The organism is Algoriphagus alkaliphilus, from assembly GCF_900103735.1.
GTDB lineage: Bacteria > Bacteroidota > Bacteroidia > Cytophagales > Cyclobacteriaceae > Algoriphagus > Algoriphagus alkaliphilus.
Window position 1 is genome coordinate 1 of sequence record NZ_FMXE01000037.1, and the last position, 44437, is coordinate 44437.

At 43.3% G+C, this 44437-nt stretch carries 42 protein-coding genes; 17 read left to right on the plus strand and 25 right to left on the minus strand.

Annotated features, from left to right (window positions below; all coding sequences use genetic code 11):
* A partial coding sequence (locus tag BLQ81_RS18855; protein ID WP_317042040.1) for a group II intron maturase-specific domain-containing protein occupies window positions 1-263 on the plus strand: 263 nt, incomplete at its 5' end.
* 369 nt (window positions 264-632) lie between these two features.
* Window positions 633-1973, plus strand: a complete 1341-nt coding sequence (gene ffh, locus BLQ81_RS18860) for a signal recognition particle protein (protein ID WP_092733613.1) — start codon at window positions 633-635, stop codon at window positions 1971-1973.
* A gap of 311 nt (window positions 1974-2284) precedes the next feature.
* On the opposite strand, the gene BLQ81_RS18865 is transcribed toward ffh, so the two are convergent.
* Window positions 2285-2554 carry a hypothetical protein gene (locus BLQ81_RS18865; protein WP_092733616.1) on the minus strand — a complete coding sequence of 90 codons (270 nt, stop codon included), beginning with the start codon at window positions 2552-2554 and terminating at the stop codon, window positions 2285-2287.
* A 28-nt stretch (window positions 2555-2582) separates the two neighbouring features.
* Here BLQ81_RS18865 and tnpA point away from each other — a divergent pair, with 28 nt between their 5' ends.
* Window positions 2583-3044 (plus strand): IS200/IS605 family transposase, encoded by a 462-nt coding sequence (tnpA, locus tag BLQ81_RS18870; protein WP_092733619.1) that lies wholly within the window; start codon window positions 2583-2585, stop codon window positions 3042-3044.
* A 709-nt stretch (window positions 3045-3753) separates the two neighbouring features.
* On the opposite strand, the gene BLQ81_RS18875 is transcribed toward tnpA, so the two are convergent.
* The 3 genes from BLQ81_RS18875 to BLQ81_RS18885 form a co-directional block, all read right to left on the minus strand.
* A complete protein-coding gene (locus BLQ81_RS18875; protein WP_092733622.1) occupies window positions 3754-4230 on the minus strand; it encodes a nucleoside deaminase in 477 nt (158 codons plus the stop codon).
* Between the two features lie 148 nt (window positions 4231-4378).
* Window positions 4379-5122 carry a LytR/AlgR family response regulator transcription factor gene (locus BLQ81_RS18880; protein WP_092733625.1) on the minus strand — a complete coding sequence of 248 codons (744 nt, stop codon included), beginning with the start codon at window positions 5120-5122 and terminating at the stop codon, window positions 4379-4381.
* Entirely contained in the window at window positions 5119-6204 is a 1086-nt protein-coding gene (locus tag BLQ81_RS18885) for a sensor histidine kinase (protein ID WP_245693312.1), read from the minus strand. The genes BLQ81_RS18880 and BLQ81_RS18885 overlap by 4 nt, the downstream gene beginning before the upstream one ends.
* Before the next feature lie 348 nt (window positions 6205-6552).
* Between BLQ81_RS18885 and BLQ81_RS18890 the strand changes: the two genes are divergently transcribed.
* Window positions 6553-9072 (plus strand): TonB-dependent receptor domain-containing protein, encoded by a 2520-nt coding sequence (locus BLQ81_RS18890; protein WP_092733713.1) that lies wholly within the window; start codon window positions 6553-6555, stop codon window positions 9070-9072.
* A 471-nt stretch (window positions 9073-9543) separates the two neighbouring features.
* Here BLQ81_RS18890 and BLQ81_RS18895 read toward each other — a convergent pair whose 3' ends face one another.
* The 4 genes from BLQ81_RS18895 to BLQ81_RS18905 form a co-directional block, all read right to left on the minus strand.
* Entirely contained in the window at window positions 9544-10524 is a 981-nt protein-coding gene (locus BLQ81_RS18895; RefSeq protein ID WP_092733631.1) for a pyruvate dehydrogenase complex E1 component subunit beta, read from the minus strand.
* A gap of 85 nt (window positions 10525-10609) precedes the next feature.
* Window positions 10610-11689: an NAD-dependent succinate-semialdehyde dehydrogenase gene (locus BLQ81_RS18900; RefSeq protein ID WP_317042044.1), complete on the minus strand. Its 1080-nt coding sequence runs from the start codon at window positions 11687-11689 to the stop codon at window positions 10610-10612.
* Complete coding sequence (locus tag BLQ81_RS23040) at window positions 11646-11981, minus strand: aldehyde dehydrogenase family protein (protein WP_317042041.1); 336 nt, start codon at window positions 11979-11981, stop codon at window positions 11646-11648. Before BLQ81_RS23040 ends, BLQ81_RS18900 begins: the two co-directional genes overlap by 44 nt.
* On the minus strand, window positions 11978-12373 hold the full coding sequence (locus tag BLQ81_RS18905) for a rhodanese-like domain-containing protein (RefSeq protein ID WP_092733634.1): 396 nt from the start codon (window positions 12371-12373) through the stop codon (window positions 11978-11980). The genes BLQ81_RS23040 and BLQ81_RS18905 overlap by 4 nt, the downstream gene beginning before the upstream one ends.
* Window positions 12374-12442: 69 nt before the next feature.
* Between BLQ81_RS18905 and BLQ81_RS18910 the strand changes: the two genes are divergently transcribed.
* The 3 genes from BLQ81_RS18910 to BLQ81_RS18920 all read left to right on the plus strand — a co-directional run bounded on the left by BLQ81_RS18910 (window position 12443) and on the right by BLQ81_RS18920 (window position 16031).
* Window positions 12443-12949 (plus strand): metallophosphoesterase family protein, encoded by a 507-nt coding sequence (locus BLQ81_RS18910; RefSeq protein WP_092733637.1) that lies wholly within the window; start codon window positions 12443-12445, stop codon window positions 12947-12949.
* Window positions 12950-13186: 237 nt separating this feature from the next.
* Window positions 13187-14287 carry a Gfo/Idh/MocA family protein gene (locus BLQ81_RS18915; RefSeq protein ID WP_092733640.1) on the plus strand — a complete coding sequence of 367 codons (1101 nt, stop codon included), beginning with the start codon at window positions 13187-13189 and terminating at the stop codon, window positions 14285-14287.
* A gap of 7 nt (window positions 14288-14294) precedes the next feature.
* Complete coding sequence (locus tag BLQ81_RS18920; protein ID WP_092733643.1) at window positions 14295-16031, plus strand: family 43 glycosylhydrolase; 1737 nt, start codon at window positions 14295-14297, stop codon at window positions 16029-16031.
* Window positions 16032-16045: 14 nt separating this feature from the next.
* Here the strand turns inward: BLQ81_RS18920 and BLQ81_RS18925 are convergent, their stop codons facing one another.
* On the minus strand, window positions 16046-16270 hold the full coding sequence (locus BLQ81_RS18925) for a DUF3820 family protein (RefSeq protein WP_092733646.1): 225 nt from the start codon (window positions 16268-16270) through the stop codon (window positions 16046-16048).
* Between the two features lie 225 nt (window positions 16271-16495).
* Between BLQ81_RS18925 and BLQ81_RS18930 the strand changes: the two genes are divergently transcribed.
* Window positions 16496-17524, plus strand: coding sequence for an LLM class flavin-dependent oxidoreductase (locus BLQ81_RS18930; RefSeq protein ID WP_092733716.1), 1029 nt, complete (start codon window positions 16496-16498; stop codon window positions 17522-17524).
* Between the two features lie 54 nt (window positions 17525-17578).
* Here BLQ81_RS18930 and BLQ81_RS22390 read toward each other — a convergent pair whose 3' ends face one another.
* The 4 genes from BLQ81_RS22390 to BLQ81_RS18950 all read right to left on the minus strand — a co-directional run bounded on the left by BLQ81_RS22390 (window position 17579) and on the right by BLQ81_RS18950 (window position 21556).
* Window positions 17579-18001 (minus strand): rhodanese-like domain-containing protein, encoded by a 423-nt coding sequence (locus BLQ81_RS22390; RefSeq protein WP_175454282.1) that lies wholly within the window; start codon window positions 17999-18001, stop codon window positions 17579-17581.
* 157 nt (window positions 18002-18158) lie between these two features.
* A complete protein-coding gene (locus BLQ81_RS18940; protein ID WP_092733652.1) occupies window positions 18159-19397 on the minus strand; it encodes a glutamate-5-semialdehyde dehydrogenase in 1239 nt (412 codons plus the stop codon).
* Complete coding sequence (gene proB / locus BLQ81_RS18945; protein WP_245693313.1) at window positions 19390-20490, minus strand: glutamate 5-kinase; 1101 nt, start codon at window positions 20488-20490, stop codon at window positions 19390-19392. Before proB ends, BLQ81_RS18940 begins: the two co-directional genes overlap by 8 nt.
* Before the next feature lie 193 nt (window positions 20491-20683).
* Window positions 20684-21556, minus strand: a complete 873-nt coding sequence (locus BLQ81_RS18950; RefSeq protein WP_175454283.1) for a geranylgeranylglycerol-phosphate geranylgeranyltransferase — start codon at window positions 21554-21556, stop codon at window positions 20684-20686.
* 143 nt (window positions 21557-21699) lie between these two features.
* Here BLQ81_RS18950 and BLQ81_RS18955 point away from each other — a divergent pair, with 143 nt between their 5' ends.
* Complete coding sequence (locus BLQ81_RS18955) at window positions 21700-23070, plus strand: Gfo/Idh/MocA family protein (protein ID WP_092733655.1); 1371 nt, start codon at window positions 21700-21702, stop codon at window positions 23068-23070.
* Window positions 23071-23372: 302 nt separating this feature from the next.
* On the opposite strand, the gene BLQ81_RS18960 is transcribed toward BLQ81_RS18955, so the two are convergent.
* Complete coding sequence (locus tag BLQ81_RS18960; RefSeq protein WP_092733658.1) at window positions 23373-23987, minus strand: DUF4230 domain-containing protein; 615 nt, start codon at window positions 23985-23987, stop codon at window positions 23373-23375.
* 81 nt (window positions 23988-24068) lie between these two features.
* Window positions 24069-25019 carry a carbon-nitrogen hydrolase family protein gene (locus BLQ81_RS18965; protein ID WP_092733661.1) on the minus strand — a complete coding sequence of 317 codons (951 nt, stop codon included), beginning with the start codon at window positions 25017-25019 and terminating at the stop codon, window positions 24069-24071.
* Between the two features lie 482 nt (window positions 25020-25501).
* On the opposite strand from BLQ81_RS18965, the gene BLQ81_RS18970 reads away from it, so the two are divergent.
* Window positions 25502-26686, plus strand: a complete 1185-nt coding sequence (locus BLQ81_RS18970) for a 6-bladed beta-propeller (protein ID WP_175454284.1) — start codon at window positions 25502-25504, stop codon at window positions 26684-26686.
* Window positions 26687-26745: 59 nt separating this feature from the next.
* Here BLQ81_RS18970 and BLQ81_RS18975 read toward each other — a convergent pair whose 3' ends face one another.
* The 4 genes from BLQ81_RS18975 to sucD form a co-directional block, all read right to left on the minus strand.
* Window positions 26746-27606 (minus strand): ROK family protein, encoded by an 861-nt coding sequence (locus BLQ81_RS18975; RefSeq protein ID WP_092733667.1) that lies wholly within the window; start codon window positions 27604-27606, stop codon window positions 26746-26748.
* Window positions 27607-27707: 101 nt separating this feature from the next.
* Window positions 27708-30035 (minus strand): PIG-L family deacetylase, encoded by a 2328-nt coding sequence (locus BLQ81_RS18980; RefSeq protein WP_092733670.1) that lies wholly within the window; start codon window positions 30033-30035, stop codon window positions 27708-27710.
* Window positions 30036-30279: 244 nt separating this feature from the next.
* The gene (locus tag BLQ81_RS18985; protein WP_317042043.1) at window positions 30280-31728 is read right to left on the minus strand and encodes a DUF294 nucleotidyltransferase-like domain-containing protein; all 1449 of its coding nucleotides are present in this window, start codon (window positions 31726-31728) and stop codon (window positions 30280-30282) included.
* A 130-nt stretch (window positions 31729-31858) separates the two neighbouring features.
* A complete protein-coding gene (gene sucD, locus BLQ81_RS18990) occupies window positions 31859-32740 on the minus strand; it encodes a succinate--CoA ligase subunit alpha (RefSeq protein ID WP_092733725.1) in 882 nt (293 codons plus the stop codon).
* A gap of 316 nt (window positions 32741-33056) precedes the next feature.
* On the opposite strand from sucD, the gene BLQ81_RS18995 reads away from it, so the two are divergent.
* From BLQ81_RS18995 to BLQ81_RS19015, 5 genes are read left to right on the plus strand one after another with little or no spacing between them, the layout of a single operon-like run.
* Window positions 33057-36515 (plus strand): PAS domain-containing sensor histidine kinase, encoded by a 3459-nt coding sequence (locus tag BLQ81_RS18995; RefSeq protein ID WP_092733676.1) that lies wholly within the window; start codon window positions 33057-33059, stop codon window positions 36513-36515.
* Between the two features lie 49 nt (window positions 36516-36564).
* Window positions 36565-37740 (plus strand): hybrid sensor histidine kinase/response regulator, encoded by a 1176-nt coding sequence (locus tag BLQ81_RS19000; protein WP_092733679.1) that lies wholly within the window; start codon window positions 36565-36567, stop codon window positions 37738-37740.
* Window positions 37741-37743: 3 nt separating this feature from the next.
* A complete protein-coding gene (locus BLQ81_RS19005) occupies window positions 37744-38376 on the plus strand; it encodes an ATP-binding cassette domain-containing protein (RefSeq protein ID WP_092733682.1) in 633 nt (210 codons plus the stop codon).
* Entirely contained in the window at window positions 38373-39710 is a 1338-nt protein-coding gene (locus BLQ81_RS19010; protein ID WP_092733685.1) for an FtsX-like permease family protein, read from the plus strand. The genes BLQ81_RS19005 and BLQ81_RS19010 overlap by 4 nt, the downstream gene beginning before the upstream one ends.
* 27 nt (window positions 39711-39737) lie before the next feature.
* Window positions 39738-40175, plus strand: a complete 438-nt coding sequence (locus tag BLQ81_RS19015; RefSeq protein WP_092733688.1) for a hypothetical protein — start codon at window positions 39738-39740, stop codon at window positions 40173-40175.
* Between the two features lie 37 nt (window positions 40176-40212).
* Here BLQ81_RS19015 and BLQ81_RS19020 read toward each other — a convergent pair whose 3' ends face one another.
* The gene (locus BLQ81_RS19020) at window positions 40213-41034 is read right to left on the minus strand and encodes an aminotransferase class IV (protein WP_092733692.1); all 822 of its coding nucleotides are present in this window, start codon (window positions 41032-41034) and stop codon (window positions 40213-40215) included.
* Window positions 41035-41159: 125 nt separating this feature from the next.
* Here BLQ81_RS19020 and BLQ81_RS19025 point away from each other — a divergent pair, with 125 nt between their 5' ends.
* The gene (locus BLQ81_RS19025) at window positions 41160-41585 is read left to right on the plus strand and encodes a hypothetical protein (RefSeq protein ID WP_092733695.1); all 426 of its coding nucleotides are present in this window, start codon (window positions 41160-41162) and stop codon (window positions 41583-41585) included.
* On the opposite strand, the gene BLQ81_RS19030 is transcribed toward BLQ81_RS19025, so the two are convergent.
* From BLQ81_RS19030 to BLQ81_RS19040, 3 genes are read right to left on the minus strand one after another with little or no spacing between them, the layout of a single operon-like run.
* On the minus strand, window positions 41579-42028 hold the full coding sequence (locus BLQ81_RS19030; protein ID WP_092733698.1) for a c-type cytochrome: 450 nt from the start codon (window positions 42026-42028) through the stop codon (window positions 41579-41581). The genes BLQ81_RS19025 and BLQ81_RS19030 overlap by 7 nt on opposite strands.
* Window positions 42025-42654 (minus strand): SCO family protein, encoded by a 630-nt coding sequence (locus tag BLQ81_RS19035; RefSeq protein ID WP_092733701.1) that lies wholly within the window; start codon window positions 42652-42654, stop codon window positions 42025-42027. The genes BLQ81_RS19030 and BLQ81_RS19035 overlap by 4 nt, the downstream gene beginning before the upstream one ends.
* Window positions 42651-43193 (minus strand): CopD family protein, encoded by a 543-nt coding sequence (locus BLQ81_RS19040; protein ID WP_092733704.1) that lies wholly within the window; start codon window positions 43191-43193, stop codon window positions 42651-42653. Before BLQ81_RS19040 ends, BLQ81_RS19035 begins: the two co-directional genes overlap by 4 nt.
* A gap of 54 nt (window positions 43194-43247) precedes the next feature.
* Here BLQ81_RS19040 and BLQ81_RS19045 point away from each other — a divergent pair, with 54 nt between their 5' ends.
* Window positions 43248-43652 carry a hypothetical protein gene (locus BLQ81_RS19045; RefSeq protein WP_092733707.1) on the plus strand — a complete coding sequence of 135 codons (405 nt, stop codon included), beginning with the start codon at window positions 43248-43250 and terminating at the stop codon, window positions 43650-43652.
* On the opposite strand, the gene BLQ81_RS19050 is transcribed toward BLQ81_RS19045, so the two are convergent.
* Both BLQ81_RS19050 and BLQ81_RS19055 read right to left on the minus strand, forming a co-directional pair.
* Complete coding sequence (locus tag BLQ81_RS19050; RefSeq protein WP_092733710.1) at window positions 43642-43917, minus strand: aminopeptidase P N-terminal domain-containing protein; 276 nt, start codon at window positions 43915-43917, stop codon at window positions 43642-43644. The genes BLQ81_RS19045 and BLQ81_RS19050 overlap by 11 nt on opposite strands.
* A gap of 271 nt (window positions 43918-44188) precedes the next feature.
* Complete coding sequence (locus BLQ81_RS19055; protein WP_092728614.1) at window positions 44189-44389, minus strand: hypothetical protein; 201 nt, start codon at window positions 44387-44389, stop codon at window positions 44189-44191.
* Window positions 44390-44437 lie beyond the last annotated feature (48 nt).

Genomic DNA, 44437 nt, shown 5'->3' on the forward strand with positions numbered 1-44437 from the left:
AATACCGAGGCAATATCCAAGGCCTGTCATCCGCTATCAATGTGATGATAAAGGGCTGGATCAATTATTACTGCAAGTTCCATAAATGGACTACGGTAGGATTGTGGTATTGGCTGAACAGAAAATTGATAGAATGGAAGATGGCTCAGAAACGGAGAATGGGTAAAAGAAAGGCTATCAGGTGGCTGGTAACAGTTTACCGGGGAAAGCCAAATCTATTCGCACATTGGCAACTTGTACCACCAACTCTTGGTAAAAAGTAGGGGACCTGACTTTGGAAGCGTCCGCCGCGGCGGAGAGACTATCACGCACGGTGCTGTGAGAGGTTTGGGGTGAAATTCCCCTTACCTACTCGACTTGGTAATCTCTCTCTCACAGATGACACAGATATGCACAGATTTTTTTGAATCAAACCTTCTGTATTTTATTTTCCTATTTCCTTACTTTTTTTAAGCCTTCAAATCCATAGTTACGTCGAGTATTGTGCTCAACTAGGCATCGGACATCGGTCATCGGACATCAGACAACCATTTTTTTCTTATGTCTCCGGTCTTCCCGCCTAATTCCCGCAAATTCACCTTCCCAAAAACCCTTAAATTCGTTACTTTTGCTCCAAATAGAAGCAGAATCGAATGTTTGATAATTTAAGTTTAAAGCTTGACCGGGCTTTCAAAACGCTGAAGGGGACGGGTAAAATCACCGAAATCAACGTCGCATCCACCGTAAAGGAAATCAGAAGAGCCCTGATCGATGCCGACGTTAACTTTAAAGTAGCCAAAGAAGTCACTGATACGATCCGAACCGAAGCCTTGGGCCGGGACGTTTTGATTTCCGTTTCTCCGGGCCAGCTTCTGGTAAAAATCACCCAAGAGGAGCTTACCAAGCTGATGGGTGGATCCAAAGTGGACATCAAGCTGAGCGGTGATCCTGCCGTGATTTTGATTGCCGGTCTTCAGGGTTCGGGTAAGACGACCTTCACCGGGAAACTTGGGAGCTTGCTGAAAAGACAAGGTAGACAAGTTCTCTTAGTGGCTTGCGATATTTACCGACCTGCTGCGATCGATCAGCTGAAAGTATTGGGTGAGCAGATTGGAGTGGAGGTTTATGCCGAGCCTGAAAATAAAAATGCGCTTCAGATCGCTACAAATGCGATCGCCTATGCTAAGAAAACCGGCAAAAAGACGGTAGTCGTCGATACCGCGGGTCGTCTGGCAGTGGATGATCAAATGATGAAGGAGATTGAAGAGCTGAAAAAAGCACTCAATCCTTCTGAGACACTTTTTGTGGTCGATTCGATGACGGGTCAGGATGCGGTAAATACGGCAAAGACCTTTGACGAGCGACTGAATTTTGACGGAGTCGTCCTGACCAAACTCGATGGTGATACCCGAGGTGGTGCTGCGATTTCGATTCGACACGTAGTAAATAAGCCGATCAAGTTTATTTCCACTGGCGAAAAAATGGAAAATCTGGATGTCTTCCATCCGGATCGAATGGCTCAGCGGATCCTCGGAATGGGTGATGTGATTTCCTTGGTTGAGCGTGCGCAGCAATCTTTCGACGAGGATGAAGCCAAGCGAATCAATGCCAAAATCCGTCAAAACAACTTCAATTTCGATGACTTCCTTTCCCAGCTCGAGCAGGTGAAGAAGATGGGAAATATCAAAGACCTCATGGGCATGATCCCGGGAATGGGCAAAGCCATGAAAGGTTTGGATATCGATGATGATAGCTTCAAGCCGATCGAAGCCATCATCCGCAGCATGACTCCAAAAGAGCGTCAGCAACCTGACATCATTGATGGACGCAGAAGAAAGCGAATAGCCGATGGTTCAGGAAGGACAATCGTGGAGGTAAACAATCTCATGAAGCAGTTTGACGACATGCGCAAACTGATGAAGCAGATGAACAAAATGGGCGGGGCCAAGCAGGCCATGAGTCGCATGATGCCTCCGGGTGGAGGAAGAAGATAAAGGGATTTCGGATTTAAACAACCCGATCGGAAATGGTCGGGTTTTTTTATTACAAGAGATCGAAGCCATTTCAAAAGAATTAAAAAATTCCAACTAAGTTTTCTAGGGAATAGGTGTGGCTTTGAAATTCTGTGAGACGTATTTTACTTCCATTCGTTCTCGTTCCATCGGAACGCTTGGTCGGTAGAAATAAGTTTGAGGTTATGGAATTCGTTCCGTAGGAACGTTTGGTGAAAAACAGCTATGTTCAAGAGATAAGTCACCATGCGTTCCGCTGGAACGCGGAGGTGTTTGTCGGGAGTTTTGGTTGCCTACGTGATGTCCCGCTGGGACATGTGTCGCAGGTAAGATGGGATTTTTACCCGTAGATTTTGCTTCTGACAAGCTATCTGGTTCGGATTTGGATCAGTATTGAAAGCGAATTTTAATCGGATCGTTAGAATCTGAACTCGCTCATTTTGCAGCCAAAATCCACGATTCCTGATCCATCGTTCCAGCGGAACGACTGGTCGGTAGTTTAAGGTGTAATCGTAGGTAGGATTCGTTCCGTAGGAACGTTTGGTGATTTTTTCTAAAACCAATAAATTAAGGAAATAAAATTTTTCAGCTATGGCAAATACTTACACTCAAATCCACATCCATTTAATCTTTGCAGTCAAGTTTAGAAAGGCTTTAATAAATTCAACTTGGAAGGAAAGGTTACACCAATATTTTACTGGGATGATCCAGAAAAATAATCATAAAATGCTCCAAATCAATTCCATGCCTGATCATATTCATATGCTGATCGGATTAAGACCTGAACAGGCACTTTCTGCTTTAGTCCAAAATATTAAATCGGAAACAAGTAAATGGATAAATGAGAATAACTTTTGCGAAGGAAAGTTCCAATGGCAGGATGGTTTTGGAGCATTTTCATATGCGAAAAGCCAACTTCCAAATGTTATAAGATATATCATCAATCAAGAGGAGCATCATCGCAAAAAAACCTTTCTTGAGGAGTATAAATCATTTTTGAAAGCATTTGAAGTGGATTGGGAGGAAAAGTACATTTTTGAAGATCTCAAATAACACCAAGCGTTCCGCTGGAACGCGGGCTTTTCATCCTAGGTTTAGGTTACCGATCAGATGTCCCGCTGGGACAAGGGTTGTCAAATGACGATCATAAAAAAACAAAAATTTTAGTGGGAATGGAAGAGATAGATTGGTTAATGTGCAATGAAAGGTATTCATCAGAACCTCGTTCCAGCGGAACGGTTGGTTGGTAGTTAAAGGTGTAATCGGACGATGGGATCGTTCCGTAGGAACGTTTGGTGAAAAACATACAAGTTACAAGCACATGTCACGATGCGTTCCGCTGGAACGCGGGCTTTTCATCCTAGGTTTAGGTTACCGATCAGATGTCCCGCTGGGACAAGGGTTGTCAAATGACGATCATAACAAATCAAAATTTTTGGTGGGAATGGAAGAGATAGATTGGTTAATGTGCAATGAAAGGTATTCATCAGAACCTCGTTCCAGCGGAACGGTTGGTTGGTAGTTAAAGGTGTAATCGGACGATGGGATCGTTCCGTAGGAACGTTTGGTGAAAAACATACAAGTTACAAGCACATGTCACGATGCGTTCCGCTGGAACGCGGGCTAGGTCATCGGTTTGTAAGTTACCAACCAGATGTCCCGCTGGGACATGGATATCTTGATTTCTATTGTCTAAAGTCTATTGTCTAAAGTCTTGCATCTAGAATTTAAGGTCTTGTTTCTAAAGTCTTGCTTCTAATCTCTAATAAAGCGTCTTATCCCCTTTTTCTTTCCAAAGCTCAAATGCCATCAGACTCTCCTCACGAAGCAGTGAGATCATGGGGATTTTGCGGTCCGCAGGTTTTACCTCGATTTCCTGATAGATAAAGTCATCATCAAATCCGGCCTCGGCCGCGTCATTTTTGGTGCAGGCATAAAAAACTTTCGCAGGTCGCGCCCAAAATATTGCGCCGAGACACATAGGACAAGGTTCGCAGGAAGTGTAGACTTCACAGCCTTCCAGCTGAAAGTTATCGAGCGTTTTGCAGGCATCACGGATGGCTACCACTTCGGCATGTGCGGTAGGATCTTTGGTTTTCAGGACCATGTTAGAACCTTGGCCGACGATTATTCCATCCTTAACAATGATGCATCCAAATGGTCCGCCATTTCCGGCAAGCATTCCTTTTTTTGCCAGATCAATTGCCTGCAGCATGAAGTTTTTTTGGGAATCGGTCATGGGATAAAGATAGTGATCAGTTTGGAGTGGTCAGTGTTTTGGTAAGTAGTAAAGAGTGAGTAGTAAGTTGTTAGTCGGATTTACCTCTTACTACTAACTACTTACTTTTTATAAAACTGAAAACTGAGACTGCCTACTGATCACTGACTCAACTCATCCACTTACTCAGAAACTCCAAAAATTGGTCTTTGTAATTGTCCCCTACAGCGATTTGATGATCTCCGGTTTGGATGACATTCTTGGATACTGAGTCAATGTGATCCAAGGCCACAATGAAAGAACGGTGTACACGCATAAACTTTTCCGAAGGAAGTAATTCCTCCATATTTTTCATACTGGTCAATGAAAGTAGCGGGTTGGGCTTGGACTTCAGGTGCACTTTGACATAATCCTTGTAGGCTTCTACATGGGTGATATCTTTGAGCATCACTTTGACGAGTTGGTATTCAACTTTCAAAAAAATGAAATCCTGCTGGGCAACGGGCTCGGCAATTTTAGCCACAGGAGCCTGCTGAATCCGATCAAAATACTGGTAAGCTTTGGTAGCCGCCGCCAGAAATTCCTCGTAGCTGTAGGGTTTGAGCAGGTAGTCCAGCGCTTCTACTTTATAGCCTTCGATGGCAAACTGATTGTAGGCAGTGCAGAAAATAATGCGGGTTTTTTCAGAGTTTTTTTTTCCATCAAGGATTCGGGCAAGCTCCATTCCCGAGAGATCTGGCATTTGGATATCCATGAAAATGAGATGAACCTCATTTTGGTTGATAAAACCCAAAGCTTCAATGGCGTTGGAAAACTTTCCTTCCAGCTGCAAGAAGGCTGTTTGGCCAATGAATTTGCTCAGTAACTCCAGAGCCAAGGGTTCATCGTCTATGGCGACACATTTTATAGTCATGCGAGATTGATTGTCAGGTTAACCCAATACTCCATTTTGGAATCATCTTTTCCAAACTTCAATCGGTGTTTATCCGGATAGATTAGACTTAGACGACGTTGAGTATTTGCCAGTCCGATACCGTTTTCATGGGCTTCCGGACTATCCGGATTGACAGGGAAAATGCGGTTTCTGGTTTCGAAAAACACAGTGTCTCCCATTACTTCCAGTTTGATCAGAATTTCACTTTCATGCTGTGAACTGACTCCGTGCTTGAAGCAATTTTCCAGAAATGGCAAAATTAACATCGGTGCGATGATCAAATCATGTTTGGGAATTTCGATTTCGACTTTAAGCTTGACTTTTTCAGTCATTCTCATTTTCATCAACTCGATGTAATCTTCAATGAACTTTACTTCTTTGCTCAGAAGGGTTTCATTCTTCTGATTTTCATAGAGTACGTAGCGCATCATTCTGGAAAGCTTCAGGAGGGCTTCCTGCGCCTTTTTCACATCCAGATTGGTGAGTGCGTAGATATTATTAAGTGTATTGAAGAAGAAGTGAGGATTAATTTGAGCCTTGAGGTAGGAGAGCTCGGTATTGATGCGCTGCCGGTCGAGTTCTCTTCTGAGTGTTTCATCTTTTTGCCATTTCTGTACCAAAGCCAAGGAGGTACTCAATCCGATAGAGACCAAATAGAGCGACATCTGGAATACGTCCCCGGGGAGCCATCTTTTTCTGTTCGGATCGAAGGGCTTGTCAGGGCTGAATACAACGTGCATTTTCTCAGAGTAAAGCGTAAACTGTTCAAAGTAGATAATCAGTCCATAAAAAAACACACCTCCTAGAATCACGATCAAGAGGAAGAGGTAGTTTTTTCCCTGAAGGAGGATTTTGGGTACTGTAAAGGATGCGTTTGTATAGAAAACTGATATCAGCAGGACAACAAGAAATACCTGTTTCCACCAGAATTGGACGGGCAATTGGATTTCTCCCATCCGCCAGGAGAGCGGAGAGAGCAATAATAATACAATACACAGCATTAACCAGCCGAGGATGTGTACTAAAACCGAGAGCCTTTTTTTAGGGGTGAATGATAGCATATGGTTGATTTTCAGTATCCAAACTAAAACAAATTACTTCTATCCCTCAAATACAATCTACCAAAACTGCGATTTGACCTATGGAAAGCCCTATTGAGCGGATAAAGCCTTAAATCGTGAATTTATCGAAGTTCGTCTTGGATTTGCTGGTATTTGTCGATGAAGAGTTCCTGCTGGTCTATTACATTTTTTAGGACAAAACATTGCCCTCAACTTTGGGGTATCAAAAGGCGGAAGTCCCTTTTGGAAAACAACACTTTGAAATCGAGCATGACCATTCAATCACAAATTGGGCTAAAAATCATAAAAGCGAGATTCCATGTGGCCTTTGAGAAAAATAACCTACACATGAAAAAATTACTCAATCTAATTATCGCAATTACATTTTTCGGAACCTCTGTTTCTTTTGCACAGCAGGCTGGAGAAAGAAAAGAGCCTGCACGAATCATTGGTGTAGCAAAAAATCTCAAGACAGGTGAGTCAATTGGTTATGCCACTGCAGCGCTTTACAAAGCTGGCACTGACCTCAGTACTTCCGGAGCTGTGGCTGACGGAGAAGGAGTTTTCTTCATCACAGGTTTTTCTGTGGGTACCTATGAACTTCAAATTAGTTTTTTGGGATATGAGACAGTGAAGCGCACCATCAATATCAATTCTGCCGATACTGACATCAACCTCGGCGAAATCGGTATGACCGACGAAGGCCTAGCTTTGCAGGAAGTTACTGTCGAGGGACAGCGTGATTTGATCGAAGAGCGAGTAGACAGAACAATTTACAAAGCTGAAAATGACAAAACTACCGCAGGTGGTGATGCCACGGATGTGTTGAGAAGAGTACCCATGCTTTCTGTCGATCTGGACGGAAACGTGTCCATGAGAGGAAGTTCCAATATACTGGTGTTGATTGACAATAGACCTTCCGCCATCGCAGCTTCATCCATCGCAGATGCCTTGAGACAAATTCCTGCTGACGAAATCAAAGCAGTAGAAGTGATCACTTCTCCATCCGCAAGATTTGATGCAGAGGGAACTTCAGGAGTAATCAATATCATCACTAAAAAGAACAACCTACAGGGAATAACCTTGAATGTTAACTCCGGCTTTGGCTTGAGGGGTTCTAACCTTGGTCTTCAGGGCAGCGCAAGAAAAGGGAAAGTGGGTTTTAGCTTAGGCGGTTTTGGACGTGCGGGCTATAACTTGCTGGGAAGATTTGAGAACGAGCAAATCATCACCAATCCGGACAATACCATCTCCAACGTCATTCAGTCTGCGGATACGGAAAGGAGAGAAATTTTCGGAAGATATAATTTTGGAGTTGACTATGATATCAACCAATACAACTTCATAACTGGAGCGATCAATTTCGGATTGAGAAATTCAAACAATGAGCAAACCAACTTCGTGACAGAAAATTTCAGAAACAATGTTCTGATCAGCAATCGACTGAGAAGTACCGATACAAAAGATTTTAGCAATTCGGTGGACGTGAGTTTGAACTACACCAGATCATTTGAGAAAAAAGGAAGAGAACTGAGTTTGTTGACGCTTTACAGCATAAACAACCGTGAAAATTCTTTCATCAATACGCTTTTCACTGAGGATTTCAGCACCATTGATTCCAGATTGAAAAACGATAACCCAAGCAGAAACGAGGAATTCACGATTCAATTGGATTATGTCACTCCTTTGGATGAAAAAGGAAATCAAATCCTGGAATACGGAGCAAAAAATATCCTGAGAAAAGCCTATTCAGACTTTGCTTACTTTGAAGCAGATGGCCCAACTGGAGAATTTATTATTGATCCGAACCCTTCCAGAAACAACGACTTCAGCTACGATCAAAATGTAACAGCGGGTTATGTGTCTTATACCTTCGCTTTCTTGGAAAATTACACCTTGAAGCCAGGCATCAGATATGAATACACCACGATAAATGCCGACTTCAGGACTGAATTTCAGGCAGTTATTCCTGCTTATGGAACATGGGTACCGAGCTTAAATGCTTCCCGAAGATTGAAAAACGGAAACATGATCAAAGCCGCATACAACAGAAGAATTCAGAGGCCTTCCCTGAGATTTTTGAATCCTAACATTGAGGCCTCCAATCCACTGCAAATTTCGCAGGGTAATCCTGAACTTGATCCTGAGTTCACAGATAACTACGAGTTGGGATACAGCACATTCATCAAAGGTTCGACGTTGAATTTCACCACTTTCTTCAGAAATACAACCGGATCTATACAGGCTTTAAGAAACGTACAGGAAGGTGGAATAATATCTACCACCTATGATAACATCGGTCAGGAACAAACTGTAGGAGCTAACATTTTCGCCAATGTGAATATCAACAATAAATTCTCCTTAAATGGTGGGTTTGACATGTACTATGCCATGTTGGATAATGGACTTACTGATCCACAGTTTGCCGCAAGTAATGAAGGTTTCGTGATCAGTGGACGAATCTTCGGTAACTACACCCTTCCTAAGAGCTGGCAAGTACAGTTGTTCTCTTTCGCAAGAGGCCGACAGGTACAGCTTCAGGGGACCTCAGGCGGATTTGCAGTGTATGGGTTGAGCATGAACAAGCAGTTTGCCGAGAAAAGAGGAAGTATCGGTTTCGGAGTGGAAAACTTCCTGGCGAAAGAATTTATCGTGAGAAATGAAATTGTCACTCCTACGATCATCCAAAACAGCTTGAATGCCACCAGAAACATGAATTTCAAAGTGAATTTCAGCTATAGAATTGGCAAACTTTCCATGGATCAGCGTCCTAAAAGAAGAAAGTCAATCAGCAATGATGACTTGAAAGATGGCGGGGGAGATGGAGGACAAGAACAAGGTGCTGCTGCCCCTGTGCGAAACAGATAAATGAAGTTGTCTCAAAAGGTCTGAAGGGTCAGTGTGACAGGAGTCGAAAGCCATTTACAGCTAATACACATTTCGATTTCCTGCCTACCGGACAGGCCGGCGCTACCAATGACAGTGTTTATAGTATTTTGAAAATATTGAAATTTCCATATTTTATTCTGATTTAATCATTTCTAGAGAACTGCTCCCTGTCATTTCCATTTTGTATGTTCGCAGAATATTTAAGACTTAATGTGACACACAGCAATAGTTGGACAGCCTCATTCAGCAAACTTTGATTAGAAGTAAGAACAAAGACTTTATTAGATAGATTGGGTAACAGAAAACCCGGACTCATAAGTCCGGGCTTTTTTATTATGAAGAATAAACCAACTTAAAATTTCTAAGTCTAATCTCCATTAGATAGAATTAGGTGGAATAAAAAAACCCGACTCAAAATTGAATCGGGCTTTTTTTGTTTTTAAGGGTGTATTAAGACTTATAGGTTACTTTTTTAATTGCATCAATGGTACGCTTTACATTCGGAAGAGTAGCTTCAATATAGCTTGGGCTATAGCTCAAAGGAATGTCCATAGAATTTACCCGGATCACCGGAGCGTCAAGGTAATCAAAAGCATAGCGCTGAAAATGATAAGTCAGTTCTGATGAAATTGCCGCAAGCGGATTAGCTTCTTCGACGATTACTACCCGATTGGTCTTTTTTACAGACTCAAGGCAAGTGGCATAATCGATTGGGCGGACTGTTCTCAGGTCAATAACTTCACATTCTACTCCTTCTTTTGCCATTTCTTCAGCAGCTTCCAAGGCTACTTTCATCATTTTTCCAAAGGAAATCAAGGTTACATCTTTTCCTTTTCGTTTGATGTCAGCTACACCGATCGGAAGCAGATATTCGCCCTCAGGCACTTCTCCCTTGTCAGAATACATGACCTCAGATTCCATGAAAATGACTGGATCCGGATCACGGATAGCTGCTTTCATCAGTCCTTTGGCATCATATGGATTAGAAGGGACGATGACTTTCAAGCCAGGGGTATTGGCAAACCAATTTTCGAAGTTGGAAGAGTGTGTAGCTCCTAATTGTCCTGCATTTCCGGTTGGTCCTCTGAAGACGATCGGAACGGAGTAGGCTCCTCCTGACATCGCGTACATTTTGGCAGCAGAGTTGATGATCTGATCGATCGCTACCAGGGAGAAATTGAAGGTCATGAATTCAATGATCGGTTTCAGTCCGTTCATCGCAGCACCTACACCCAGTCCTGCAAATCCCAATTCAGCAATTGGAGTATCCACGACCCGCTCGGGACCGAATTCATCCAGCATTCCTTGAGATACTTTGTAGGCCCCGTTGTACTCGGCTACTTCCTCACCCATCAAAAAAACGGTTTTGTCCCGTCTCATTTCCTCGGACATCGCTTCTCTCAAAGCTTCCCGAAATTGTATTTCTCTCATCTGTAATGATAAAATTTTGGCTCGTAAAAATAGAAAGGAATCGGGCAAAAGCAAAGGTTGTCCCTACCTTTATCCCATAAGGTTTCTAACCCAGATAAACGGTTTTGGAATTGACGAACTCCAAAATCCCCTGACGCCCCAGTTCCCGTCCAAATCCTGATTTCTTAATTCCTCCAAAAGGAAGCGCAGGTTGGGATGCCACCATTGAATTGAGAAAAACGGCTCCACTTTCAATTTCGGCAGCAAGTTTTTCACCTCTTTCCAGGTCGCTTGTCCAGATGGATGCCCCAAGCCCAAACGTTGTGTCATTGGCTATTCTGATCGCATCAGCGGTGTTTTTGACTTTAAAGAAGCTTGCAACAGGCCCAAAAAGCTCCTCGGAATATGCCGGAGAATTTGCTGGAATGTCTGCGAGGATCGTCGGGCTGAATTCGGCACTTCCTGCTTTGGGTTTTTGGCCTCCGAAAAGGATTTTTGCGCCTTTTTCCACGGATTGCTGTACTTGTTCATACAACTCAGAAGCCAGATCGGGTCTTGCCATGCAGGCAAAATCTGAGGATTCGTCCATGGGGTTTCCCACTTTCATATTGCTCAATCTTTCCTGAAATAATTTCAAAAATTCATCATAAGCCGACTCTTCAATGATAAATCGCTTGGCGGAAATGCAACTTTGCCCAAAATTAACCATCCGAGCTTGGACTGCAATTTCGGCAGCTTTTGGAATATCAGCATCTGCCAACACTATAAAAGGATCGCTGCCTCCAAGTTCCAACAGTGATTTTTTTATATTTTTGCCGGCAGTGGAGGCAACTGCAGCCCCGGCTTTTTCGCTTCCGGTGAGGGATACTGCCTTGATGCGATCATCTTCCAGAAGTGTCAAAGTGGCTTTGGAATCAATCAAAAGGCTTTGGAAAACACCTTCTGGGAAGCCCGCTTCGCGAAAAGCAGACTCGACCGCTATGGCACATTGCGGCACATTGGAAGCATGCTTGAGAATTCCCACATTTCCAGCCATCAAGGTCGGCGCACCAAAACGGAAAACTTGCCAAAACGGGAAATTCCACGGCATCACTGCCAGGATTGCTCCCAATGGTTGATGTATGATTTTGGCCTTCTTGCCATCAGGAAGGTTGATTTTTTTCAGCAGAAAGGAATTTCTCCGCATTTTCAGCGTAGTAATCACAAGCCAAGACGCATTTTTCGATTTCTGACCTAGACTCCCGAAGGATTTTGCCCATTTCCAAACTAATAATTCGGGCGTATTCTTCTTTGTTTTTTCGCAGAATTTTTCCTGCTCTTTTCATCAGCCTTGCGCGTTCCAAAATGGACGTACTCTTCCAGTTCTCGAAAGATTTTGAAGCCAAATCAATTTTAAAATCCATTTCTTGGAATGTCAAGAATTTAAATTCCTTAGTCACCTCTCCGGTCCATGGATTAATGGATTGAATCAACTTCATTTTTCTATTGTTTTTCCGGCATCATTCCATGCGGTGATTCCGCCTTCCAGCATGTAGACTTTTTTAAAGCCGGCTTTTTGCATCCGATCAGCAGCTTTTCGAGTTCTTGCTCCAGAGCGACAATAAAGTAGATAGGTTTTATTTTTGTTGAGCGCTTCGATTTCCTGACTGAAGGTTTCTCCAAGGAAATTAATGTTAAATGACCCGGGTAAATGTCCTTCTGCCACTTCTTCGGGAGTTCTAATGTCAATTACTTTATTCTTCTTCTTGGGAGACATTTTCTCGAATTCCGCAATTGAAATGACATTGATCGAATCCATTTCCACAGTTTGGGCTTGTGCTGTAATTCCCAAAATCAAGAAGGCGAATAGAATTACTAATTTGGTTTGCATTGGTATTTGTTGAATTAGTGAATAAGGACTGCCATATTGAACAGAAAATTTACTCCATTTCGTTTCAAAATGTGTACAAAGATCGCTTTGATTTCAGACTCACACAGTTACATTGATCACAAAACTTTAACATATCTACAGGATGTGGATGAGATTTGGCATGCGGGAGACATTGGTAGCTTGGAAGTGATGGCAGCTTTGCCAAAAGGAAAGTCTGTTCGTGCAGTTTTTGGAAATATTGACGATCAGTCGATTCAAGAAACCTACCCCGAATGGCAGGAGTTTGAATTGGCAGGTGTGAAAGTGCTCATGACTCATATCGGAGGAAAACCTCCACGCTATGCAACTGGAGTGAAAAAAAGAATCAAGGAGTCGGCGGCGCAGTTATTTATTTGCGGGCATTCGCACATCTGCAAGGTGGAGTTTGATTCTTCGGTCAACTGCCTGTACATGAATCCCGGTGCGATGGGAAGGCATGGATTTCATATCATGCGGACGATGTTGCTTTTTGAATTGGAGGCTGGAAAAATTCAAAACCTTCGGGTGGTAGAATTGGGGAAAAGGGGAGGGGTGTAAGGTATTTTTCTTAATCATACCGGTGAGCTAATTTACTTTGGTTAATAGGAAGGAAGACCGGAGACCGAAGGATCTATTACTCAAGGGTAATTAGGGCATAGTTAGTGATAAAAATATTTACTTGGTAAGTATGCAGGTTTTTGAATCATTAAAGTCAAAATAACCTCACAATTTCCCGGTTTTCTGCTCATCAAAAAGTCCTAAGCACAATCCTCAATTTTAGCTAAATTTCACATTATGAAGCCCCTATTTCTCCTCCTGTTCTTTTTTTTAACCATCTACCAAACAGAAGCGCAAGACCAACCGCTGAAAATCGGTGTGGCGGGCTTGAATCACGGGCATGTGGGTTGGGTTTTCACTGCGAACAAGCGATCCGATATTGAAATCGTGGGAATCGCCGAGCCCAATCGGGAATTGGCTGAGTGCTACATGAAACAGCATGGGCTTTCGATGGATTTGGTTTTCGATACGCTGGAAGAAATGCTGGAAAAGACCAAACCGGAAGTGGTGACAGGTTTTGGGACTACATTCGCTCATCTGGAAATCGTGCAGCACTGTGCGCCGAAAGGGATTCATGTCATGGTGGAAAAGCCCTTAGCCGTCAGTTTGGAGCATGCTTTGGAAATGAAAGCCCTTGCGGAACTGCACAAAATCCACCTGATCACCAACTACGAGACTTCCTGGTATGCCACCAATGAAAAGGCCCATGAGCTTTTCCTTGCCGGGCAAATCGGCGACGCGCGTAAAATTGTGGTTCGGGATGGGCATCGTGGTCCAAAGAAAATCGGTGTCGGACCCGAGTTTCTCGAATGGCTGACTGATCCACACCTGAATGGGGCTGGGGCGCTGATGGATTTTGGATGCTACGGGGCCAACTTGAGCACTTGGTTGCTTCAGGGACAGCGCCCGATTTCGGTTACCGCGATTACCCAGCAACTCAACCCCGCCGACAACCCCAAAGTAGATGACGAGGCAACGATTATTGTTACCTATCCCAATTCGCAGACGATCATCGAAGCATCGTGGAACTGGCCAATCGGTCGGAAGGACATGGAAATCCACGGTCTTACCGGAGCAATTTTCGCTGATAACGCCAAATCACTCCGGATTAGAATGGCTCAGGGATACGATGGATTTAGGGAGGAAAAATTTGAATTGGATTCCCGAAAAGCACCTTTTGACGATCCTTTTTCGGTTCTGAAAGCCGTCGTCAGAGGCAAGCTCAAACTTTCCCCTTTTGATCCCTACAGTTTGGAAAACAATATGATTGTGATGGAAATCCTTCAGGCAGCCAAAGAAAGCGCCGCAAGTGGGAAGACCGTTTTTCTTTCTAAATAACACAGCCATGCACCCAAAATACCTGCTCATTTTATGGGCTTTTTTATTCGTTTCGCCGACTTTCTCCCAGCAGCAGACTTACTGCAATCCCGTCAATCTGGACTATGGGTATACGCCCATTCCCAACTTTTCAGAATGGGGAAGACATCGAGCCACTGCCGATCCGGTGATTGTGAATTTCAAGGGTACTTATATCCTTTTTTCCACTAATCAATGGGGCTATTGGACCAGTGAAGACATGTACAATTGGGAGTTTCATTCCAGACTTTTTCTTCGACCATGGAATAAGGTTTACGACGAGCTTTGCGCTCCGGCAGTCGGGATCGTCGGCGACACGGTTCTGGTCATGGGTTCGACTTATGAGAAGGATTTCACCATTTGGATGAGTACCAACCCCAAAGCAAACGAATGGAAACCACTTGTTGAAAAGTTTGAAATCGGGGGTTGGGACCCAGACTTTTTCACCGATGATGATGGCCGGCTATACATGTACAATGGTAGCTCCAACCGTTACCCGCTGTATGGAGTCGAACTTGACCGCAAGACCTTGGCACCGATCGGAACACGAAAGGAAATGTACCTGCTCGAACCGGACAAATACGGTTGGCAGCGCTTTGGCGAGCACATGGACAATACTTTCTTGGATCCTTTTATGGAAGGGGCCCATGTGACCAAGCACAATGGGAAATACTACCTGCAATATGGCGCACCGGGGACCGAATTCAGCGGCTATTCAGATGGAGTGGTCGTGGGTCCGACACCTTTGGGGCCTTTTACTCCGCAGTCTGATCCGCTCAGCATGAAGTTGGGAGGCTTTGCGCGCGGTGCGGGCCATGGCAGTACCTTTAAAGACAATCAGGGAAAATACTGGCACATCAGCACGATCATGATCTCGGTGAAAAACACCTTTGAGCGTAGGCTTGGAATCTGGCCTGCGGGATTTGATAAGGACGATGTGATGTGGAGCAATCTGGCTTTTGGGGATTATCCGCATTTCCTTCCCGATACGGAAAAAGCCGGGCAATTCACAGGTTGGATGCTGCTGAATTATGAAAAACCCATGGCTGTGTCATCGACCTTGGGTGGATTTTCCGCCAACAAAGCAAATGATGAGGATCTGAAAACCTACTGGAGTGCGACTTCGGGTGATAAGGGCGAATGGATTCAGACGGATTTGGGACAAGTCAGCACGGTCCATGCGGTGCAAATCAACTATGCCGATCAGGATGTTGCCGATGACAGATTGGGAAAAAGAACGGATCAGTACCATCAATACATCCTTTATCATTCCTTGGATGGGAAAAAATGGCAAGTCTTGGTGGACAAAAGTAAAAATCTAAGGGACGTTCCCCATGAGTATGTGGAATTGAAAAATCCGGTCAAGACCCGCTATCTCAAACTGGAAAACATTCACATGCCTACAGGTAAATTTGCTATCAGTGGATTCCGTGTTTTCGGAAATGGAGGCGGTGCAAAACCAGAAAAAGTCAAGCAGTTTATGGTTTTCCGTACGGAGAAAGACAAGCGAAGTGCCTTCATTAAGTGGTCTCCGATGCCTGACGCCTACGCTTACCATATATCTTATGGCGTGGCGCCTGACAAATTATACAACACGATCATGGTCATGGGTAATAATGAATATTGGCTAAAAACCATGGATCGTACTAAAACCTACTACTTCACCATTGAGGGAATCAATGAAAATGGAGTGAGTGAAAAATATGAGATTCAGCGGGTGGAGTAGAGAGGATTTTAAGTTTAGACTTTCCCATATCGCCTTTTCAACTCAGCCAAAATCCCTTCAAGCCCATTCAGACGGATTTCATAAAGTGTGCTCAGCCACATGCCGAGTTTCCCCTCGGGAAAGCCTTTTCGATGGAGCCAAACGAGATAATCCTCTGGAATATCACAAAGTAGCCTGCCTTTGTATTTCCCAAAAGGCATGGTTTTAGTCACTAAATCGACCAATATTTCTTTGTCCATAGGCTAAAAGTAGGAGGATTATTTTTCTGTTGCCCCGGTCTGTGTCCTCACAGATCGGAATCTAAAAATAAACTGATTTCGCATTCATGCAGATCTCCCTAAAAACTCTAAATAGAAAGGACATCAAACCATACGGTACTCAAATTGAACGAGCCGGCAATTTGTTTTGAATTTTTTGCCGGCACATGGAGTTTACAGGGTAATCAAAAAGAAAGGAATTACTCCATGGAAATTGGAATTGACAGTTTTGCCGCATTCCCCACAGATGGAAATGGCAAAATCAAAGGAACTGCGCAGGAAGCAATCACAGCTTTGCTTGCCAGGATTAAGTTGGCAGATGAAGTCGGTTTGGATGTCTTCGGTATCGGTGAGCATCATCGCAAAGAGTTTCTGGATTCGGCCACAGCCATCATTTTGGCCGCTGCCGCTGCACAAACGAGCAAAATCAAACTCACCAGTGCGGTCACCGTCCTGAGTGCCGCAGATCCTGTTAGGATTTTTCAAGAATTTGCCACGCTGGACTTGGTTTCCAAAGGACGGGCCGAAATGGTAGTGGGCAGAGGCTCTTTTACGGAAGCATTCCCGCTTTTCGGCCTTCGATTGGAAGACTACGACAAGCTTTTCGCCGAAAAATTGGGTTTGCTCCTTCAGATCAATGAAAATGAAGTGGTCAACTGGAGTGGAAAATTCCGACCAACGCTAAACAATCAGGCGATCTACCCGAGACCACTCCAGAAGCAACTTCCGATTTGGTTGGGAGTTGGCGGGACTCCTGGTTCATTTGTGAGAGCAGGATCGCTTGGCCTTCCGCTGATGGTTGCGGTGATCGGTGGGGAAACCCATCGTTTTCGGCCTTTGATCGACCTCTATCGGGAGGCTGGAGAAAAGGCAGGTCATCCCAAAGAGAAACTGAAAGTCGGCTTACATTCACTTGGATTTGTCGGAAAATCCCATGAAGATGCTGTTGAAACTTATTACCCAGGCTATGCCGAAACCTTCACTCGAATCGGAAAAGAACGAGGTTGGCCGCCGGTGACAAGAGGTCATTTCGAAGCTCAAAACTCCAGAAGAGGCGCGTATTTAGTTGGTGAACCTGATGAGGTTGCTGAAAAGATTCTTCGACACAGCGAGTCCTTGGGAGGAATTGATCGCTTTACTTTCCAGATGGATAATGCCGGATTAAGTCACGAACAGCTCAGTGAGTCTATCGAGCTGATCGGTAAGACAGTATCTCCGCTTGTGAAAAAGGCCTAAAGTCAGGACTTATCTGACAATAGAAAGATGAATTAGGATTGCCGATTTGCTGTATTATTCCTGCACGATCGGCAATCCTTTTTGTGCCCAAGCCTGAATTCCCCCGCTGAGATGATACACTTTGGTGAATCCTTGTTGAATCAGCATTTCGGCAGCTTCTCTGCTTCTTGCTCCGACTGCGCAGTAAATATAAATTTCCTCATCCTTTGACAGTTTCTCGACTTGGGATTGAAAACTTGGGAGGAAATAGTCTAGTTCCAAGGCTCCTGCGATTTTGCCTTCGGCGATTTCCTCAGCTGTGCGGACGTCTATGACGATTCCGCTTGTGCTTTTCTGCTGAAATTCACTAGGATTGAGGTTGATCACGCTGACTTTAGTCAACTCTGAGGAAGTAGCTGTCTGCGTGTTTTCTTTCTTGGAATCACAGGAAGAAAATGCCATAATGCCAGCGGAGAGTAGAAGGAGGGCCTTTTGCATTGATTTGTTTTTGCGCAAAATAGTGAGAATTAAAGGATAAGAAATGTGAGTTTTGGCACCTTGGGTCTTTTTGTTTCCAATTTTTGTCTTGGCCAGACGACAGAAATCAGTAAAATTTGTTCTGAGTTCAGAACAATTAGACTCTAAGAAGATCAAACTACCTAATCTGTCCATTTCCCCGCACCACCCATTTGTAGCTAGTGAGTTCTCGGAGCGCCATCGGTCCGCGAGCATGGAGCTTTTGGGTGCTGATGCCGATTTCTGCACCCAGACCAAACTGATTTCCGTCTGTGAAAGCTGTTGAAGCATTGGCATAAACCGCCGCCGCATCGACTTCCAGTAGAAATCGCTCGATATGTTCCGGCGTTTCAGAAATGATCGCTTCGGAATGTTTGGAGGAATAGGCGGCGATATGGTCTAATGCCTCATCAAGATTTTTCACCGTCTTGATTGACATTTTCAGACTGAGAAATTCCGTTCCAAAGTGGCTTTCATCTGCTTTTTGGATCAATTCATGCCGCTGGAGATGGGCAAAAGCCTTGTCGTCAGCAAAGATTTTTACATTGTCCAGCATCAGTGGATGTACCAATTCACCCAATTGGTCCAACAGCTCCTCGTGGATGATCAGACAGTCCAGTGAATTGCAGACGCTCGGACGTCGGGTTTTGGCATTGTGAATGATCTTTTTGGCTTTTGCCAGATCAGCAGACTCATCGACAAAAGTATGGACAATTCCAGCGCCTGTTTCAATCACCGGTACTTTGGCATTTTCTCGCACAAAATTGATCAGGCCCTGCGAACCTCGAGGAATGATCACATCCACAAAACCAACCGCTTCCAGCAGCGCTTTGGTAGCTGCTCGATCCGGAGGTAGAAGTTGGAAAGCCGAGACGGGCAACCCGTGCTTTTCCAAAGCTCGATGAATCAGACTCAAAATGGCGCGGTTTGAAAAGTCCGCATCCGAACCCCCTTTTAAGACCAATCCATTGCCGGACTTCAAAGCTAGGGTAAATACATCGAACGTTACATTGGGTCGTGCTTCGTAGATAATGCCAATTACCCCGAGCGGTACTGTGATTTTCCGTAACTGCAGTCCATTTTCGAGTTTTTTCTCTTCCAATACATGATGAAGCGGACTTGGCAATTCCATCACTTGTCTGATTTCAGCCGCAATTCCTTTGATTCTGGCTTCGGTCAGCAAAAGTCTGTCGTACATCGGATTGATAATTTCCATCCGCTCGAGGTCTTTTTTGTTTTCCATGAGGAGAAAAAGTGTCTCACGCTCTGCAAAGGTCGCCAAGTCTTCCAAAACCGAGTTGACCAAAGAATCGCTGATTCCGGTCAGTCGTCGGCTGCTCTTTTGGACTTGCTCAAAAAGGGTGGAAAATTCATTCATGGTCGAAAAGATAGAGGTAATCGTAATGAATCAGTGGTTTTTGGTTTTTCTCTCCCATCCGTTCCAATGCAGGTTTGGAAGCATATTCTGCCCGTCCCAAGCCGATTTTGATTCCATTTTCATCACGGATCAGCAGGATATCCCCTTTGGAGAAATCACCCTCGATTTTGGTGATGCCAACGGGCAAAAGACTTCGGATTACGGATGAAGTCAGCGAGTTTTTTGCGCCCGCGTTGACGGTGATTTCGCCTTTGTAATATTGCGCCCCATGTGCCAGCCATTTCTTGGGTGCATGTTTCACTTTTTGAGGTTCAAACCAGGTGCAGCGGAGGGATTTTGTAGTGAATTCATCCAAAACTCCATCGCGCTTCCCATTGGCAATGATGACCTGAATCCCCAAATCGGCGGACTTTTTAGCCATGGTGTATTTGGTCAGCATGCCTCCGCGCCCAAAGGAAGACTTGGTAGCTGAAATGTAATTTGAAACTTCCGGCATCGAGAATACTACTTTTTCGACGAGTTCAGAACCTGGATCTGATGGGTTTCCGGTATATATCCCGTCCACATTGGTCAGCAACATCAGTGTATCCGCATTGATCATAGCCGCTGTCAGACTGGCCAATTCATCATTGTCGGTAAACATCAGCTCGGTGATGGTCACTGTATCATTTTCATTGATGATGGGCAATATCCCCTGCTGAAGCAGTGCTTCGATACAGTTTTTCATGTTAAGGAAATGCTTTCTGTCGCGAAAATCCTCTTTGGTGACGAGAATCTGAGCGATGTGCTGATTTAGACTGCCAAAAAACTGTTGGTATTGATTGATCAGGCGAATTTGTCCGGTGGAGGCCCAAATCTGTTTTTTGAATACCGGGTTGAGCTTCTCCGGTAATGGAATAGACTGCCGACCAAAAGCCACAGCGCCTGAACTTACCAGCACGACTTTCTTGCCAGCGGAAATCAGTCCTTGGATCTGATTCACCAAATGTTTCATTCTGTCCAAGTCAGGTAACCCATTGGACTGAGTGAGGACATTCGAGCCGATTTTTATTACCAATACCTTGCTTTCCAGCATTTGTTGAGAATTTTGCATGAAAGTTAGGTATTAGCTAGAGTTTTTTTGGCAAAAGGGTTAAATAATTGGAAAATTGGAAAATTGGAAAATTGGAAAATTGGAAAATTGGAAAATTGGAAAATTGATTTTTTTGTCTGCTTTAAGATTCAGAGTTTAGGTATATGGCCAAACTCTACTCAGCACCTCGTAAATCGTATTTCGTAAATCGTACTTACAAAAACCCCATACTCAGTGTACCCACCAGCATCAGGATTTTGGAAATAATACTAAGTTGCTTGAAGTGGTCCTTGCGGTCGGCCAGATAGATTTTTCGCATAAACCACATAAATACAATCCCCAAAACACCGAAATAAACGAACAGAACAGGGTTGTTGATTTTGAAGGTAACTATCAAAATGGAGCAGACAAACGCAAAGGCAATCAAGAAAATCACCTGTTTAGTTCTACGAAAGCCAATCACAATGGGAAGTGTACGACAGCCATGTTTCCGATCGCCGGGGCGGTCTTCGATATCTTTGATAATTTCACGGATCAGATTTAGGAAAAATGCAAAGATTGAATAGGTCAATACCAGTAATTCTGATTTTTGGTAAAAATAAGCTACCAAATAAATGGAAAGACCTGTGAGAAAAGCCACGGTTAAATTCCCTATAAAAGGCTCTCTTTTTAGTCTGTTGCTGTAAAGCCAGAGAAGAAATGCAGCAATAAAATTGACAACCGCAATTCTGGGTGAGACCAGATAGCCAAGCCCGATGGCGCTGAAATTGAGAATGGTGTGGAGGAAAATGACCATTCGGCGTTTGATACTTTTTCCTACTACTACCTCATGAGGACGATTGACATAGTCTATTTTGACATCATAATAGTCATTGATCATGTAGCCGGCAGCGGTGATCATAACCGTGGAAAGCACAAGCAGGTATAATCGGAAATCTTGTAATACAGGAAGCCCTACAGGAGTTGTTTCCACCAAAAAATAAGCAGTCATCAACTGAGCGAAAGCTACCATCAGCAGGTTGACCGGTCTGCTGATACGGAAAAGTCCACTGATAGAAATACTTCGCTCCATACTTTTGGTATTCATGGTTTAAAATTAGAGTAATTCAATTCTCCTTTTCTCCTTAATTCCATTAATCCTGAATAAAAATCGATTCCGTAATTTTCAATGTGCCGTTTTTAAGTTTTCCCTAACTTCCAAATCATAAAACCGAATCAACCCAAAGAACCATGAATAAAACAGAAAATCAATCTAGGAGGGATTTTATTGCCAAGTCAGGGGCTGCGCTTGCAGGCTCGTTTTTTATCCATCCCGTTGCTGAGGCATTGAGTAAGTTTGACCGCCCCGGACAAAAAATGAAACTTGCCATGGTCGGGACTGGAGTAAGAGGCTTGGCGATGTGGGGCAGAGATGTCATTCGTGCTTACAAAGATCAGGTCGAATTTGTCGGGCTTTCAGATAGGAATGAAGGCCGCCTAAGGTATGGTCAGACATATATGGGTTTGAATTGCCCGCTTTTCGCGAATGCGGATGAAATGCTTTCCAAGACTAAACCTGATGTGCTCATCGTGACCACTATGGACAGTAATCACCATGAGTTTATTGTCAAGGGGCTTTTAGCGGGCATGAACGTAATTTCTGAAAAACCAATGACCACTGATGAGGTGAAGATCAAAGCCATACTGGATGCAGAGCGCAAGTCGGGTAAAAAACTCATCGTCACCTTCAATTACCGCTATTCTCCGCATCGCCAAAAACTCTATGAATTGCTTCGGGCAGGAGAGATCGGTACGATCACTTCTGTGGATTTTCATTGGTACCTGGATACTTCTCATGGTGGGGATTATTTCCGCAGGTGGCATGGGAAGCGGGAATTTGGCGGTACGCTTTTAGTCCATAAGTCTACCCACCACTTTGATCTGCTCAATTGGTGGTTGGATTCTGACCCTGAGGAGGTTCATGCATTTGGTGAGCTGGAGTTTTATGGGAAAAATGGCCCATTCCGCTCTACAACTTGCCGGGGCTGTCCCCATGCTTCCAAGTGTGATTTTCACTGGGACATCACCAAGAGTGAGCACCTGACCAAGCTCTATGTAGACAATGAAAAGTATGACGGCTATCATCGGGATGGCTGTGTTTTCCGGGAGGAGATAGACATTTATGACAAGATGGCTGTTCAAATTAAGTATAAAAATAAGGTTCAGGTGAGCTATTCCCTGACTACTTATTCTCCTTACGAAGGCTATCGAATTGCCTTCAACGGAACCAAAGGGCGGTTGGAAGCCTGGATCAAGGAAAGTCAGCCTTGGGATGAAAAGAACGAAGATGAACTTGTGCTTGTGAAAAACTTCGGAGAGCGCTACACCATCACGGTGCCTCAGGGCGGTGGAGGACATGGTGGAGGGGATACCAGACTCAAGGATAAGCTATTCCTGGATACCAATGCGGCAGATCCCTGGAGGCAATCAGCGGGAAGCAGGGACGGGGCAATGTCCTGTCTGGTCGGAATTGCGGCCCGAAAATCCATTGAACAGGGTAAATCGATCAAAGTTCAGGACTTAACGGATATTCCGCTGGCGGTTTCAGGGAGAGGTTTGTGATTTTGAGTGGTTTGTGGAGACACAAACCACGGCGAGGAGGAAAGGAACTTAACGATTTCGGATTTCGGATTGTTGATTTCGGATTTATTGTCCCGCGGAGGAAGCTTCGTGGGATTTTTTTTTCTAGGGTTTTAACAAAACTAATATCGCTAATTTCCAAAGATTTCTTTCTTATCAAATGTCGAAATGATCTTCCGTCTCCGGTCTTCCAACTTTAAATTTCGAATATCGAATGATGAATTTCGAATGTTGAAGAAATCCCCCAACATCGGTCATCAGACAACCGACATCTGACAATAATCCTACCTTTTAATCAGCTCCAGTTGCTCACGATCTTCAATAATTTCTCCTTGATACATCAGTGTCCATCCCATGGATTTGGTCAGGACAAAGAGGTTGGTCAATTCCACCATCAACCTTTCCCGTGAGTTTTCCATCAGATCTGATTTTTCAATTTGGGTTCTGATTTGGGCTGTAACGGAGTTTTTGATTTTGTTGTAATCCTTAGCCTCGAAGGAATTAAAATAATCCTGCGTCACGTCGTAGTATTCGATTTCCGGATAAATATTCAAGACGGGCTCCGGGATTTTTTTCAGAATTAAAGTTTTGTTTGGCTCGTCGATTTCTGTCTCCAGCTGCCGAAGATCATATTCCACAGTGGCCTTTGCATTAACGATGACCAGCGCTTTTTTATCTGAAGTCCATAGGTTCAAAAAGAGATTTTGGGAGTTTTTGAAGGTGAAAACCTTTGAATAATAGCCTTCAGTGACGATTAATTTCCCGACTTGCTGGACTTGTTTTTGGATCAATTCCGAACTGGCTCGCAGCTCCTCACGCTCTTGCTGGCCATTGTAGAAAAACCAAAACCCAGCAAATAAAATCAGGGCGATAAGAAATCCGAATCCAAATTTATTCATAGTGAACTTGAAATTTAAAGTCTCAAAGTTGGGGATAATTGTGAGCTGATCAAATTACTAAAAAAGTGTAACTAGTTAGATTTATTCATAATGCACACTAGTTTGACGCTCTCGATTTACTTTTAACTGCAATACATCCGGTCGGGAATAATGTCCCACAGGATCAAAGTTTTGCCGCTCTTCCAAGATACGATTGAAGTCTAAAATCTGATAAACGATTTCTTCACGATCTGCCACAGGCTCTAAAATCCAACTTCCGTCCGGTCCTGCGATGCAGCTGCCGCCATTTCCGAGTGTTTCTGGGCAGTTTTCCAAAATCACGTCCAGATGAGGCGTATTGGTTGGAAAGTCACTCTTTCGCATCAGACTAGAGACGGAAATCACGAAGGATCGACCTTCCTGCGCGATCATTCGGGTGATGTTTTCAGTGTTCCTTACCGCTCCGGGCCACACTGCGATGTGGAGATTTTCTCCCAATCCGTAAAGGGCTGTTCTGGCAAGGGGCATCCAGTTTTCCCAGCAGTTCAATCCCCCGACAGTAAACTCTTTGAGTGGATGAACCTGAAGTCCGTGTCCGTCTCCTGGTGACCAGGTTAGTCGCTCGTCGTAGGTGGGTTGGAGTTTACGGTGGACGGAGCAGATTTCGCCCTGCTGATTGATGTACACCAAGGAACAATACAAACTGTGTCCGCCACGGTCAATGGGTCGCTCGATGATTCCCAGATAGACTGCAATCTGATGCGCTGCGGCTAATTTTTGGACTTCATTTAGGTCACCTGATTCGATTTGAACTGCATTTCTGGCATAGTGGGCGTGAATTTCTTTTTGGATTCGGTTGTCCCAAGCCGCAGAATGAGTGATCGACAGCCACCAGGGATAGCCGGGGACTAGACCTTCACCAAATACAATGAGCTCAGCACCATTTTCCGCAGCTTCTTTAATTGATTTTTTGACCTTTTCCAAGGTGGCGGCTTTATCGAGCCAAATGGGAGCGATTTGGGCAAGGGCGACTTTGAGGGTGGAATTGGGCATGGAACAACAGTTTTGCGCAAATTAGAATTTAAAATGTTATTCATCGGGATAGAAAATTTTGATAGAATGGTAGTTGAAGTACATGTCGAATTAAACTTTGAATTCACGAAGAATTTTTCTGATTTTTTATGAAATGATTGGTTCTTATCGTTTTTTTTTTTTTTTCTTTAAGAAACTTTAAACTTCAAAAAACATGAAAAGTAAAATGATCAAATGGGGAATATGTTGTTCCCTGATTTTTGGGTCAATCTTTTTGATTCAAAACACGTCAAATGTACAAGCGCAGACAATGTCTTGCCCTGAGTATACTTTGCATTATAAACAGGTTGATAAGATAAAATTTTGTGGTAGTTATTTCCAGACTTGGTCAGTATGTGAATTCCATGCAGGATCAATGTGTGCATGTATGGACGAAACTGAGCCACCTTGTTGATAAAACTCCAAGAGCCCTTATTACTAGGGCTCTTTTACATATTTTTGACATGAAAAATTCACTTTACTTGTTTATTTTACTTTTTGGGTCATTCTTCTCTTGTGAGAGAAATAAAAATAACGGTGTAGAACAAATCTACCAAATACCTGTCAATCCTCAGGGAAATATAGATTTAAGCTTCTCTGATTTTTTTGATACTACCCTGATTGTTCCACTGGAGGTTACGCCAAATTCCTTGATTGGCGAAGTATCCAAGGTGATCACTACTGATGAATTCATCTATGTGCTTGACCGAACGATAGCTGAATCTTTATTTGTATTCGACTATCAAGGACGTTTGCTGAATTATTTTTCTGGGACTGGCGGAGGACCAAGTGAGTACCTTAGGGTATCTAATTTTTTTATCTCGAAAGATGAGACTACTATTTTTATTACAGACCTTTCACTGGGAAAGATTTTAGCCTTCGACCAAAAAGGGAATTTCCTTTTTGAAAATAAATTTGTCTTGGGTGAAAATTTCGCAGACTTGATTACCTATCAAAATGGATTTTTAATTGCTAAACCCACACCTGATGATCTTGCAGTGGATTTGCAATATTTAGATCACAATTTAAAATTTGTTGAAGTTCCATTTAAACTAGCTGAGAACAACTTTATAATGGAGGCTGGTAACAAACACCAGTTTTTTTATCCCGGAACTGGCGGAGTAACCTATTTCAAAGAGGTCCTATCCAAAAATTTATATGCTATTACTCCTGACGATGTCCAAGTGTATGCGTTTAACCTCCCGGAGGATCAAGTTTTTTCGCCAGAGGCTCTTCCATGGGATAATGAAAAGCCAAAAATTCATATGGGTAAAGTTTACAGCGAAATTCGAGAAAGGAGTTTGTTAAATGTAGGTGACCAGGTGCTGGACCTTGGTTCTTTGGTTTTAATTAATTTTCACGTTGGAGATAGAATTAATATTTTGGCTTTTAACAAAACCGATAAGACAGCTAAAGTTGTTAAAAATTTTATGAACGATTTAGATGGATTGGTGAAAAACCTCCCTGGTTTGTTCCCGATAAATTATCATGCGAATGAAATGATAATCAATCTTTTTCCAAATGATATTTATGCAGCTTTGGGGACTTCTGAGGAGTCAAATCCTTATCTAGATTATCTGACGAAGTTGATGCCCCAATTAGAGGAAAACCCAGTTCTATTTATTTATAGGAAAAAGATCCAACAGTAACGAAAAAAGCGGTCTCCCGAGAAACCGCCTTTTTGACTTGTTAAACCAACTTTTATCTTTTATGCTGTAACCATATCCTCTTCCACGTCTACCAGTGCTACGGCACCGTGAATCGCAGTCTCGTCAAGTTCAGAGATCAGAATTTTCAGATTTCCCAATACCGATGGATAGGCAAAAGTTTCCAAGGTTTTCAGAAGAGATTTTTTGAACAAAGGATACGTTTTCCTGATCGAACCACCCAACACGATGGCTTCCGGAGCCAGGGAATACATGATTATCTTAAACAATTCGCCTAAATGCTGACCAAATTCATCAAATGCCTGTAAGGCTACGGGATCACCGGCCAAAGCTAGTTTAGCCAAAGCTTTTGGTTTGCTGTGGTAGAAATTTTGGAAAAATTTCCCGGAACAATAATACTCATAGTTGTGGTCTAGATAGGGTGCACTGCACCATTCTCCAGCCGCAGAGAAGAGTCCGGAATAAAGGTGTCCATTGATGACAATTCCCCCGCCGGTGCCGGTTCCCAAAGTGATGCCCACCAGGTTTTTGAAAGGCTTCCCCACTCCATATTTGTGGACACCTATCGCAAAGCAGTTTGCGTCATTGTTGACAAAGACAGGCTTCAAAAAACGCGTAGTCAGGAATTTTTTTAATTCCACATGCTGAAAGGAAGGAATATTAGCCAAACCCAAAACAATACCTTCCAGTGTGTCTACAAGTCCGGGTATGCCGATCCCAATGCCTACAAAATCATAATGGGAATAGGTATCTATAAAGTCAGCAATCGTTTCAAGGATAAACTCCTTACTTTCTAAAGCGGGAGTGGGAATTGAGCGAATGTCTTCCAGATGTCCTTTGATCAAGATGCCGCCTTTGATGCCGGTGCCGCCGATATCTAATCCTAAAATGGCTTTTTCCATTCGCTTTGGGCTATTGTTTGGTTGATGAATAGGTTTAAGGCAGAAAGCCGCCGGAAAATTCCCGGCTGCTTTCAAAATTAGTTTTGAGACCTGAGACTGACTTATAGCATTCCTTCAATGGATTTTTCCAGTTCTCTGGCAGTGGCCAAAAACTCATCCACATTCATATCTCTGAAAAAGATCAGACCGTGACTGGCTCTTACTTTTGCCCGCTCATGCAGGTAGAAGTAGTTTTTGCCCAGCAGTAACTGGATGTCATTCAATTGTCCCACCCAGGTACGCTTGGCTACTGTGCTAAACTTGCCATTGTGCGAGTAACTTGGGAAAGAGGCGTTGACTTGACTCAGGTAGCAATTGGAGAAGGAATCCTCCATCACCGACATGTCGCCAAGAGAAACGGGTACTATCACATTGGCCTCGTGCGGCTCAAATTTGAACCAGACGTTTCTGTATCCCAGGATTCTCAGGTTACTGGTATCGTGCTCTTCTCCCCATTTTTTGACAGCTTCGGCCGTTGCCTGAAGTACTTTGTAATGTGTGTCGGGTCCTGAACCTTCAGGATCGAGTGTTAAACTAATCTTGGTGGGTTTAATTTTTCGAAACATTTCCACGATCGGTTCTACATCGCGGGTTTTGTCGGGTTGTTCGGTGAAGATATCACCTGTATAAAAGCCGAGTCGGAGGTGGTGTACATTTTTTACCTGAACACCAAAATGAGCCCATACCAATTCTTCTTCAAACTCCCGGATCATTCCTTTGAGCTTTTGGATTTTCGATGGGTTTTTCTCCCCGTCGTAGGAATTTCTAAGTATGCTGATCACCTCGTTAATAGTCTCTCGAAGCTGGCTTTTGTTTTTCACTCCGTAGACGATGACAATCGCTCTCACCACCCTGTGGCAAAGGCCACGTTTACGGGCATCAGGATTTTCTGAAGCAACGTTAGTCAGGAAGTGGTAGACGTCTTTGTCAGTCTTCAGGCTGTAGCCTACATCAAAAAAGTCTTCAAAATTGACCATTTGGATTTTCCCTTCGTCCAAAAGTTTTTTGGTATGCTGAAGCGTATCAATCACAAACGTATTGGTCACTGCTGTAAAACCCGATGTGAGCACCGAAAAATGCGCCTCGTTGGTAGGTTCGCTCAGTTGATTGGTGATGTGCGGAAGAATGCCGAGGGAAATGTCATCGTGGTGAGGTCCGGTGTGAAGAAGAATTTCATTGCTTTCCTGTTCCAGCCCTTTGGTAAGTTTGGCTTCAGTGCTTCGCATGACTTGATTGACTGTGTCTTCAGAAAGCCCCGGAATAAGTCTGGTGTAATTATCGGCTTTCAAATCCTCAATTTTGATTCGGTGACCGTATTTATTCAATTTTTTACAAAGCTCGATGACTGCCCGTTCGGTTTTTTCAAAAGTCCATTCACCCTTTTGAAAGTAAGCGTCCATAGAGTCGGTGAGCTTTACGGCTGCACCTTTGGTAAGATAAAAGCGGCCATTTTTCAGCTTTTGAAGGACTGTGGCAGGGTAGACGTTGTTCATTTTTGTCTCCAGCGAGTCGCGGACGATACCTGCTTTAGCCTCTCCGGCTGCGATGATGATTCCTACCGCCTCAGGGTTGTACACGATCGTGTCTAGGCCGATGGTGATGACCAGACGATTGGATGAGACCTCGATTCCACCCAAATCGCCTGCAGCCACAGCTTGGGTTTCAAAGTTGGTGTCGGTCAGTCGGGTCACCGAGAATAGATGTGACCCACGGGTGTTGAAGGCTATGTGGCCGTCAGGCCCTATACCTCCCAAGAAAAAGCCGATGCCGCCTTTGTCCCGGATTCGTTGCTCGTATTCTCCACACCACTGATCGATCATATAGATGGATTGCTGCTGCAGCTTTTCCAACTCATTAATCGGGTCGCGAAATCTCAGCGAAAGGTCCACTTTCAGATCGGGAAAAACTTCCTTGAAATGGAGTCCGTTTGCCAATGGGATCTCATCGGAATTGATCAGGATGGCTTTTTCTTTCGAAAGCCCAAAGCCGTTGATGTAGAACTTATTGACGTAGTCGTAGAAGCTATTGTGCTGTTTGGAAGAGATGGGGTAGAATTCATCAATCTGCACGAAGGTCAAATCTTTCAAGACCGGCTTTTTGATGTTCCCAAGTCCGTATTTTTCACGGACATCCTTCCCTTTTTTACTCTCCCAGTTTTCAAGTAAGAATTGAGTCCACTTGATAAAAAACTCCGGGGTTTTTCCGGTTGGCAAACTGATCACACCTTCGGGATTTGCAGCTGCCCATTCCAAAAAACGGCATGCGGTAAGTAAGCCTAGCTTTGGAAAATTGTCTACTGTCAGGTAAGGAATCAGGGTCGAGATTTTTTCTACTCCGGATTCGGCCAAAAAAGCCTTTTCTACTTCGGAGAGGGGATACTTACTTAGCATACTGATGGGTCAGTTTAGTGGGTGTAAGGTTTAATGTTTTGAATCTTGTTGGGTGCCAAATTTTCTGTCGCAGTCAAAGAATTCTTTGCCAAATAAAAATTTGACAAGGAATATTTCACCAAAATTTTCGCAGACTTTAATGATCTGAACAGCAATTTATTCTATGATTCAAAATTAAAAAACTTTGATGAATAAAAAACAACTTTTATAAAAAATTTATAAAAGTATTTTTTGAAGCGAGAAATTATAGACTACGGGTGAAGGATAACTTGATTCTGGCCTGGAATTCTTCGATAACTTTAAAAATCTCAATGAGGGTTACTTGCTGTACTTTTGTAAGCGCTTTGATCTTTAAGTAGTTTTTTGGTTTTCGGTTCTGGTCCAAAATCGAAAGCGTTTGATTTTCCAGTCTTAAACTCATCAGATAATCGAATGCTTGGGTAAGTTCAAGTGCTTCTTTTGCAGAAAACACTCCTTTTTCCTTTAATCCATCGATTCTCTTCGTTGTATTGGTGTCAAAAATCCGATGCTTCAATGCATACACCCGTGCCAGATCGACGATTGGTCGCATGGTTTGCTTGAGATTGAGTTGCTTTTCACCATCGATTTCTTCGGCTTTTATTTTTCTGAAAAATGTCAGAGGAGGTTCATATTGGAGTGCATTGTGACCCAGATTGATAAAAAACCGTTCGGGGGCTTTCTCTAGGAGATTTCCCATGTATTCCTTTAATTCCTCCAAAAGTGGAAACGCTCCATAGATAGCCCGGCAGTCAAAAAATGTAGCGTAATTCATGGCAGTCTCCTGCGAGGCATCCGAAATCCATTCGTCATAATTTCGCTTCCAATGAGAGAGCGAATGCGTCCATTTGGGGTTCATGGCCATGAGGTCTCCCTCGCAAAAGACGATCCCTATTTGATCCAGTGCAGTGGAAACCCGAGTGGCAAAATCCAGAAAATAGGCACGTACTTCTTCCCGATGTTCATTGGCCTTGTCCTCATATATGATCGCATTGTCTTGGTCAGTTTTTAAAGTGAGCTCCCCACGGCCTTCGCTTCCGAACACAATAAAGACAAACTTGGCTGGGGCGGGTCCGATTACTTTAATCACCCGCTCAATGACCCGTTGGGTGATGGTGTCAGCTACCGTGGTAATGATCTGATTGATCAGCCCAGCTTTCATCCCCCGTGTATTGAGAAGATGAATAATCTCAGGCATTCGGGCCCATTTTTCACGGAGTTCGGGGATTTGTCTGGCCTCTTTGACAGACTGGATAAACATGAACGGTCCCTGGCTTTGCTCAGTAAGGATTTTAGTCCTGCTGATCCAACCTATAAATTCATCCCCTTCCCGCACCAGGAGATACCGGGATTTTGTCTGAAACATCAGGATCAAGGCTTCAACCAGACTTGCGTCGGGATGAATGCTAACCATGTCATGTTCCATAATCTGTGAAACAGGAATATCAGAAGGAAGCTGTGCAGCCAATAATCGATCCCGAAGGGTAATGTCTGTGATGTAGCCGACAATCTCCTGTGGGGAATTGCCTATAAAAAGGCAACTCACTTTTTCACTTGCCATCAACGCTGCACATTCATAAACTGGGTCACTATGCCGCGCCATTCTCAAATGTCGGGGGTGAAGATCTCGGACATTTTTGGAATAGAACTGGTCTGAAATAAAGGATCCATTCATGTGCATGGACTGAAAATACAAAAAGTGAATAGCTTTTCAGCTGGGAAAAAATAATGCCGCCCCGAATTTTTCAATCCGAGGCGGTTTCTGATTTTATTTTCCAAGTTTAAAAACTCGCTTTACCTTTTTTTTAAACGTTAACGCCCAAAACCTTTGCCATCACGGCACCAATTTCTGCAGGCGACTCCGCTACATGGATTCCGTTTTCTCGCATGATTCTGATTTTGGCAGCAGCGGTATCATCCGCTCCTCCGATGATTGCACCGGCGTGCCCCATTCTGCGACCCGGAGGTGCTGTCTGTCCGGCAATGAATCCTACAACCGGCTTTTTGTTGCCATTTTCCCGAATCCACTTTGAAGCTTCTGCTTCGTAGTTTCCGCCAATCTCCCCAATCATGACAATCGCGTCAGTCTCAGGATCATTCATGAGCATTTCTACAGCTTGTTTGGTGGAAGTTCCAATGATTGGGTCACCACCGATACCAATAGCAGTGGATACGCCAAGACCAGCTTTTGCCACTTGATCTGCCGCTTCATAGGTCAGGGTTCCTGATTTGGAAACGATGCCTATACGGCCAGCTTTGAAGACGAAGCCAGGCATAATACCCACTTTCGCCTCGCCCGGAGTGATCACGCCAGGGCAGTTTGGCCCGATCAATACACAGCCTCTTTGTTTGATGTATGGCTTTGCAACCATCATATCTGCCACCGGAATTCCTTCTGTAATGGTGATGATTACTTTGATACCAGCATCGGCTGCTTCCATAATTGCATCTGCAGCAAATGCAGGGGGTACAAAAATAATGGAAACATCAGCACCTGTCTTTTGAACTGCCTCTTCCACTGAATTGAAAACAGGTCTTTCCAAATGTACCGATCCACCTTTGCCGGGAGTCACACCACCGACTACGTTGGTTCCGTATTCGATCATTTGCTGTGCGTGGAAAGAGCCCTCAGACCCAGTGAATCCCTGTACGATCACTTTGGAATTTTTATTGACTAGTACACTCATGCTTCGATTTTTTAAGTTTGTCACAAAATTAAGAGAAACCACCCGCCAACAAAAGAAAAGCGAAACAATCTCCATGTAATTTGGTGACCGGAATCTTTTCATATGATTATAATTTGTTTTTTAAATGCCATATGGAATGCCCAAAATAATTACTCCCCTGTGTGAGAATCTTTTCTCATGGGCATTTCATGTGTTTATAATTTGTACTTTAATGGCCACATGCCCGCCTGTCGACGGACAGGGAATCTTCGCATGACAGATAATCATTCCTCTGTGTGACACCGCAGAGTCATGCTTGATTTCCTATTTTCGTTTCATGCTTTTGCGCCATCTGCCAGCCGTACTTTTGACTGTAAGTCTTTTCCTAGTCCAAGGGTTTCTTGCTGCGCAAAATTTCAAATTCAACACACAGCCCCGGGGAGTCAGGCTCAATGTCCAGAATGTTCTACAGGTCGAACAGGATACGCTTGGGCGGATGTGGTTTTCGACTGGTCGGGGAGTGGTTTATTCCGATGGAATCGAGACTTACGAATTGCCGGATACGCTTATCAGGAGGTTTGTCTATAAAATTGGGCTGTTGAAGGACGAGGATGGAATTTTATGGATTTACAATGCTAGTGGGTTTCCAACAGTGTTGGAAAGGAAACATGATGCATGGTCGGAATTCCAATTTTCCGATAGTCTAAAATCTTATTTTTCTTCCAAAATCCATCTTTTCAGCATTGGAAAAAGCACTGAAAAATTATTTTTCCTCGAAACCGGGAGAGATTTGGTGGCCTGGAAGAACGGAGAGCGAATCGAAAGGAAAATAAGTAGAGACATCTCTGCTACCGGACACTTATTAGCTGTGTCTGAAGTGGCAGATAAGATTATACTGATTTTTAAAAATGGAACATTTGAGCTTAAGAGCGGTGAATTATTCCCATACCAGTTTCGAGGGGTTCCTCTTCCATCCTCTCCGGTTTTGATCAAGAAATCTCCAAGCGGAACGTATTATTTTTTGGGTAAAGATTATTTGGCAAGTGGACCCGCTGCTGAATTTCCAACTGAAATAATTGATCAGGACTTTTCAACCATCAATTTCGTTGAGGAGGACTATTTTTCATTGGTTTTTTCGGGAGAAAACGTTTTCTACCACTATAATTCCCATCTCAAAAAGTATAATCATACAGGAAAAAGGTCGGTTTTGATTGATTTGTCCAGTCTTTTTCGAGCGGTCTATATTCAAACTGCTTTTATCGACAGGGAAGGCTTACTTTGGGTAGGAACAAGTCGGGGTATTGGAGTAAATAATTCTCAGGTTTTTCAAAACTATGGAATTGACATGGATGTCTTCCTTGCAGAGGAGTTTACGGCAAGTATAGAAAGTAGTCCGGGAGAATTTCTATTTGGCTTCAACAATGGAATCCAAAAGATGAGCAGGTTCGATGTGGAGACACTTTATCAGGGGAAAGATGGCCCGCAGACTCCCAATGAAAGAATTATAAATTTCTCGAAAGACAAAAATGGAGTGATTTGGGTATCGGCCAATTTCAAAGGTTTGGGTAAAATTGTGCCGAATTATAAGCGAGTGAGTTTTTTACCAATACCTGAGGGACTTAATGTTTCGTCTGTACAGGCCGTCGGAGATAGTTTGTTGATCACATCTCCCAAGCGTGTTTTTATTTCCTCTATTTCCGCTCCTAATTCTGGATTTTTTGAAAAAGAACTGACTTCGGAGATTTTGAAATTGCTTGGGGATGTAGCGCCGCATTTTCGAAAATCAGGAAAGCTTTCTAACGGGAAATTGGTGGTCCTCCGAGCCAGTAGATTAGAAAATCAGTACCCGATAATCGAAACCCCACGCTATTTCCTAGCCGAAGGATATGATTTTCTGGAAATGGAAGATGGAAGCATTCTCTTGGGAACCGAATTCGGTCTGAAAATCTATAGAGAGGGATATGTGGGTTTTTTTATTTATGCGGGGAGTTCGATCACCAGGCCTATTTACACCCTGATGAAAGATAAGACTGGTAAAATTTGGGCAGGGACTGACAATGGAGTCGTTGTTATTGGAGAGGATAAGATCATCCAGTACGATGAATCCAATGGGCTAATAGGAAATGAAGTCAACAGGGGCGCACTGATTGAGGCGGCTTCGGGAAGAGTTTTGATCGGCACGATGAAAGGACTTTCAATTTATTTTCCTGAAGAAAAATTTTTTGCCTATGGGGCACCTAAAGCATTTGTGAAATCCATGAAACTTGGAAATAGGGAGATTTTAAACTCAGAAGAATTTAAAGTGCCTTATGACCAAAACTCCCTTGAGGTAGAATTTTTCGCGCCGGGATTCAATGAATCCAAGGAGCTTTGGGTTCATCATCGACTGATAAGAGGTGATGAACAGACACCCTGGGAAATTGTGAAAGACCCCCGGTCCAATCAACTGTTCTTCTCCAATCTCCCTTCGGGCAGCTACAGACTGGAGTTTAAAACCTCCTACAATGGACTTGAGTTTTCCGATACCTTCAGGTCTAAAGAATTTGAGATTTTAAGTCCATTTTACCTTCGGCCCTGGTTTATAGTATTTGCTGTGTTGTTTTTGGTAGCCTTGGGAATTCTGATTAACACATTTTTCAAACAGCTCCAGAATCTCGGGATACTTCAATCGGCTGTAGAAAGGGAAAACAAAAGCAAAGTCATCGCCGAGCAACAGTTTAAAAATGTGTGGAACAGCTCTCAGGATGGGATGATACTCACCTTTGAGAATGAACGAATCCTGACAGTAAATCCGGCTTTTGCAAGAATGATGGGCACTGAAATCAAAAAATTGGAAAACCAACCCCTAGCTGTTCTTTTCAATTCCAAAACTTCACTGAATTTTTATTTGGACACCCTTCTCAATCGTGCAAGAAATTCTCCCGGGCAAGGCATTTCTGTTGAAGCGCAGCTAGATTGGAAGCCAGGACCTTTGGAGATGGAGGTGTTTTCTGTAATGTTGGATCAGGATAAAGAAGGGAAAAGTCTGGTGCTTTCGGTTTTCAAAGATATCTCTGCTCAAAAGAATGTTCAAAACAAACTTAAGGAGGCAAAGGAAAAGGCCGAACAAGCCAATCGGTTTAAGTCAAGTCTGCTGTCCAATATCAGCCACGAGATCAGAACACCACTTAATGGGATCATAGGGGGGGCGGAGCATATCATCATGACCAAAAAAGAAGATTTGCAGTTGGTTTCCCAACTGGATATCATCTTACAAAGCGGCGAAAGATTACTGGGGACAATTAACTCGCTGTTGGACTTGGCCAAAATGGAGGCAAACAAATTCCCGATTGAATATGCAGAAACTGATGTGAAAAACTTTGTTGAAACTGTGATGAGACCCCTCCAGGCAGCTGCAGATCGAAAAGGACTCCACTTTGCTTTTAGATTCCTTTCTCCCGCTTTTCATGCAAAAATTGACCGGCGATTTATGGAGATGATCTTGAATAATATTGTCAGTAATTCAATCAAATACACCGAAAAAGGGCTGATCACAGTGGAATGCGAGAAGAAGGACAAACAACTTATTTTGGAAGTCACCGATACAGGAGTTGGGATGTCAGAAAATTTCCAGAGTAAAATGTTTGATCCTTTTGAGCAGGAAAGTAAAGGTCATGATCGCCTTTTTGAGGGCACCGGCCTTGGCTTGAGTATCACAAAAAATCTGGTGCAGTTACTCGACGGAAAGATTGATATTCAAAGCATAAAAAACTCAGGAACCAGAGTCATCGTCGAAATCCCATTGCCCGAAGCGTAATTTTTGTAATTTCAAAAACCCAATACCACCTTTTATTCCAGAGTCCACCATGTTTACATTGAAAATTCTCATAGTTGAAGACGATTCAGTTTCGGCACTTCTACTGCAGCGAGCTTTAGAGAAAAATTCTCACGAAATCATCGGAATTGCCGATACCGGAGAAAAGGCCCTTGAAATTTTGGAGGAAAGTTTGGCCGATATCGTGATGATGGATATCAATCTGGCAGGAGAGCTCGATGGCATAAAAACGACCGAAATTATCAATGAAAAATATGATATTCCGGTAGTGTACCTCAGTGCAAGCTCCGATGCGGAAACGCTCAACAAGGTAGTCGGTACCAACCCAAGTGCCTATGTGATCAAGCCATTTAATATTCGGGAATTGAACATGGTGATTGAACTGGCCATCTTCAAAGACCGAAAGGAAAAAGAGCTTCAAAATCTTAACAATGAACTTGAAGAAAAAGTAAAGCAGCGAACCTTCGAACTCTATGAGGCCAATAAGGAACTTACCAGAGCTCTTGAGAAAGAGCGGGAGATCAATGAGCTGAAATCCAGAATTGTCCTTAATGTGTCGCACGGATTTAAAACACCGCTAACCTCGATTCTCAGTTCTGCACAGCTATTGCAGATTTATGCTGAAAAAGATCATCCTTTTAAGCAAAAAATCACAAAGCACGCATTTAAGATCGAGCATTCGGTCAGAGCATTAAATAACCTTTTGACCAGTGTACTCTTCTTTGGAAAAGCCGATGAAAACAAATTGGAGTTTAAACCAAAAAAGATTTTTTCAGGTGCTTTTGTAAAGGAGCTTTTGGACACGGTCAAAGCAGGGATCGATAATGACGTGAAAATCAAATCAGATATCGGGGAAATGCCAAAAACCATCACCTCTGATCCGGAATTACTTTATCAGGTTTTTGAAAATCTCCTATCCAATGCTGTGAAGTATTCCAAAGATGGTAAGGAGGTCGAATTTAAGATTGCATACAGCGAGAACAAACTTCAGGCGATCGTTTCGGATAAGGGGATTGGAATTCCCGAGTCAGAGCAAGGTAAACTTTTTGAACGCTTTTTCCGTGCCGGTAATGTGGGGATTATAGAAGGTTCTGGACTGGGTCTTTCGATAGTGAAAAAATGTCTGGACGTCTTGCAGGGAGAGATTACTTTTGAAAGTGAAGTAAACAAAGGAACCACTTTCCAGATCAAAATACCCGTGAAATAAAGTATGTTATTGAAAGCGAATTCCCTACAGTATGCCCATCCGGGCCAAGATTTAATTTCATTTCCTGAAATCAGGGTGGATTCAGGAGAAGCACTCCTGGTCCTCGGAAAATCCGGAAGTGGGAAGACCACGCTTCTCAACCTGTTAGCCGGACTTCTAAATCCCAAGAGCGGAGAAGTGATCCTTGATGGAGTAAAACTTTCAGCACTCTCAGGTCAAAAGCTGGATTTGTTTCGTGGAAAAAACATTGGCATTGTCTTTCAAAAGCCACATTTGATTGCTGCCTTAAATGTCCGTCAGAATCTTGAATTGGCGCATTTTTTCAGTAAAAAAAAGGGGCAGGATATTATCCAATTACTTACCGAGTTGGGAATAGGTGACAAGGCAAACACTTCTGTTTTGACCTTGAGTGAAGGAGAGGCGCAGCGTGTATCCATTGCCAGGGCTTTGGTTACCAATCCAAAGTTGATTTTGGCTGATGAACCTACCTCCAGTCTCGATGATGAAAATACCGAGAAAGTCATCCGGCTGCTGAAATCACAAGCTCAGAAAATCGGAGCGGCACTCATTATCGTTACACATGATCAGCGGGTGAAAAATCATATTCCTCATTTTATCGAAGTCTTAGCCTCATGAATCTATTTAAGATCAGCTGGAAATATCTGACGTTTCGGCCGCTTTCTACAGGATTGAATGTCTTTCTCCTTGCCTTGGGCTTGGCGATCATTACGGTGTTGCTGTTGATTCAGGACCAGTTTGAGAAAAAGATGAATCAGGATGCGGCAGGAATCGATTTGGTAGTTGGTGCAAAAGGGAGTCCGCTGCAGCTGATTCTTTCCTCAGTATACCATATCGATTTTCCCACGGGAAATATCAAAATGGAAGAAGCACAGCGACTCTCCCGAAATCGGCTGGTGAAAAAAATCATTCCACTGGCGCTGGGGGATAATTTTCAGGGATTCAGAATCGTGGGAACCAATCACGATTATCTCGAACTCTATGGTGTTGATTTTGCCGAAGGAAAGCCTTGGGAAGTGCCTTTTGAAGTAGTGATCGGTTCTGAAATTGCTGCAAAATTAAACTTGAAAATCGGGGATGAATTCACCTCAAGCCATGGGATCAGTGAAGGAAGTCATGACCACGATGAACATAATTTCGTGGTTTCAGGAATCCTTGCGCCGCGAGGAAATGTGGTGGACCGTTTGATTTTGACCAGTATTGAATCGGTTTGGTACACTCATGATGAAGAGCCTGCAGCTGTTGAACCGGAAAGCAGCGCATTGGCAGAAGCAAGTGATAAAGAAGCGCACGAAGACCGGGATCATGACTCTGAAGGGCATGATACCACCGAAAATCATGATTCAGATGAACATGCAAAATTTCATGCGGAGGTATCCAAAACCGGCTTTCCCATTTCTGATCAGGATCGGGAAGTGACCACACTGTTGCTTCAATACCGTAACCCCATCGCGGCAGTTCAATTGCCGCGAATGATAAATTCCGGAACTTCCATGCAAGCAGCATCTCCTTCATTTGAAATGTCGAGGTTATTTGAATTATTGGGTGTGGGCATCAGTCTTCTGCAAGGTTTGGCGGTAGTGTTGATAGTGATCGCTGGGCTTGGGATTTTTATTGCCTTATATAATTCGCTGAAAGAGCGGAAGTATGACTTGGCAATTCTGAGAGCGATTGGGGCCTCGCGAGCGCAATTGCTTGCTTTGATTTTTTTGGAAGGATTGATGCTGACTTTCCTGGGCGCAGTTTTGGGCATTGCTTTGGGCCATTCATTCCTTTGGTTGCTGGTCAGCCAAAGTGATCAAAATGTGGTTGCTGCACTTCAGCCATGGATTTTCTTAAAACAAGAACTTTGGATCATGGCTTATGCGTTAGGAGTAGGTGTGCTGGCATCCATCATTCCTGCTTGGTCAGCTTATCAAACAAGCATTGCAAAGCAGCTTACAAAGGCGTAATTAGCAGAAATAATAGAAAATTGAATTATGAAAAAGTCGAGTTTTATTCTGGCGGCAGTCCTGTTTTTCAGTTTCGTGTCCGCAGGGGCTTATGCTCAGGGGGTTTGGAAGAGTCTAGCTGCTGTTACTTACAAAATCAGCGAAGATAAATTCGGTGAATTGTATGTTCCGGTTTTCTCGGACGAAATCAAGAAACTGGAAGGAAAAGAAGTGGAGGCAGATGGTTATATTATTCCTTTTGAAGGGATGTTTAAGCCAGAGCATATTATCCTTTCGAGTCTTCCTTTGGCGGAGTGTTTTTTCTGCGGTTCAGGAGGCCCTGAGACAGTCATGGAAGTGATGATGGCCAGTCCGATCAAATATACATCCAAGCGGGTCAAAGTGCGTGGTAAGCTTACCTTAAACGCAAGTGATCCCGAAAAGCTGATGTATATCCTCAAGGATGCCAGATTGATAATGGAATAAAAAGTAAAAGCTCCCAAGAGGAGCTTTTTTTTTTGGTTTAGGCCACTGTTTCCCTTTCCAATTTTCTGAATTTTTCCAAAATATCCAGCGTTACCGGACCCGGTCTCCCGGAGCCTATTTTTCGCTCATCCAGCTGTGTCACAGGAAGTAGAATTTTTGTCGTGCTGCTGATAAATGCCTCGTCCGCTTCCCAAACTTCTTCGAGGGATATTGGTCTGATTACCACATTTTTTGCAATTCCCAGAATTTGTTTTCTTGTGATTCCCAAGAGGATGTGCTGGTCCGGCGTGTGGAGTACCCCATTTTTCACGATGAAGAAATTACTTCTTGAGCTTTCACTTACCCAGCCGTTCCAGTGGTAAAGTACGTCCTCGGCACCAAGCCTCTTCCAATTGACGCTATGCCATACCGGAAGCGTATAATTGGTAGTTTTGATATCGGCAATTGCCCTCACATATTCCAGGCTGAGTAATTTTATTCCATTTTGATACTTTTCCTCAGAAGGCAGCGAAAGTGATTCTGCAAAGATAAAGAGCTTGCCTTCGGCGGGGGAAAAATGATTTTCCGAAACTCCTCCGCTCAAAACCATCCGCAAACCCCCATTTGTCAGATCATTTTTTTCGATCAAAACCGAAATGATTTCTCGTAGCTGCTCACGACTGTAGGGCAAAGGAAGGAAGGTTTTTTCGGCAGAAGTAATAAATCTGTCCAGATAATGCTCCAGGAAAAGTGGGGATTGATTGACCGTGCGGAAGAAATCAAATATTCCATACCCACGTATTAATCCCAAATCCATCGGATGGATTGTGGCAGATTCGGTCGGGATGATTTTCCCGTCAGCAAAGCAAAATGGTTTCATCTTCAGTTCTATTAATGCTTAAAATTAACATCAAAAATACTAATTATGTTAAGATCTCATTTTGAGCCATATCTTTAATTATTACAAGATTAAATTGTACCTTGGAACATCAAAAGATCATTTTAATGAAATTAGCACGTATTTGTTTGGTTTTTAGTCTGGTAGCCGTAGTGCAGTCCTGCGGACCCAACCAAAAAGAATTGAATGCTGTCAGAAGATCTGAGGTCATCGCAGTCCATGATGAGGTAATGCCAAAGATGGGGCAGCTCAAATCCTTCGAGAAAAAAGCATTGCAAAAAGCCGGAGAATGGGCGGCAATGGATCCGGTAGATCCCGAAAAGGTTCAGCAAATGAAAGATTTGGCCGTCGAGTTGGATCATGCCTACGAGGAGATGTTTGTTTGGATGCGGCAATATGAAACTGAAGATGGAGCGCGTACACCGGAGGAGGTGAAGTTCTATCTGGAAGCTCAGATGAAATCTGTGAGTGAAGTCAACCGACTGATGAAGGCTGCGCTTACCAAAGCCGACTCACTTTTACAGGATCAATAGTTTTCAGGGGCGTTTTTCAAATATTTTTCCACATCTGAGGAAACAATCACGCCTTCGTTCATTCCCCAGATATTATACAAGTAGGTGCTTATCTGCGCAATTTCCAAAGGTTTTAGATTTGGGTTTGCAGGCATTGCCTGATTGTATTTTTCACCATTTACCATGATTTCACCTTTTTGACCATGGCGGATGATCCAGACTGTTCGGTGTACACTCGCTTTGAAATAGTCAGCATCCCGAAGAGGTGGAATTAGTTTCCCAAGACCTTTTCCATCGGCTTGATGGCAGTTCCCGCAGTAGTTTTCATAGAGTTTTTTGCCGGGAATAGCGAATTTCATTACTTCCGGATCACTGATTTGAGCCAAAGTATTGGTCTCGTCACTCGATTTGGGGGCACATGAAAAAGCCAGGAAAATGATTGCAAGGCCTGCAAGTTTTTTCATTGCTTGAGCAATTTTGGAATGTCAGAGATCAGTTGGTCTACCTGATCTGATTTGGTTCCGTCATACACGCCCCGAATCCGACCTTTTCCATCAATCAAAAGGAAGGCTCCGCTGTGAAGGAATCCTCCAGGTTCCTGCTGATCTGCCATTGCTGTCGTGAGGTAGCTGGTTTGACCGATTTCGTAGATCCTTTCCTGTTCTCCTGTCAGGAAATTCCAGGTAGAAGCATCTTCTACACCCAGCTTCTCGGCATAATCTTTCAAAACTGCTTGTGTGTCGTGTGTCGGGTCAATGGAATGGCTGAGAATCATAAAGTTCGGTTGATCCTTATATTTCTCATACACTCTGAGCATCTCCTTTTTCATAATCGGGCAAATCGTAGGGCAGGAGGTGAAAAAGAAATCTGCGACATAGATTTTATCTTCAACATCCTCATTGGAGATGGTATCGCCCATTTGGTTGACAAAAGCAAAGTCCGCAATTCTATGATAAACGGTGTCCTGATTATCATCCGCGTAGCGCTCACCCAGGATCGGAAGCTCAGCCGAGGCAGTTTTCTCGGAAGCCGGCTGACAGGAAAATCCTAAAATCACAAGTAATCCCAGCAGTATATAGGTTCTGTTCATTTTTCTTTTTTGAGTCTATATTTTTTGTAGAGCCGTATTCCTAGCATGAGCGTCAGGGACAATCCTATCAAACCCAAAATGCCCCAAACCATGCTAATTGTGCTCTTAAGGACGATCAGGAATACTATGGCAAAAAGCAAAATTGTAGAAGCTTCGTTCCAAATGCGGAGTTGGGTAGATGTCCATCTTGCTTTCCCGCTTTGAAGTTCCCTGAACAGCACATGACAAAAAGCATGGTAGATGTATAACAAAACCACAAAGCCCAATTTGGCATGCATGAATCCCAGCTCCATGTAGTCCCATCGATACATCAAAACCCAAGTTCCAAATATCAGTGTCAAAACAGCAGAGGGCCAAGTAATGATATACCAAAGCCTGCTTGACATCAGGTCAAGCTGGGGTTTTAGGATGTTTCGTTCCAGTTCAGGTTTTTGAAGGGCCTCAGTTTGGTAGATAAATAAGCGGACGATATAGAAAAGCCCTGCAAACCAAGTGACTACGAAAATGATATGAAGCGCCTTGACGTACTCGAAAGTCATTGTCAGAATTTTGGGCTAAATTAAGGTCTAAACCCCGTAAACCCGCCAAAGTTTTTGAAAAGGAATAAACTGATTTTCTATTTGATCGGAGCAGTGGTACTGATTATCCTGTTTCAGATCGTAAGTTCCAGCCTCTCACAGCCTGGATTGCAACAATTCGAAGGAAAATATGAAGAAATCGGATTCTATCGAAATGAAAATAATACCGGGCCAGTACTCCGGATTTACGCAATTCGGGTTTTGGATTCAGATTTAGTCTGGATGAAGGATTTTGCCGACGCTCAGCCCCATACAAAATATGGCAAAACCCTGGTTTTCTTTTTCTCAGATCAGCTCAATGAAAAAGTCAAACTTTCCCCACAGGAGCCTTACTTTTCTGAGGATTTTCGGGAATTTCTTGTGGCAGCGTACGAAAAGACACCCATGGGCGAAAGCCGCTTTCAAGTTATCAATCCATGAAATCGAGCCTGCCTGCGGCCATAGCCGTCAGATTGTCCCCGAAAATGATCTCCACATCCCGTTCAATGTCGATCACTGCAGCGAGTCCAGGCATATTCAAACCAAAGAAATAAAGGAAGGTACTGTCCTGCCTGAACGGATACCAGTTGTCTTTGAAGTTGACGCTGCTTTCTTCATTTCCAAGAAAAAGAAGCAGGCCTGAGCCCATTTTCTTCTTCAGTTGGTTCCTTCTTTCGATGTAAGTTTCCTTGGGAAAAGTGTTCATAATCAATTTTTTATAATTTTTTTCTCCATAATATTCTGTTTTAAAATCCCTTTAAACCAAGGAAATCGTTTTTAAAACCCATATCACCCCTTGCGGGGTTTTATTGCATGCATTCTCAAACTATTCTATAATAATTCCAGCCATTCTGGCTTTTAAATCCCGAAGGGATGAAAGGATTATAGATTTAGTGGTGTTTATCAGAAAGGATAACCCCAGAGGGCATTGGCGTTAACTTAAGGCTTATACCCCTATTAGAGAGATAGTTCCTCTCTTATTTTTTAGCCTTCTTCTTCAGAAATGATTCTTTTTTAATTACCCTTTTCAAAACAAAGGTATTCCTGTCCTCTATCTCCCATTCCAATTCTTCTGCTTTTTCTATATCACAAGACTCTGCCAGAGCCGCAGGAAAATTGATATAATAGGAACTGGTTTTTCCTCTTTCAACTCTTTGAATTTTAACTTTATAGCCCATATTTTTTATGATTTTATAATAGTATATTTACTGTTATAAATGTAAAAC

Coding starts and splice junctions, on each gene's coding strand:
- ffh (WP_092733613.1), top strand. CDS start 633: ATGTTTGATAATTTAAGTTTAAAGCTTGACCGGGCTTTCAAAACGCTG.
- BLQ81_RS18925 (WP_092733646.1), bottom strand. CDS start 16,270: ATGGACAAAGAAATATTGGTCGATTTAGTGACTAAAACCATGCCTTTT.
- BLQ81_RS19010 (WP_092733685.1), top strand. CDS start 38,373: ATGAATCTATTTAAGATCAGCTGGAAATATCTGACGTTTCGGCCGCTT.
- BLQ81_RS19025 (WP_092733695.1), top strand. CDS start 41,160: ATGAAATTAGCACGTATTTGTTTGGTTTTTAGTCTGGTAGCCGTAGTG.
- BLQ81_RS18900 (WP_317042044.1), bottom strand. CDS start 11,689: ATGCGGAGAAATTCCTTTCTGCTGAAAAAAATCAACCTTCCTGATGGC.
- BLQ81_RS19035 (WP_092733701.1), bottom strand. CDS start 42,654: ATGAACAGAACCTATATACTGCTGGGATTACTTGTGATTTTAGGATTT.
- BLQ81_RS22390 (WP_175454282.1), bottom strand. CDS start 18,001: ATGCAAAAGGCCCTCCTTCTACTCTCCGCTGGCATTATGGCATTTTCT.
- tnpA (WP_092733619.1), top strand. CDS start 2,583: ATGGCAAATACTTACACTCAAATCCACATCCATTTAATCTTTGCAGTC.
- BLQ81_RS18960 (WP_092733658.1), bottom strand. CDS start 23,987: ATGAATAAATTTGGATTCGGATTTCTTATCGCCCTGATTTTATTTGCT.
- BLQ81_RS18985 (WP_317042043.1), bottom strand. CDS start 31,728: ATGAATGGATCCTTTATTTCAGACCAGTTCTATTCCAAAAATGTCCGA.
- BLQ81_RS19020 (WP_092733692.1), bottom strand. CDS start 41,034: ATGAAACCATTTTGCTTTGCTGACGGGAAAATCATCCCGACCGAATCT.
- BLQ81_RS18905 (WP_092733634.1), bottom strand. CDS start 12,373: ATGCAAACCAAATTAGTAATTCTATTCGCCTTCTTGATTTTGGGAATT.
- BLQ81_RS18975 (WP_092733667.1), bottom strand. CDS start 27,606: ATGGAAAAAGCCATTTTAGGATTAGATATCGGCGGCACCGGCATCAAA.
- BLQ81_RS19055 (WP_092728614.1), bottom strand. CDS start 44,389: ATGGGCTATAAAGTTAAAATTCAAAGAGTTGAAAGAGGAAAAACCAGT.
- BLQ81_RS18875 (WP_092733622.1), bottom strand. CDS start 4,230: ATGACCGATTCCCAAAAAAACTTCATGCTGCAGGCAATTGATCTGGCA.
- BLQ81_RS23040 (WP_317042041.1), bottom strand. CDS start 11,981: ATGAAGTTGATTCAATCCATTAATCCATGGACCGGAGAGGTGACTAAG.
- BLQ81_RS18980 (WP_092733670.1), bottom strand. CDS start 30,035: ATGCTAAGTAAGTATCCCCTCTCCGAAGTAGAAAAGGCTTTTTTGGCC.
- BLQ81_RS18995 (WP_092733676.1), top strand. CDS start 33,057: ATGCTTTTGCGCCATCTGCCAGCCGTACTTTTGACTGTAAGTCTTTTC.
- BLQ81_RS18920 (WP_092733643.1), top strand. CDS start 14,295: ATGCACCCAAAATACCTGCTCATTTTATGGGCTTTTTTATTCGTTTCG.
- BLQ81_RS19005 (WP_092733682.1), top strand. CDS start 37,744: ATGTTATTGAAAGCGAATTCCCTACAGTATGCCCATCCGGGCCAAGAT.
- BLQ81_RS18915 (WP_092733640.1), top strand. CDS start 13,187: ATGAAGCCCCTATTTCTCCTCCTGTTCTTTTTTTTAACCATCTACCAA.
- BLQ81_RS18950 (WP_175454283.1), bottom strand. CDS start 21,556: ATGAATACCAAAAGTATGGAGCGAAGTATTTCTATCAGTGGACTTTTC.
- BLQ81_RS18885 (WP_245693312.1), bottom strand. CDS start 6,204: ATGCTATCATTCACCCCTAAAAAAAGGCTCTCGGTTTTAGTACACATC.
- BLQ81_RS19015 (WP_092733688.1), top strand. CDS start 39,738: ATGAAAAAGTCGAGTTTTATTCTGGCGGCAGTCCTGTTTTTCAGTTTC.
- BLQ81_RS18910 (WP_092733637.1), top strand. CDS start 12,443: ATGTGTACAAAGATCGCTTTGATTTCAGACTCACACAGTTACATTGAT.
- proB (WP_245693313.1), bottom strand. CDS start 20,490: ATGCAAAATTCTCAACAAATGCTGGAAAGCAAGGTATTGGTAATAAAA.
- BLQ81_RS18965 (WP_092733661.1), bottom strand. CDS start 25,019: ATGCCCAATTCCACCCTCAAAGTCGCCCTTGCCCAAATCGCTCCCATT.
- BLQ81_RS18940 (WP_092733652.1), bottom strand. CDS start 19,397: ATGAATGAATTTTCCACCCTTTTTGAGCAAGTCCAAAAGAGCAGCCGA.
- BLQ81_RS18955 (WP_092733655.1), top strand. CDS start 21,700: ATGAATAAAACAGAAAATCAATCTAGGAGGGATTTTATTGCCAAGTCA.
- BLQ81_RS19000 (WP_092733679.1), top strand. CDS start 36,565: ATGTTTACATTGAAAATTCTCATAGTTGAAGACGATTCAGTTTCGGCA.
- BLQ81_RS19030 (WP_092733698.1), bottom strand. CDS start 42,028: ATGAAAAAACTTGCAGGCCTTGCAATCATTTTCCTGGCTTTTTCATGT.
- BLQ81_RS18930 (WP_092733716.1), top strand. CDS start 16,496: ATGGAAATTGGAATTGACAGTTTTGCCGCATTCCCCACAGATGGAAAT.
- BLQ81_RS18895 (WP_092733631.1), bottom strand. CDS start 10,524: ATGAGAGAAATACAATTTCGGGAAGCTTTGAGAGAAGCGATGTCCGAG.
- BLQ81_RS18880 (WP_092733625.1), bottom strand. CDS start 5,122: ATGACTATAAAATGTGTCGCCATAGACGATGAACCCTTGGCTCTGGAG.
- BLQ81_RS19050 (WP_092733710.1), bottom strand. CDS start 43,917: ATGAACACTTTTCCCAAGGAAACTTACATCGAAAGAAGGAACCAACTG.
- BLQ81_RS19040 (WP_092733704.1), bottom strand. CDS start 43,193: ATGACTTTCGAGTACGTCAAGGCGCTTCATATCATTTTCGTAGTCACT.
- BLQ81_RS18970 (WP_175454284.1), top strand. CDS start 25,502: ATGAAAAATTCACTTTACTTGTTTATTTTACTTTTTGGGTCATTCTTC.
- BLQ81_RS18890 (WP_092733713.1), top strand. CDS start 6,553: ATGAAAAAATTACTCAATCTAATTATCGCAATTACATTTTTCGGAACC.
- sucD (WP_092733725.1), bottom strand. CDS start 32,740: ATGAGTGTACTAGTCAATAAAAATTCCAAAGTGATCGTACAGGGATTC.